Source organism: Lachnospira eligens (assembly GCF_009680455.1).
Taxonomy (GTDB): Bacteria; Bacillota; Clostridia; order Lachnospirales; family Lachnospiraceae; genus Lachnospira; species Lachnospira eligens_A.
Map to the genome: position 1 here is coordinate 57,672 of NZ_WKRD01000001.1, position 56,223 is coordinate 113,894.

Annotated in this window: 74 protein-coding genes (2 of these 74 running past the window's edge); 12 read left to right on the plus strand and 62 right to left on the minus strand. The window is 38.0% G+C overall.

What is annotated here, in order from left to right; all coding sequences use genetic code 11:
• From GKE48_RS00300 to GKE48_RS00315, 4 genes are all read right to left on the minus strand, one after another.
• Positions 1–180, minus strand: partial view of a penicillin-binding Tp47 domain C-containing protein gene (locus GKE48_RS00300; protein WP_154300226.1) — the 5' portion only. It extends 1,299 nt beyond the left edge of the window; only the first 180 of its 1,479 coding nucleotides appear in the window; it begins with the start codon at positions 178–180; its stop codon lies off the left edge, out of view.
• 91 nt (positions 181–271) lie between these two features.
• On the minus strand, positions 272–1,684 hold the full coding sequence (locus tag GKE48_RS00305; protein ID WP_055216097.1) for an FMN-binding protein: 1,413 nt from the start codon (positions 1,682–1,684) through the stop codon (positions 272–274).
• Between the two features lie 147 nt (positions 1,685–1,831).
• The gene (locus tag GKE48_RS00310) at positions 1,832–2,872 is read right to left on the minus strand and encodes an FAD:protein FMN transferase (protein WP_154300227.1); all 1,041 of its coding nucleotides are present in this window, start codon (positions 2,870–2,872) and stop codon (positions 1,832–1,834) included.
• A gap of 155 nt (positions 2,873–3,027) precedes the next feature.
• Positions 3,028–5,910: a hypothetical protein gene (locus GKE48_RS00315; RefSeq protein WP_154300228.1), complete on the minus strand. Its 2,883-nt coding sequence runs from the start codon at positions 5,908–5,910 to the stop codon at positions 3,028–3,030.
• A 210-nt stretch (positions 5,911–6,120) separates the two neighbouring features.
• On the opposite strand from GKE48_RS00315, the gene GKE48_RS00320 reads away from it, so the two are divergent.
• The gene (locus tag GKE48_RS00320) at positions 6,121–6,942 is read left to right on the plus strand and encodes an AraC family transcriptional regulator (protein WP_154300229.1); all 822 of its coding nucleotides are present in this window, start codon (positions 6,121–6,123) and stop codon (positions 6,940–6,942) included.
• Between the two features lie 32 nt (positions 6,943–6,974).
• A complete protein-coding gene (locus tag GKE48_RS00325) occupies positions 6,975–8,993 on the plus strand; it encodes a hypothetical protein (protein ID WP_243138403.1) in 2,019 nt (672 codons plus the stop codon).
• A 73-nt stretch (positions 8,994–9,066) separates the two neighbouring features.
• On the opposite strand, the gene GKE48_RS00330 is transcribed toward GKE48_RS00325, so the two are convergent.
• The 3 genes from GKE48_RS00330 to GKE48_RS00340 all read right to left on the minus strand — a co-directional run bounded on the left by GKE48_RS00330 (position 9,067) and on the right by GKE48_RS00340 (position 10,701).
• Positions 9,067–9,843 carry an HAD family hydrolase gene (locus GKE48_RS00330; protein WP_154300231.1) on the minus strand — a complete coding sequence of 259 codons (777 nt, stop codon included), beginning with the start codon at positions 9,841–9,843 and terminating at the stop codon, positions 9,067–9,069.
• Between the two features lie 86 nt (positions 9,844–9,929).
• Complete coding sequence (locus GKE48_RS00335; protein ID WP_243138404.1) at positions 9,930–10,352, minus strand: zeta toxin family protein; 423 nt, start codon at positions 10,350–10,352, stop codon at positions 9,930–9,932.
• A gap of 118 nt (positions 10,353–10,470) precedes the next feature.
• Entirely contained in the window at positions 10,471–10,701 is a 231-nt protein-coding gene (locus tag GKE48_RS00340; protein ID WP_154300232.1) for a hypothetical protein, read from the minus strand.
• Between the two features lie 334 nt (positions 10,702–11,035).
• On the opposite strand from GKE48_RS00340, the gene GKE48_RS00345 reads away from it, so the two are divergent.
• Positions 11,036–11,278, plus strand: a complete 243-nt coding sequence (locus tag GKE48_RS00345) for a hypothetical protein (protein WP_154300233.1) — start codon at positions 11,036–11,038, stop codon at positions 11,276–11,278.
• A gap of 35 nt (positions 11,279–11,313) precedes the next feature.
• Here the strand turns inward: GKE48_RS00345 and GKE48_RS00350 are convergent, their stop codons facing one another.
• From GKE48_RS00350 to GKE48_RS00370, 5 genes are all read right to left on the minus strand, one after another.
• On the minus strand, positions 11,314–11,889 hold the full coding sequence (locus GKE48_RS00350; protein ID WP_154300234.1) for a hypothetical protein: 576 nt from the start codon (positions 11,887–11,889) through the stop codon (positions 11,314–11,316).
• Positions 11,890–12,093: 204 nt separating this feature from the next.
• Entirely contained in the window at positions 12,094–12,906 is an 813-nt protein-coding gene (locus GKE48_RS00355; protein ID WP_154300235.1) for a TdeIII family type II restriction endonuclease, read from the minus strand.
• Positions 12,907–12,909: 3 nt separating this feature from the next.
• On the minus strand, positions 12,910–14,082 hold the full coding sequence (locus GKE48_RS00360; RefSeq protein WP_154300236.1) for a DNA adenine methylase: 1,173 nt from the start codon (positions 14,080–14,082) through the stop codon (positions 12,910–12,912).
• 10 nt (positions 14,083–14,092) lie between these two features.
• Complete coding sequence (locus GKE48_RS00365) at positions 14,093–14,863, minus strand: protein NO VEIN domain-containing protein (protein WP_154300237.1); 771 nt, start codon at positions 14,861–14,863, stop codon at positions 14,093–14,095.
• A gap of 37 nt (positions 14,864–14,900) precedes the next feature.
• Entirely contained in the window at positions 14,901–15,089 is a 189-nt protein-coding gene (locus GKE48_RS00370) for a helix-turn-helix domain-containing protein (RefSeq protein ID WP_015516009.1), read from the minus strand.
• A gap of 484 nt (positions 15,090–15,573) precedes the next feature.
• Here GKE48_RS00370 and GKE48_RS00375 point away from each other — a divergent pair, with 484 nt between their 5' ends.
• Positions 15,574–16,383, plus strand: coding sequence for a tyrosine-type recombinase/integrase (locus GKE48_RS00375; protein ID WP_243138405.1), 810 nt, complete (start codon positions 15,574–15,576; stop codon positions 16,381–16,383).
• Here GKE48_RS00375 and GKE48_RS14700 read toward each other — a convergent pair.
• The 3 genes from GKE48_RS14700 to GKE48_RS00390 form a co-directional block, all read right to left on the minus strand.
• Positions 16,318–16,743, minus strand: coding sequence for a hypothetical protein (locus GKE48_RS14700; RefSeq protein ID WP_243138406.1), 426 nt, complete (start codon positions 16,741–16,743; stop codon positions 16,318–16,320). The two genes, GKE48_RS00375 and GKE48_RS14700, sit on opposite strands and share 66 nt — an antisense overlap.
• A gap of 110 nt (positions 16,744–16,853) precedes the next feature.
• On the minus strand, positions 16,854–17,996 hold the full coding sequence (locus GKE48_RS00385) for a tyrosine-type recombinase/integrase (RefSeq protein ID WP_154300238.1): 1,143 nt from the start codon (positions 17,994–17,996) through the stop codon (positions 16,854–16,856).
• 16 nt (positions 17,997–18,012) lie between these two features.
• A complete protein-coding gene (locus GKE48_RS00390) occupies positions 18,013–18,504 on the minus strand; it encodes a helix-turn-helix domain-containing protein (protein WP_154300239.1) in 492 nt (163 codons plus the stop codon).
• A gap of 140 nt (positions 18,505–18,644) precedes the next feature.
• Between GKE48_RS00390 and GKE48_RS00395 the strand changes: the two genes are divergently transcribed.
• The 6 genes from GKE48_RS00395 to GKE48_RS00420 all read left to right on the plus strand — a co-directional run bounded on the left by GKE48_RS00395 (position 18,645) and on the right by GKE48_RS00420 (position 21,081).
• Complete coding sequence (locus tag GKE48_RS00395) at positions 18,645–18,815, plus strand: MerR family transcriptional regulator (protein ID WP_154300240.1); 171 nt, start codon at positions 18,645–18,647, stop codon at positions 18,813–18,815.
• 14 nt (positions 18,816–18,829) lie between these two features.
• Complete coding sequence (locus GKE48_RS00400) at positions 18,830–19,039, plus strand: hypothetical protein (RefSeq protein ID WP_154300241.1); 210 nt, start codon at positions 18,830–18,832, stop codon at positions 19,037–19,039.
• Between the two features lie 12 nt (positions 19,040–19,051).
• A complete protein-coding gene (locus GKE48_RS00405) occupies positions 19,052–19,525 on the plus strand; it encodes a hypothetical protein (RefSeq protein ID WP_154300242.1) in 474 nt (157 codons plus the stop codon).
• A gap of 142 nt (positions 19,526–19,667) precedes the next feature.
• Positions 19,668–19,880, plus strand: a complete 213-nt coding sequence (locus GKE48_RS00410; RefSeq protein ID WP_154300243.1) for a hypothetical protein — start codon at positions 19,668–19,670, stop codon at positions 19,878–19,880.
• The gene (locus GKE48_RS00415) at positions 19,864–20,235 is read left to right on the plus strand and encodes a hypothetical protein (RefSeq protein WP_154300244.1); all 372 of its coding nucleotides are present in this window, start codon (positions 19,864–19,866) and stop codon (positions 20,233–20,235) included. Before GKE48_RS00410 ends, GKE48_RS00415 begins: the two co-directional genes overlap by 17 nt.
• A 189-nt stretch (positions 20,236–20,424) precedes the next feature.
• Positions 20,425–21,081 (plus strand): hypothetical protein, encoded by a 657-nt coding sequence (locus GKE48_RS00420; RefSeq protein WP_154300245.1) that lies wholly within the window; start codon positions 20,425–20,427, stop codon positions 21,079–21,081.
• Between the two features lie 254 nt (positions 21,082–21,335).
• Here the strand turns inward: GKE48_RS00420 and rpsI are convergent, their stop codons facing one another.
• The 40 genes from rpsI to GKE48_RS00620 form a co-directional block, all read right to left on the minus strand.
• On the minus strand, positions 21,336–21,740 hold the full coding sequence (gene rpsI / locus GKE48_RS00425) for a 30S ribosomal protein S9 (RefSeq protein ID WP_012738606.1): 405 nt from the start codon (positions 21,738–21,740) through the stop codon (positions 21,336–21,338).
• 30 nt (positions 21,741–21,770) lie between these two features.
• Positions 21,771–22,199, minus strand: a complete 429-nt coding sequence (rplM, locus tag GKE48_RS00430; RefSeq protein ID WP_012738605.1) for a 50S ribosomal protein L13 — start codon at positions 22,197–22,199, stop codon at positions 21,771–21,773.
• 192 nt (positions 22,200–22,391) lie between these two features.
• A complete protein-coding gene (truA, locus tag GKE48_RS00435; RefSeq protein WP_154300246.1) occupies positions 22,392–23,153 on the minus strand; it encodes a tRNA pseudouridine(38-40) synthase TruA in 762 nt (253 codons plus the stop codon).
• Positions 23,154–23,216: 63 nt separating this feature from the next.
• The gene (locus GKE48_RS00440) at positions 23,217–24,026 is read right to left on the minus strand and encodes an energy-coupling factor transporter transmembrane component T family protein (RefSeq protein ID WP_154300247.1); all 810 of its coding nucleotides are present in this window, start codon (positions 24,024–24,026) and stop codon (positions 23,217–23,219) included.
• A 10-nt stretch (positions 24,027–24,036) separates the two neighbouring features.
• Entirely contained in the window at positions 24,037–24,882 is an 846-nt protein-coding gene (locus GKE48_RS00445) for an energy-coupling factor transporter ATPase (RefSeq protein ID WP_012738602.1), read from the minus strand.
• Complete coding sequence (locus tag GKE48_RS00450) at positions 24,863–25,744, minus strand: energy-coupling factor transporter ATPase (RefSeq protein ID WP_041687893.1); 882 nt, start codon at positions 25,742–25,744, stop codon at positions 24,863–24,865. Before GKE48_RS00450 ends, GKE48_RS00445 begins: the two co-directional genes overlap by 20 nt.
• An 83-nt stretch (positions 25,745–25,827) precedes the next feature.
• Positions 25,828–26,364, minus strand: a complete 537-nt coding sequence (locus GKE48_RS00455; protein WP_012738600.1) for a bL17 family ribosomal protein — start codon at positions 26,362–26,364, stop codon at positions 25,828–25,830.
• Positions 26,365–26,433: 69 nt separating this feature from the next.
• The gene (locus GKE48_RS00460) at positions 26,434–27,402 is read right to left on the minus strand and encodes a DNA-directed RNA polymerase subunit alpha (RefSeq protein WP_012738599.1); all 969 of its coding nucleotides are present in this window, start codon (positions 27,400–27,402) and stop codon (positions 26,434–26,436) included.
• A 57-nt stretch (positions 27,403–27,459) separates the two neighbouring features.
• A complete protein-coding gene (gene rpsD / locus GKE48_RS00465; RefSeq protein ID WP_154300248.1) occupies positions 27,460–28,053 on the minus strand; it encodes a 30S ribosomal protein S4 in 594 nt (197 codons plus the stop codon).
• Positions 28,054–28,073: 20 nt separating this feature from the next.
• Complete coding sequence (gene rpsK, locus GKE48_RS00470; protein WP_012738597.1) at positions 28,074–28,469, minus strand: 30S ribosomal protein S11; 396 nt, start codon at positions 28,467–28,469, stop codon at positions 28,074–28,076.
• Positions 28,470–28,502: 33 nt separating this feature from the next.
• Positions 28,503–28,877 (minus strand): 30S ribosomal protein S13, encoded by a 375-nt coding sequence (gene rpsM / locus GKE48_RS00475; protein WP_012738596.1) that lies wholly within the window; start codon positions 28,875–28,877, stop codon positions 28,503–28,505.
• A 315-nt stretch (positions 28,878–29,192) separates the two neighbouring features.
• Complete coding sequence (gene rpmJ / locus GKE48_RS00480; RefSeq protein ID WP_003022746.1) at positions 29,193–29,306, minus strand: 50S ribosomal protein L36; 114 nt, start codon at positions 29,304–29,306, stop codon at positions 29,193–29,195.
• 118 nt (positions 29,307–29,424) lie between these two features.
• Complete coding sequence (gene infA, locus GKE48_RS00485; RefSeq protein WP_012738595.1) at positions 29,425–29,643, minus strand: translation initiation factor IF-1; 219 nt, start codon at positions 29,641–29,643, stop codon at positions 29,425–29,427.
• Between the two features lie 16 nt (positions 29,644–29,659).
• A complete protein-coding gene (locus GKE48_RS00490; RefSeq protein WP_012738594.1) occupies positions 29,660–29,929 on the minus strand; it encodes a KOW domain-containing RNA-binding protein in 270 nt (89 codons plus the stop codon).
• 6 nt (positions 29,930–29,935) lie between these two features.
• Entirely contained in the window at positions 29,936–30,577 is a 642-nt protein-coding gene (locus GKE48_RS00495) for an adenylate kinase (RefSeq protein WP_012738593.1), read from the minus strand.
• A gap of 120 nt (positions 30,578–30,697) precedes the next feature.
• Entirely contained in the window at positions 30,698–32,017 is a 1,320-nt protein-coding gene (secY, locus tag GKE48_RS00500) for a preprotein translocase subunit SecY (RefSeq protein ID WP_022097706.1), read from the minus strand.
• A 1-nt stretch (position 32,018) separates the two neighbouring features.
• Positions 32,019–32,459 (minus strand): 50S ribosomal protein L15, encoded by a 441-nt coding sequence (gene rplO, locus GKE48_RS00505; protein ID WP_041687892.1) that lies wholly within the window; start codon positions 32,457–32,459, stop codon positions 32,019–32,021.
• A 22-nt stretch (positions 32,460–32,481) separates the two neighbouring features.
• Positions 32,482–32,664 (minus strand): 50S ribosomal protein L30, encoded by a 183-nt coding sequence (gene rpmD, locus GKE48_RS00510; RefSeq protein WP_022097707.1) that lies wholly within the window; start codon positions 32,662–32,664, stop codon positions 32,482–32,484.
• Between the two features lie 40 nt (positions 32,665–32,704).
• Positions 32,705–33,214 (minus strand): 30S ribosomal protein S5, encoded by a 510-nt coding sequence (rpsE, locus tag GKE48_RS00515; protein WP_022097708.1) that lies wholly within the window; start codon positions 33,212–33,214, stop codon positions 32,705–32,707.
• A 19-nt stretch (positions 33,215–33,233) separates the two neighbouring features.
• Positions 33,234–33,602, minus strand: coding sequence for a 50S ribosomal protein L18 (gene rplR, locus GKE48_RS00520; protein ID WP_012738588.1), 369 nt, complete (start codon positions 33,600–33,602; stop codon positions 33,234–33,236).
• A 17-nt stretch (positions 33,603–33,619) separates the two neighbouring features.
• Positions 33,620–34,162 carry a 50S ribosomal protein L6 gene (gene rplF, locus GKE48_RS00525; protein WP_022097709.1) on the minus strand — a complete coding sequence of 181 codons (543 nt, stop codon included), beginning with the start codon at positions 34,160–34,162 and terminating at the stop codon, positions 33,620–33,622.
• Between the two features lie 96 nt (positions 34,163–34,258).
• Complete coding sequence (gene rpsH, locus GKE48_RS00530) at positions 34,259–34,660, minus strand: 30S ribosomal protein S8 (RefSeq protein ID WP_041687891.1); 402 nt, start codon at positions 34,658–34,660, stop codon at positions 34,259–34,261.
• 52 nt (positions 34,661–34,712) lie between these two features.
• Positions 34,713–34,898, minus strand: a complete 186-nt coding sequence (locus GKE48_RS00535) for a type Z 30S ribosomal protein S14 (RefSeq protein WP_012738585.1) — start codon at positions 34,896–34,898, stop codon at positions 34,713–34,715.
• Between the two features lie 17 nt (positions 34,899–34,915).
• The gene (gene rplE, locus GKE48_RS00540) at positions 34,916–35,455 is read right to left on the minus strand and encodes a 50S ribosomal protein L5 (protein ID WP_117915702.1); all 540 of its coding nucleotides are present in this window, start codon (positions 35,453–35,455) and stop codon (positions 34,916–34,918) included.
• 21 nt (positions 35,456–35,476) lie between these two features.
• Complete coding sequence (gene rplX / locus GKE48_RS00545) at positions 35,477–35,788, minus strand: 50S ribosomal protein L24 (RefSeq protein ID WP_012738583.1); 312 nt, start codon at positions 35,786–35,788, stop codon at positions 35,477–35,479.
• 11 nt (positions 35,789–35,799) lie between these two features.
• The gene (gene rplN, locus GKE48_RS00550) at positions 35,800–36,168 is read right to left on the minus strand and encodes a 50S ribosomal protein L14 (RefSeq protein WP_012738582.1); all 369 of its coding nucleotides are present in this window, start codon (positions 36,166–36,168) and stop codon (positions 35,800–35,802) included.
• 39 nt (positions 36,169–36,207) lie between these two features.
• Positions 36,208–36,465 carry a 30S ribosomal protein S17 gene (gene rpsQ / locus GKE48_RS00555; protein WP_012738581.1) on the minus strand — a complete coding sequence of 86 codons (258 nt, stop codon included), beginning with the start codon at positions 36,463–36,465 and terminating at the stop codon, positions 36,208–36,210.
• Between the two features lie 43 nt (positions 36,466–36,508).
• Positions 36,509–36,709, minus strand: a complete 201-nt coding sequence (rpmC, locus tag GKE48_RS00560) for a 50S ribosomal protein L29 (RefSeq protein ID WP_012738580.1) — start codon at positions 36,707–36,709, stop codon at positions 36,509–36,511.
• Positions 36,699–37,136, minus strand: a complete 438-nt coding sequence (rplP, locus tag GKE48_RS00565) for a 50S ribosomal protein L16 (RefSeq protein ID WP_012738579.1) — start codon at positions 37,134–37,136, stop codon at positions 36,699–36,701. The genes rpmC and rplP overlap by 11 nt, the downstream gene beginning before the upstream one ends.
• Positions 37,136–37,813, minus strand: coding sequence for a 30S ribosomal protein S3 (gene rpsC, locus GKE48_RS00570; RefSeq protein WP_012738578.1), 678 nt, complete (start codon positions 37,811–37,813; stop codon positions 37,136–37,138). The genes rplP and rpsC overlap by 1 nt, the downstream gene beginning before the upstream one ends.
• Positions 37,814–37,843: 30 nt before the next feature.
• Positions 37,844–38,230, minus strand: a complete 387-nt coding sequence (gene rplV / locus GKE48_RS00575; RefSeq protein ID WP_012738577.1) for a 50S ribosomal protein L22 — start codon at positions 38,228–38,230, stop codon at positions 37,844–37,846.
• Positions 38,231–38,258: 28 nt separating this feature from the next.
• Positions 38,259–38,534, minus strand: coding sequence for a 30S ribosomal protein S19 (gene rpsS / locus GKE48_RS00580; protein ID WP_012738576.1), 276 nt, complete (start codon positions 38,532–38,534; stop codon positions 38,259–38,261).
• A gap of 56 nt (positions 38,535–38,590) precedes the next feature.
• The gene (gene rplB / locus GKE48_RS00585; protein ID WP_022097711.1) at positions 38,591–39,433 is read right to left on the minus strand and encodes a 50S ribosomal protein L2; all 843 of its coding nucleotides are present in this window, start codon (positions 39,431–39,433) and stop codon (positions 38,591–38,593) included.
• Between the two features lie 56 nt (positions 39,434–39,489).
• The gene (gene rplW / locus GKE48_RS00590) at positions 39,490–39,789 is read right to left on the minus strand and encodes a 50S ribosomal protein L23 (RefSeq protein ID WP_012738574.1); all 300 of its coding nucleotides are present in this window, start codon (positions 39,787–39,789) and stop codon (positions 39,490–39,492) included.
• Complete coding sequence (gene rplD / locus GKE48_RS00595; RefSeq protein WP_022097712.1) at positions 39,789–40,409, minus strand: 50S ribosomal protein L4; 621 nt, start codon at positions 40,407–40,409, stop codon at positions 39,789–39,791. Before rplD ends, rplW begins: the two co-directional genes overlap by 1 nt.
• Positions 40,410–40,437: 28 nt before the next feature.
• Positions 40,438–41,073 (minus strand): 50S ribosomal protein L3, encoded by a 636-nt coding sequence (gene rplC, locus GKE48_RS00600; protein WP_012738572.1) that lies wholly within the window; start codon positions 41,071–41,073, stop codon positions 40,438–40,440.
• A 166-nt stretch (positions 41,074–41,239) separates the two neighbouring features.
• Positions 41,240–41,554, minus strand: coding sequence for a 30S ribosomal protein S10 (gene rpsJ / locus GKE48_RS00605; protein WP_012738571.1), 315 nt, complete (start codon positions 41,552–41,554; stop codon positions 41,240–41,242).
• 368 nt (positions 41,555–41,922) lie between these two features.
• Complete coding sequence (locus tag GKE48_RS00610; RefSeq protein ID WP_055287191.1) at positions 41,923–43,359, minus strand: zinc ribbon domain-containing protein; 1,437 nt, start codon at positions 43,357–43,359, stop codon at positions 41,923–41,925.
• A 114-nt stretch (positions 43,360–43,473) separates the two neighbouring features.
• Positions 43,474–45,288 carry an ABC-F family ATP-binding cassette domain-containing protein gene (locus GKE48_RS00615; protein WP_330583075.1) on the minus strand — a complete coding sequence of 605 codons (1,815 nt, stop codon included), beginning with the start codon at positions 45,286–45,288 and terminating at the stop codon, positions 43,474–43,476.
• Positions 45,289–45,308: 20 nt separating this feature from the next.
• Positions 45,309–47,498, minus strand: coding sequence for a SulP family inorganic anion transporter (locus GKE48_RS00620; RefSeq protein WP_243138407.1), 2,190 nt, complete (start codon positions 47,496–47,498; stop codon positions 45,309–45,311).
• 169 nt (positions 47,499–47,667) lie between these two features.
• Between GKE48_RS00620 and GKE48_RS00625 the strand changes: the two genes are divergently transcribed.
• Entirely contained in the window at positions 47,668–48,558 is an 891-nt protein-coding gene (locus GKE48_RS00625; protein WP_012738567.1) for a class I SAM-dependent methyltransferase, read from the plus strand.
• On the opposite strand, the gene GKE48_RS00630 is transcribed toward GKE48_RS00625, so the two are convergent.
• Both GKE48_RS00630 and GKE48_RS00635 read right to left on the minus strand, forming a co-directional pair.
• On the minus strand, positions 48,559–48,951 hold the full coding sequence (locus GKE48_RS00630) for a NusG domain II-containing protein (RefSeq protein WP_022097716.1): 393 nt from the start codon (positions 48,949–48,951) through the stop codon (positions 48,559–48,561). It lies immediately after the preceding gene.
• 15 nt (positions 48,952–48,966) lie between these two features.
• The gene (locus GKE48_RS00635; RefSeq protein WP_022097717.1) at positions 48,967–49,479 is read right to left on the minus strand and encodes a Gx transporter family protein; all 513 of its coding nucleotides are present in this window, start codon (positions 49,477–49,479) and stop codon (positions 48,967–48,969) included.
• Between the two features lie 162 nt (positions 49,480–49,641).
• Between GKE48_RS00635 and GKE48_RS00640 the strand changes: the two genes are divergently transcribed.
• Positions 49,642–50,991 carry an MATE family efflux transporter gene (locus tag GKE48_RS00640; protein WP_154300251.1) on the plus strand — a complete coding sequence of 450 codons (1,350 nt, stop codon included), beginning with the start codon at positions 49,642–49,644 and terminating at the stop codon, positions 50,989–50,991.
• 39 nt (positions 50,992–51,030) lie between these two features.
• Here the strand turns inward: GKE48_RS00640 and GKE48_RS00645 are convergent, their stop codons facing one another.
• The 5 genes from GKE48_RS00645 to rpsG form a co-directional block, all read right to left on the minus strand.
• Positions 51,031–51,846: a C39 family peptidase gene (locus GKE48_RS00645; protein ID WP_172676010.1), complete on the minus strand. Its 816-nt coding sequence runs from the start codon at positions 51,844–51,846 to the stop codon at positions 51,031–51,033.
• A 120-nt stretch (positions 51,847–51,966) separates the two neighbouring features.
• Complete coding sequence (locus tag GKE48_RS00650) at positions 51,967–52,515, minus strand: histidine phosphatase family protein (protein ID WP_154300252.1); 549 nt, start codon at positions 52,513–52,515, stop codon at positions 51,967–51,969.
• A gap of 144 nt (positions 52,516–52,659) precedes the next feature.
• On the minus strand, positions 52,660–53,853 hold the full coding sequence (gene tuf, locus GKE48_RS00655; protein WP_012738561.1) for an elongation factor Tu: 1,194 nt from the start codon (positions 53,851–53,853) through the stop codon (positions 52,660–52,662).
• A 121-nt stretch (positions 53,854–53,974) separates the two neighbouring features.
• Complete coding sequence (gene fusA, locus GKE48_RS00660) at positions 53,975–56,137, minus strand: elongation factor G (protein WP_055216123.1); 2,163 nt, start codon at positions 56,135–56,137, stop codon at positions 53,975–53,977.
• A 24-nt stretch (positions 56,138–56,161) separates the two neighbouring features.
• Positions 56,162–56,223: the end of a 30S ribosomal protein S7 gene (gene rpsG / locus GKE48_RS00665; RefSeq protein ID WP_012738559.1), read on the minus strand. It continues 409 nt past the right edge of the window; 62 of the gene's 471 nt are visible here — the last part of the coding sequence; the start codon falls outside the window, past its right edge; its stop codon occupies positions 56,162–56,164.

A 56,223-nucleotide genomic window follows, 5' to 3' on the forward strand; every position in this document is an offset into this window, starting at 1 on the left:
ATCTCCTGCGTTATATACGCCCTCATTAGCCCAGTATTCCTGCCATGTAAGTCCAGCATATACATATGAATAATCACCATCTGCTGCATGTGTATCAGACACAAGAGCTGGAAGTGCTGTAACTGCAAGAACAGTAGCGGCTGCAACAGCAGCAATCTTAGTAAAAATGTTCTTCCTCATAAATCCTCCTTGTTTTGCGAAGCAAAATCCGAACCCATTGGTGAGGAGAGGAATTTTGCCTCCTTATAATTTTTTCTATTACAAATCTGCTCTACTTCTTAGCAGATTTATAAGCATAGTAAAATGCCTTCTTTATGGCATTGCTTGATTTAGTAGCCCCAGAAACACTGTCAACGCCTGATGTACTCTGATTTGCAAGAAGCTGTGCAGGAACCTTTGCATTTGCCATATTAAAATACTGCACATCCTGCGCACTCGCTTCTGATTCAGCAGTAACCGATGTAATCGTATCTCCCGATATGACTATTGTAACCGTTACATTGTAGTTATAAGTCTCACACACAGCGGAACCTGTATAAGTTCCATCTGCTTTAAATTTTGTATTAGCCGGTGTATCACTGCCTGAACCGCCGCTCAGCTCTCCACTATTGTCAGAACCATTATCCGGCTTGGCTGACTGATTACCACTGTCAGAACTATTACCTGATGAATTACCAGAAACATTATCCGAACCGGAATTATTGCTATTTCCCGACACTTCATTTCCTACACCACCAGCCTGTGAGTCTGACTGTCCATCTGATGAAACTGATTCTTCCAGACTCTCTTGTGTTGTTCCTTCGGCATCTGTCTTAGCCGTACTGCTCTCAATCTCTTTGACCATTGCTGCAACTGTCTCTTCGTTAAAGAAATCGTTCCATTCCTCATTGTCTTCCGATGCCGACACTGTCTGTCTTCCTGCAAAGCACGACACCGTCATCACTGCACATATAACCAATGCCAGTCCATACAGAACCGTCTCTGGTTTCTTACCGTATGCCTTTCCAGCTCTTGCTGCCTTTACTGATACAGCCTTTGCTATTCTCATAGCTGCATAGCCTAGGAAAACTATGCTGTAGATAACTACATTTGCAATATACATGCCAAGTCCAAGTCTCGCATAAGGTATGTTAATGAGCATAATGTGAACATACATAAGACCATAAAACACATATGCTGTGCGCTGTAACTGCTTCCACTTCTTAGCCTGCATCTTCTTTCTTACAGATGGAAAAGATGTAACTGTAAGCACAAGCATTATAGATATAAGCACAAGACTTATTACCGCAGCTGCAAGCTGTGTGGCTGATAACAGGCTTGTCTTAGTAAATAACATTCTGAAATATGTCATTCCATATGTGAAATTATGACACAGGACGAGTATTGCCGCTGTAATTGACAATTCACCTCTTATCTTCATAAGCGGTGCAATCAGCTTGCTGCCCTTAGGAAGTGCACCTGCGTACATTACTGCAACGAACATTGCCGTTCCAATAGAGCCTTTTGCAAATATTCCTAGTATATTGTTCTTTACAAACAAAGGCATTGGCAGAAACTCAAGCAGGAATACCGCAATAGAGATTACTGCCGCCCCTATATAGTAGATACCCGCGTGTTTTTTTAGTGAACCTTTAAGAAAATATATGAATAAAGCTACGATTATAAGTGATATTATTAATAACATGTCTGCTCCTTCTAGTCTTTATATCAACGGTTAGTTTTCATAAACAAAAGTAATTTCATCTATCTTTAATTAGTTTTTTCTAACTGTTCTATAGAATATATTTTAGTCCCTGCATTTGTCAATACAGACTGTTAATAATAATTCTCATTAAGGCTGTCTGGTAATTATTTCCGTGTTCATATTTGTTGAAAAACTGTCAGCTATTCCCTCTGACACATATACTTTGATTCCATCATAAAGTATCATCTCAAAATCAAGCGAGCCACTTCTATACAACTCTTTCGCACCATCAAGCCCCATTACAAAAAGCGCAGTTGATAATGCATCTGCTGTTGTTCCGTCAGAGCATACAATTGTAACCGAAGTCAGGTCGCTCTCTGATGGATAACCTGTCTGCGGGTCTATAATATGATGGTATACTTGTCCGTCCTGCTCAAAATACCGCTCGTACCCACCTGATGTTATAACTGCCTTATCAGCAGTGCTTAATACACCAAGATAACTGCTTTCACTGTCTGGATTCTGTATGGCAACCCTCCAGTCTGAGCCATCAGTCTTAGTTCCAAGCACCTGCACATTGCCTCCAAGATTAATGATTGCGTGCTCTATGCCGCAGTCCTTCATAATCTGAATCACCCTTGAAGAAGTATAACCTTTGGCAATTCCACCAAGGTCAATGCTTGCACCATCTGACAATGTCACCTGCTGCCCGTTAACCTCCACATTTGTATAAGAAACATGCTTAAGTACATCCGCAATCTCGCTGCTTTCAGGCACTCTGTAATTCTTGGTGGTAAATCCCCACAGTTCCATAACCGGGTATATCGTAATATCGAAAGCACCTTTAGTTTCTTTAGATACCTGCATTGCCCTGTTCATTATAAATGCGGTTTCTTCCGATACTTCACCGCTTCCATTTTCATTTATCTTAGTAACATCACTGTCCTCATTTCCTACCGAAAACATTGCATCAAGCCGGTTAATCTCCTGAACTGCTTTACTTACTGCTTCCTCTGAATTGCTGCCATATGCAGTAAGCGACATATATGTATCCATTGCAAATATTTCCTGTGTACTCTGGACTGTATCGTCCTTCTCTGGCTTACTGCCACCACATGCCGTCAAAACAGCCGCTGCAAGAATTGCTGTAATTCCTGCCAATATATATTTTCTGATATTATATTTCATGCTTTTAAGTTTTATCCTCCATCTTATACTGGTTAGTTCTATAAAACTTTATAGCATAATAATTAAAATGTCAATCACATACGGTCACACATTCACCACGCAAAAACACCCGCAATATAATTGCGGGTGCTCCTGTAAAGAAAATTCTTATGAAATTAGATATCTTTTCTTCTTCTCATGTATACTGCTGCCATTCCAAGCAATGCACAAAGGCTTGCTGTAGTTAATGCGGCATACATTCCTGCATGGCTCATATCGCCTGTCTTAACTGTTGTATCTGCTCCTGTTGAAGTTCCTGTTGAATCATCTGATTTCTCTGCCGGATTCTCGTTATCTGATGGATTTCCTTCAACATATTCAGGGTTCTGGTTGTTCTCACCTTCCCATGTAATATCTAAATTATGAAGCATTGTTGTATTCTGCCATCCACCAGCTCCTGTTGTTCCTGTATGCTGTATTGCAACACCGCCAAAGCTGTTAGCTGCAATATCTGCTGTAAGGTCAACTACATGAGGATATCCCTTAGCTGCCTGATCTGCGAGCTGTTCTGTTGGTGTCTCAACATGAGCAGTAAGCTTATTACCCTCAACCTTTAAACTGATTGTACAGCCTGTCGCATAGCAGCTTGCAATAACTTCATCAGAGATTTCTGTTACTGTTCCATTGTCATATTTTACAAGTACAAATGTTACGGCATTAGATGAATCCCTTGTTCTTATTATTCTTAATCCGTATCCTGTAAGTGTAGATGTATCGAACTTAAGAAGTACATCCATATACTGTCCTGCACTACCAAATCCCTGACCTGCTGTCTTAGCCGGGTCAACTACAAGCTTAAGTGACATATCACCATATGTTCCTTCTACTGGTGTATACATAAGTCTTGAACCCTGTGTTCCCTGATATAATCCTGCTCCTACACAGCCATTACCTGTTACTCCGTATACCCATGGCTCTTCTGTATCTGCTCCCTGCCATTTTCCAAAACTTTCTGTATCTGCCGGACGGTTATAATCTACTGTCCAGAAGCCAGCTTTGATTTCAGACTGCTTTACATTAGGGAAGTTAGAGAAATCTGTAGCAAAGTTCTTGCTTCTTACATCTTTCACTCCGATTGCCTTGTCATATACTGTATTTACCGGTGTTCCATAATCACTTCTGATGTTCTTAGATTCTACCTTAGCCATGATGTAATATCCTATATCACCTGCTGTTAACTTATATGTATACTCTGGTGAATCATTTCTTGTTACTGCTACAAGTATAGGATTGCTGCCCTCTGCATCTGTACATCTGTACCATGAGATTGCAGACATGTCTTCTCTGCTTCCTAAATCAAGTGAGTAATCTACTTTAAGACTGCCCTGTCCGTCATTAGTAATAACTGGTGCCTTTGTAAATGCTGGTGCTTCAATCTTGCTTGGCTTTACAGTAATTCCAACTGCTGCTTCAAGACCTGACTCTGTAGATGCATTTATAATGACCTTCCTAGCTGCATCATCATTATTAGTACCTTCTACTTTGCATGTTCCGTCACCATTATCTGTTAACTTCACATATGCCTTATCTTCGTCTGATACGCTGTATGTTATCTTCTGTGTTGTATCATTAGTTCCATAGAAATAGTTAACTGTTCCTCCTATTGAAGCTGTTTCCTTTCCAGATTCAATCTCTGTGACATCTGATGTTATTGAAAGCTGTGTTGCAACTGTGTCCTGTCCGGCTGCTTTAATTACATCCCTAACTCCTAATGGATCCCAGTCGTCACTGCCCTTTAAAAGATTGTATGTGTTGTAATATGTCTTACCACCTGACACAACCTTGTAGGCATCAAGTACTGACTTGCCTGTCATATCAACGGTTTCTTTAGCACCCTCACCACCGATTGTGATGCTCTGTCCATTATGAATTATGTTGCTCTGATAACACTTTAATGAAGTTGATGGTGTTTTAGTCCATCCAATTGATATAGGTACACTTAAATTACTGTTATATACACAGTCTACTGCGGTAATTGTGCCGCCTTCCTTAGTAAAGAACTGTGTAGGTTCAGCTTCAACATTTAATATCTTACAATTAAATGTACAACCTAAAAATGTTGAACCTGTACCATATGATGAATATAATGGTCTGTTTCCGTAGAAATCAAAATCGCATCCTACATATACAGCATTTGCATTAAGGGCATCATCTGTACTTTCAAAATGACAGTTGTTATAAAGACTTCTTGATGCTCCATTTATTGGGTCAAGATTAAGTCTGCTTATGAAGTTACAGTTATCTGCAAACATCTTGTCTCCTGAAACATCAGCAAGCTGTGCCTGTGTGATTGTCTCTGTTCTCTTTGCCTGATTAAGCTCACTCATAAGCGGATAATCAAGGTCAACGCTACAATAGTTACCTATTGTTATGTTCTTAACTGTAAGTGCACCGCTGCAGTTGAATCTGAACATTGTGTAGTTACCGTTAGAGGCATGTGACTGTCCTCTGTTTCCTGCTAATACAACATTATCAGGATTTCCTGTAAGACCTTTGATAGTAAGATATTCTGAATTAACAACCATTCCATAAGGTACTGAATATCCCTCGGTCTTCTGTACTGTATCTGTTGCTGCCGGATCATCAATCCAATACACATATGGTGCAACATATACTGTCATTGGTTTGTCTGCTGTTCCATTCTTTAATGCATCTGCTGACAATGCCTTAGTAATATCGTTATATACATATGGGTACTGGGCAGCAAGCTCATCTGATAACGATCCATCAAGATATATGGCTGTCTCCGACAACTGGATTGTCTCACCCTGATACTTAATGTAAGTTCCACCGAATTCAACCGGATCAGAACTGTCCATTGGTGTGTAACCTTCTAATGTTTTGTTAATGTCTTTTACTGCTGAATACCTTGCAGTTTTTACTCCTGTTTCCTGTGCAAATGCATAGTATCCCTGTAATGGAGCTAAGTTGCCTGCAACAAGAACGCCAGTCATGACACTGACAGCAACAGAAGCAATAATTTTGTTTCTTCGTATCATATTATTCCTCCTTAATATTAAATTGTTTCTGCTTCTTAAGATGCTTTTATTATATTCACATTGTTTTTTTATAGATACAAAAAAACAGCACGAAATCTTTCAAAATCAAAAAAATATGTAAAAAATCAGTAACAGTTTCTCTATAAACGACCTATAATCAGTATATGATTTTGCTTCGTAAGATATTATTCATATACCAAGGAGACGGCAATGTACCATTTTATTAATGACAATTTCCACACGGATATTGCTACTGTGCCACCATCTTATAAAATGAAACATTTTCATGAACATAACAGATGGGAGCTGATGTTTATATATTCTGGTTCCTGCACACTTTATGTAGGTGATGAAATATATATGTTAAATTCTGGCGGACTTGCTCTTATCCCACCAGACATGGCGCACATGACTACTTACCTCGCCGGAAGTGACCATACAAGATATGTGTTATATTTTAATAATGATGAATTAAAGTGGATTGCTGATGATTCCTCTCAGGATATAGAAAGCATTTTCCATAAACATCCTGTTATCCATATACCAGAAAGACGACTTGATTATATATCATCAATTATCCAGAAGATTTCTTATAAACACAATGGTGTAGATAGTCTGTCTTTATCTTTCATACATTCTTATTTTCATGAACTTATACTTTTTATTCTGCGCTGTCAGATGTATGAAGATAATGTTATTACGAAAATGGATACAGGTAATGAACTTATCCAGAAGGTTATTGAATATATTATCGAGAATTATCACAATGACATAACTATGGCTGCTACTGCAGAACTATTTAATATGAGTGAATCGAGCCTTTCCAAGAAATTTAAGGCTTTTACAGGCTTCAGATTCAGAGAGTATCTTATTAATGTAAGAACGCACGCAGCAGCAGACCTTTTAGTCAACACCAGCCTCTCTATTACTGAGATTGCTGACAAATGCGGTTTCGCCGACAGTAATACTATGGGCGGCACATTTAAAAAAATCATGGGCGAAGCGCCCGGAAGCTACAGAAAGAGCCATTAATTATATTTTTTTATTTTGGAATGGAGGTTATTATGGCAGATTTTATTTTACTTGATGAAGATTTCTCTGATTTTCCTATTGGTGAATTTCCTTATGATAAGAATCATTCGGCAATGGGTGAGTATCATTTTATCCATTATCCTGGATATTATGGTAAATGGTATGACCCGGTATGCAACCACACTTATAACGGTCAGGGGGCTTCCTGGATTATTTCTGAATATAATGGAAAACATTTTATGGAGCAGATGCGTATCCGCAATGACAAGCCTCACCGCACATTTCCTATGCTCACAAGCGGTGACAGATTCTGGCGCGATTATACTATAACTGCAAGTGTGCGTATGTTTACTACCAAATGGGGCAATGCCGGCATTGGTTTTTGTTGTCAAAACTCTGCTAATCTTCTTGTCCTTGTTTTTGAAGAGCATGAGTTAAGACTTGAGTATCGTCATAAGGAGGAGGTTACTGTACTCGATTCTGTACCTTTTGATTACAACTGTGATGATACTTATGTACTTAAGGCTGAGATTAAAGGCAGCCATGTTATATGCAGTGTTGATGATAAGGTTTATTTTGACCTTGACACTGAATATGCAAGGCAGGGTGGCAAGGTTGCCATTACTGCAACTATCCCTACACAGTTTGGTTTTGTAAATGTTACTACTTCTGAAAGTACTGCTGCTTCTATTGATGCTGCAAGAAATGCTTATAAAGCTGAATGTGAAGATGCACAGGCACATTATCCTAAGATGAAGCTTCTTAAGAAAATTGACCTTAAAGGCTGCGGCACCGGAAGACAGCTTCGTTTCGGTCATCTTCTTGGCAATGGCGAGTATCAGATGGTTATGGCTCAGTGCCAGAAAAGAGTAAACCGTGATGCTTATGGAACAATCAGCTGTCTCACCGCATTTGACCTTGATGGCAATATATTATGGCAGCATGGTGAACCTACTGATAATCACGACATTGGAACTATATCAGCAGATATGCCTATGCAGATATATGATATTGACGGTGATGGCTTTGATGAGGTTATTACAGCCAAGAATTTTGAAGTGCTGATTCTTGATGGCAAAACAGGTGAAGTGAAGAAACGTGCCAAAACACCTTTCTCTTCACCAGAAGAGGACGGAACTATTATCGGTGTTCCTGATAAAATCTACGCATTTGACAGAATTAATCCTGATGGTATGCGTATATGTAATTTCCGTGGTCTTGACAAGCCACGCGATATTCTCATTAAGGACCGTTATTGCAGAGTATATGCACTTAACGATGACCTTGAGGTTATGTGGCATTTCCAGAGTGATAAGAATACCGGACATTTTCCTTTTGCAATTGATATTAACGGAGATGGACATGATGAACTTTTAGTTGGTTATAACATGCTTGACTGCCACGGTAATAAAATGTGGACTATGCCTGTTAATGAAGACCATATTGATGAGATTGTTCCAGGCAGATTTGAGTCAGGACCACACAAAGGTACTAAATTCTTTGCCTGTGTTGCCGGAAAGGAAGGATTCCTGATATCTGATTTTAACGGAAAGCTTCTTAAGAAGGACGGCATAGGTCATGCACAGCGTGTAAGTCTTGCTAATTATCTTCCTAACCGCCCGGGCTATGAAATGGTTGTTGTTAATTTCTGGGGACACCAGGGAATTATATATTTCTATGACAGCGAGGGTAATCAGTTATGGGAAATGGAGAACGAGCTTAATGGTAATCTCTTAACTCCTGTAAACTGGACTGGTGACGGTCAGGACTTCATCCTTCTTAATGCTGATATAGAGCGCGGAGGAATGATTGATGGCAATGGTATCCAGGTTGTTAAATTCCCTGATGATGGTCATCCTACCATGTGTGCTGAAGCTGTAAACCTCTACGGCGATGCCCGTGATGAGATTGTCACATGGGATTATGATTCTATGTACATATATACACAGGATGATGCACCTAAGGATGATGTATATACACCTTTCAAGTATCCTGATTATAATGCTTCTAATTACCGCGGTGAATACTCTTACCGTGAGAAATGGTGGTAAAATTAAGACTATAAATGACTAACAGGGTTGCAGAGTATATAACACTCTGCAACCCTGCTGTATAATAAGTCCATCAACATTTAATGAGTTTTTTCTCCAGACAGTAATGATACACTCCGTCTTCTTCAACGGATTTACATATGACATCTGCTCTTGCTTTGACTTCATCAATGGCATTCCCCATGGCCACTCCTGTACCAACAGCTTCTAGCATTTCAATATCATTTCTACCATCACCAAAAGCAATCGCCTCATCTTTCGATAATCCATAATAATTAAGCACTGCATTTACAGCATTTCCCTTACCACAATTCAATGGAATTATATCTGCTGCTTTATCCCACCATGCAGTTATCTGGGTATTTTCAGTTCCTTGCAGTATCTGGGCGTATTCTTCTTTTCTGCACGCACACATAATCTGGTAAATATCTTCTTTACATAACTCATCAAAATTATCTGCAATTGTCAATGTTTCATTTCCAAATTTAAAGTACTCTTCCAGATGCTCATCTGTGCCATTAGTAACAATAAAATGCTCATTGCTGATTGCAGCTGCTCTGTTCATTTTATTAAGATTTTGAATTATTTGATGTTTATCATTATTATTCAAGGGATTCCTGAAAATAATCTTTTCTCCAGCCATTACATATGAACCATTAAATGTAAGCAGCACATCAAATGTAATATCTTTGAATTTAGGGATTGAAAGATAGCCTCTGCCAGTTGCCATACAAAGCAATATTCCATTCTGGTGAAGAGAATTTAACGCTTTAACTGTTTTATCTGTCGGTTCTTTACATCCCATTTTCAACAATGTTCCATCTATATCGAAAAATGCTATTTTAATCATATATTGCTCTCCTGTACTGTATGATATAATACATTGTTATTTCCGTAACTACCTTGTCTATTACTTTTAAACCAACATAAAAACAACTATAATAAATTCAATATATCCTGTTCACTCCAATACTCATTAGGATATATTGAAAAGTCTTCTTTATGCTTGCGAATAATCCTTTGAGGAGTATCGGTGTTGTCATACACATGCATAATGTCACATATATCGATTAACTTTTTAATATTATTAATTGATTTATAATATCTATCTATCACTTTTGATTTCTCTACGTCATGTCCTCCGGCAGCAACCCTTGATTTTATTCTTGCTATATTAATCTGAGGATCTATTGTAAGAACAAATACACACTTAATAAAGTATCCTTCTTTTTTAGCTTTTCTTAATATTTCCATCTTATAGTCTGATGACAATACTGTTTCAAATGTAAAATCCTCTTTCTTTTTAATAGACTCATATCGCATTTTATCAGCAAGAATTGCAGCTTCCATATTATCCATTCCAGTAGATGCAACTATATCATCCGCATTAGTGTATTTACCAACCTTTTCAAAAAAAGCTGTTATTGTACTCTTTCCTGATCAATTAGGGCCTGCTAAGACAAGTACCATTGGCTTTCTATTCTGCATATTTTCTATCTCCATTTGCATATTCGATATATGCAGCCTTCTTTTCTTTATCATAACCTGCTATCGGTTTTTTACAGATTTTAGCCTTATTTATCGCTGCCTTAACTGCTTCAACTGCCCTTCTATCCATCTCACTATCAGATACGCTAAGTATTTCTTTCTCTTCTTGACGAGATATAACTTTTATTATTCTTCCATTTTTCGTGCTCACTGTTGTCATTAAAAACATCCCTTTCTAAAATAGATATAGCATAATTATTATATGGTTAAAACAACAATATTCTTCTTTATTTATTGTACCACAGTTCTTACAAAAAAACACCCCAGGACAAAAAGTCCTGGGGTGTAATATACTTTTCTTAAACGCCATAAGACGCTTTGGATTGTAAATATTATCTCTTTGAGAGCGTTTGTATAGCTTGAAAAGCCTGAAAACAAGGGATCCCTCACAGCAAATGTTGCATACGTGTTTTACACGTTAGACTGCCCAGGGCGTTCCACGGCTTCTGTGTTCTTATAAGTAAACCTATATTATTACACGAAAGGAGCTACTTATGATTAAAATAATCTTTGTAATGTATAACCATGAAACCGACTGTGTCAATGTCAGCCTCGACGATAAAATCCATGTTTCTTTTAACTGTCAAAAATGTAATGCATCCGTTCATTTAGACGAGCCTTCTGATATTGCCTATCTTATACGGCTTGCTAGAGAAGAACTGGGGCTATATGCTAAATTAGCCTCCAGAGATGGAGGATTGCAAGGGTATGTTGAGGCGATGGGGGAGTTTAATTAAACACCTCCGAATATATCCACCGAAAATGATTATATTTATAAAGATATCCCTTCCAATTTGGATGTATATTCCCGTACTTTTACAATAGTGTCATTATATTTCTGATATATTTCATTCGCTTCACAAACATCGTTTTTAGTTTCATTCGTACTACTCCTCTGCTCTTCACCCCATTGAACTAATAATTTTCTACTCATTTCATAGATGTTCAAAAAATCATTGTAAATATCTTCTTGAATAAAAGGTGCAGAAGAGTATAATTCACTAACAGCTTGATATGCCAAATAATTAATTTCCCCCATTTCTTTGTCTTGCATATGGTCTAATTTATATTTATCTATGTTCGAAGCTTTGACCATTATCTGTAATACTAATTCGCCATATTTTCGTGACAATTGCTTATATATTTCAAATTCAGCATCAAACCTAACTTGACTTATATATTGCTTTTTATCAATATCAGACTGAAAAACAGCAAATTTCTCTGTGTATTTTCTCTCAAATCTTTTTTCAATAGACGCTACCGATAATTTAACAACAGCAATAATAATTCCACCTATTCCACCTGCGCTTATCACACATGCCAGAGCTACTTCCATTATTATATCCAATACATAAACCTCCATTTTTCTAATGACCATTACAAAACATCATTTTAATAATTTTCATGCACGCTCCGAATTGCTCAAAATCGTCCTTTACGAGAAAGGAGCTTTATATGTTTTTTCATCCAAAAATCCTAGTATAAATTTTATATACCCCTTATCATTTGGAATCACTACCTTCTTCTGTTGAAATATAATCGTTTACTCTTTTTATTTAAAGTACAATACTTTTATACGTTCCAATGCTTCTTTGATATATTCCGAACTCTTCTTATACTGTTCAAACACAATATTGAAGCCCTCTGGATCATCACATACAAAGTTCCAGTAATCTTTTCCAATCAGCAGTTCGTCTTCAGCAAAAAACTGCTTCACCCTTTCCTGCTTCCATTCAGAGTTTTCACCATACTTATTATAAGCCGTCCCAAAAAATAACTTTATCTTATCATTGGGCTTATCTATTAACGAATTTTTAAGAATAAAATACTCTTGTAACATTGCAAGCTTTTCAGTTTTTGCCTTTTTATTATCCAAATCACCACCAGCTTTAAGTTCTATCAAATAATGCTCATTTTTCTCATTATTATAAAAATAATGGTCTGTCACATGCGATTTTTCAAAGCTTCGTGTGTCCGCCGGTATCATACAAGTAAAATCACAATAATCGGAAGTCATTGGCTTTCTATGTTTTTCATATTCTAAAATGATATAATCCATATGCTGTGATTGCTGTGGTAACAAGAATGAATCTATATTACCACGCACATCATAAGATAACTTTGCCACTTCATTTCCTATTTTTTCTAAAACCTTTCCAAACGAACTGTCAAAGCTTCTAACAAACGCACTATAAAACATAAACTCTTTACCTAGTTCTGCAACGAAACAATTATTCTTCTTACTGTTAATAACCCCTTCAGGGTCATTTACTTCATTAGTAAATCTAGCTTCATAACTATCCGCAAATTTCTTTATCTCTCGATCGACAATATTCTGTATTGAAACCTTTTTTGCTTCATCCATTGATTAGTCTCCTATCTTATAATTTGTAATTAACAAATGTTGCGCATTCTTATCATTCCTGTCTTGAAAACTTACAAAATATTTCTTATCAAAAGAAAACACATACAATTGCTTACCATTTGCTGTTTTTGTACCTTCACAATATAATGAAGAAATATAATCTGTATTTTTTATAACAATCATAAAATTAGCCTTACACTCTTTTATTAGATACTCCGCTAATCTAGCTTGATCATCTTTATCAAACTCATTTTTTGCATATGTACTAAATTCAGAATCATATGGTGGATCTAAAAACACAAAATCATTCTTTTTAGGTTTATATGTATTCATAAATTCATAGAAATCCATATTCCCTATTGTTGTATTTGAAAGATGTTTAACCACATCCTTATTTTGGTAATACGCAATCTTATTTGCAAAAGATTTTCTATTATAAGAAATTCCGCCATAAGGAACATTAAATTTTCCATCCTTGTTGTATCTAAACATAGACGAATAGCACACCTGTCTAATAAAGAAGTATATCGCCGTAGCAAATTCCTTACTAATTCCTAATTCCTCTTTATTGTTCATCAGCATTCTAAAATGAGTATAAAAAGCTGCTTTTAGAGCTGATTCGATATTAGACACAACATCTTGATACGCTAAATCACCTTTTTCCCCCTCTATCTTGTGCATTCTTATCATTTTATTTTTTATACTCTTGCATAACTCATAGACAAACTCTTCAATTTGATAATTGAAATTAGTTGTAAGCAACCCATTAAATTCCTCTGCATTGGCAAGAACAAACTCTGTTATCTTATCGCCAAGTTGTTGTTTATTTAAGTTGCCATTTTTGTACATATAATATATATCCACAATTGCCTTTTCATGATGATCAACAACCTTGCTTATAATATTCCAGTTATATTCAATTGCATTCAACTTATCGAAAAACTCCTCGTTTTGTTCTTTAACCATTTCGTAAAGAGCAATCAATTCATCCGACTTATCATTTATATAATATTGTTTTGAGTCGATTGCAAAATATACAGCCCCACCACCAACAAATGGCTCATAATAATTATTAATTTTAGTAGGAAGTGCTGGTATTATATAATTCAATTCTTTTTCCTTACCACCCGGATATTTAATCAACGGTGATAATCTATTTGTTAATACATTATTCATCATAGACCTCCTACTTTTTGTAAACTACTTTATATGCAGAAACCTCTTTATCAAACACACCTTCAAACTCTGTTCCTAATACATATTCTATTTTTCCTATTTTCTCATTAATATCAAATTCGTATACTCTAGCTATAACATAATTCTCCTTATGTAACTCATAAAATGCATACTCTGATGCAGACATATAAAAAGGTGTCTCCTTTTTACCTGTTGTTGACTTAACCTCAATATATACAAGCTTTTCATCAGCATTAAATGAGCATATATCATAGCCTGCACCATCGCCATCTAACTTTGAAACATGTCTAACACTCTTCAAATATTCCGGTGCATTTTTTTTAACAAATTCAATTTGGTCATTATAAACCAATTCCTCTCCTGCATTGCCAATCAACTTTCTCTCTTTATTAATTCTTTCATAATCAAGTTTTCGCGCATAGAATACAGCAGCTCTACTTTTCTTTTGTCCCAGTTTCTCCACATAAACCTTTTCTTCAAGAACATCTTTCATCTTCTTACACTCATAAGAAACATATTTATCTATTATGCTGTCATAGTACACATTATTAAAAAACATCTTATTAGAATGTGAGCGTAGATTTCTTACTTTTTGAGAAAAATATGTATCATTTCTATTCGCTATAATAGCCATATCATGTCCTGAGGGTTGCATACGCTCAGTCAATACATCAATCAATTCCCCCATTGTAAGTTCACCATATTCTTCCACCACTTTAACTGCTTCCACCGCGATTTTACTTTCTGTGAATCTAGACATGTCTTTATCTCCTTCGCTTTTATATTTCTATCAAAAACTATTCAATGGCACTACGTCCACTTTTAACCCATGCATCTAATTCAACTCTTTTAAATTTCCATAACTTACCTATTTTATGTGCCGGAATATCAGTCTTTTTAATCCAATTTCTAATAGTGTCTTTTGTCACATCTAAATAGTTAGCTGCTGCTTCAATTCCTATCCAATCTTCCATATAATTTTCCATAGCATAAGTTCTCCCATTCTTTAATACACTATTAGAATTATAGCACATATGTTCTGTATTTTCAATATGATTTTGTGGTATTTCGTAGTATTTCTTAGTTCCACTTTTTAATAAGGAACACCGTTCCCGATGCTCCCCATCCTACCTTCTAAAACCAGCCCTAACCTTCTCATCCACCTGCCCAATACTCTCCAGAAACTTCTCCAGCAGATTCCTTCCATCCACCACAAACTGTTTCATGAAATCGTATGCTTTATTCAGTGTTTCCCGAAGTTTAGAGTTTTCAGTTTTTTATTGCTCATTATCTGGTACGAAAGACCAACGGCTGGAACTTCGACAAAGAGAAGGATAAACAAGTTCAGGATTTTATAATTATAGGATATGCTCCCACCAGAGCAGATGGCTTGCAGATGCTGGCAGACTATAATAAAAATCCATTTGATACAAAGGCTGCGAAGATGACATTTGATGATGTATATGAGGAATGGTCTGCAAGTACCCTACCGTATCAGAAGCCAATGTAAAAGGCTACACAGCCGCTTATAAGACATGTAGCAGTCTATATCATAAGGTATTCAAGGATTTAAAGCTTGTGGACTTACAGACAGTCATTGATACCTGCGGTAAAAATTATCCTACCTTAAGGAAAATCAAGGTACTGTTCAACCAGCTTTATGATTTTGCTATCAAGAATGATATCTGCAATAAGGATTATTCCACCTTTGTAGATGTTGTTCAGTATAAGGACCGCAATCCGAATAAGTATGACCGAAACAAATTCGAGAAGAAAGAAATTGAACGGATATGGGAGCAGAAAGACGATAAGTATCATCAAATCATATTGATGCTACTGTATAACGGAGTAAGAATTTCAGAATTCTTGGATTTAAAAAAGGAAAATGTCCATCTGGACGAGCAATACTTTGATGTGATTAGCAGTAAAACCGAAAACGGAATCCGAAAGGTTCCAATCGCAGATAAGGTCATAACTTTCTACAAGGCTTGGTTTGAAGATAATCCGGAATGCGAGTATCTTATCCATACACTGGATAGCAAACATTTTCAATACCGAAATTATTATGACAGCTACTTCCATCCATTGATGGAGCATCTTAAGATTGACCGCACACCACATTGCTGTAGACACACCTGTATTTCCATGTTAGCGGAGGCTGGTGTCAATCAGACGATTATTAAAAAGATTGTGGGGCACTCTGGTGCAATGACTTTAACCGAGAAAGTATATACCCACTTTGATGTTAAGGAGCTTGTAGATGCGATTAATAGAATTTGATAAACAATCAGTGCCATTCGCAGATTGCAAAGCAATCTTGCTCATGTCGCGCTGGCGCGCTATACCATCCAGCAAATATGTTTCGATTGATGCAAGCATCATCTCAACATATTCACTGTCTGTTGCACCGCTTGTAGAAACGCGCAAAAGGACATTCCCCAGTATCTCTACTGAAAAATGTCCTATACATATCAATATCTTTGTTGCATACCTGCTGCATATGTGTTGCATTCGATGTAAATTCCAGCACATCTGACGGCATTCCACAACTTCTGTAACCCTTGAAAAATGGGCTTTTCTTGATATCTTCGTTCTTGAAAGATTATCTCTTTGAGTACTAATTACATCATTTTTTATCATTTTCTATCGTCCTCTAAAGTCTTATATATCAAGGCTTTCAGCCATTTTAAAGTAACATATCTTTTTGTAATTTTCAACATTAATAAACATCATTAAACATCAAACAAACATCATTTTAAATTCAATGCTACTAAATCTGCCATTTTCTTCTTGCTACTCTCTAATACTTCTGAATATATATTAGCTGTCACTGAAACATCACTGTGTCCCAAATTTTCTGATACAAGTTTTAAATCTACTCCTGCATTTATTAATAGTGTTGCATTTGCATGGCGAAGTTTATGAAGAGATATATTACAAAAATCTGTATCCTTTATAAATCTTTTAAATTGCAAATTTAACCTACTTCTATCCTTATAATCTCCAGTTGTTGAAGTAAAAACCATATTAGGATATTTATATGTTTTCCCAACATTCTTGATTTTTTCTTTCTGTTCTTCTCTGTGATTCTGCAATATTGCTTTTAATGTATCACTCATTCCTATTGTTCTAATAGAATTTTTTGTCTTTGGAGTATCAAGCCAATGCTTGCCTCCTACATCAGCAAGATTATGTCTTATATGTATAAGCCCATTGTCAAAATCCAAATCATTCCATTGCAATGCAAGACACTCTCCTGCTCTCATTCCTGTATATAGCAATGTCTTAATAATAACTGCAAACTCTGAATATCCTGCTTCATCCAACATATTTAATAGTTCTTTAGCTTGGCTATCAGAAAGAAATGGTTTTCTCTGTTCCGCATTATATTTTTGTTTTGGGAGAATCACTCCTGCACAACATGGGCTTTCTTTAATCAATCTGCTTTCTAGTGCATAACTAAAGACACTTTGAAGAATAGTATATATCTTTTTGCATGTTGATGGCTGTACTTCCATTTTTGCAAACATATTTGTTATTGTAGTAGGAGTTATAGCTTTAAGTTTCATACTTCCCAAATATGGCAATATGTGAAGTTCTGATTGCTTTTTATAATTATATGCTGTAACCTCTTTTAATTTGTTCGGGGCATAGTTTTTAAAATATAACTCTGACAATTCAGAATACTTCATATTTTCGTCTAAATCTATCATTCCCTTACATTTCTTCTCAAACTCCATAGCATATTCTTTGACAAGTTTTTCTGCTTTCTTTGGAGTTGTTCCCTCTGGGATTCGATAAGTTGTAGTCTTTCTTATCTGTTTTCCTGCTTCATCATATCCAAGAGATACAATAATTTGATATGCACCCTTTCTTTTGCTTATCGTAGCCATATACTATTTTCCTTTCTCACATATTATCAATGATATTTATAAAATCCTTATATAACGCAAACGCTTTAGCATCTATCATATTTTTATCAACATTACTGCTCTTTAATATTCTATATTCTTCTACCCTTTCAAGCATTTTAATAAAATCGTCACTAGAAAGAAGTACATCTAGACTATTTTTACAATTTCCAAACAATTTTTTATGATTATCTCTTGATTTCATGATATTTTCTATTGCTTTTGTAGATAGCTGTGTCTGTTCTGAAATATCAGACTGTACACGATATGGAGTATCATATTCACACAACAAATAACCAACTTCACAATTAAACAACTCACATAATTTTATTAAATCACCTAATTCAATATTAGCCTTTCCATTTTCCCAAGCTGATAAAGTATTCCTGCCTATGTGCAATTCATCACATAAATCATCCTGCCTTTTATAGCCATTTTTCAACCTTTCTTCCTTAATTCTTTGTCCTACATCAATCATATTATACTTCATCTTGCTCTCCTTTCATGTTTTTAAATACATCATAATATGTTTTTAATCCATTATGTTTATTTTTATGTATTTACTTCTAGTATTGTACTACAATATAATGTATTTGTAAATAAGAATCTAAAGAAAGGAGATGTATTCAAATGCAGGAAAAAACATTTATGACAATTCGAGAAGTTGCTAAAACTGGGATTCTTTCTGAACACACCATTAGACTAATGGTTAAAGCTGGAGAAGTTCCGCACATTATGGCAGGAAACAGAGTTTTAATAAACTATCCCAAGTTCATCGAACAGTTGCAAATTACAGCTTAGAAAGGACATAGAAAATGAAAAAAGTTTATATTGCAGGTGTTGATTGTTCCATTAGTGATGCTATTAAGTATGCAATAGCAGGCAATGGAATTATTGTTCCAGAGGAGAAAAACGGAAATCCTTCACTTGAGCTAATCAATTTTACCAAGAAAGAAGCAAAAGAAATTTATAAGGAAATGTTTAATGGTACAAATACAAAAGCCAGACTTGTATTTAACCGATAACGGAGGTTAGATATGCAAGATATATCAAAAACTGTACCAAGTTATAGCATTGAATTTGAAAGAAAAACTGACTATGACGAATTACTATTGCAGTTCAATCGTATAAGAAGAACTGCATATTATCAACACAATAAGCATTATAACGAAACTGCTATTGTAATGTGCCTTAGTCACAATAAAGGTGATATGTGTAAGAAAATCACTGTAAAAACAGAAAAGGGGGGATATAAAAAGGTTTTTGTTCGTGATGAGGATAACTTGCTTTATAAGTTTGCAATACCTCATGAAGTGGATTGGCATATTCATTTTTTATCTGTCGGGAAAGGTTCAAGGTCATTGTGTGAAAAGATAACACACAACGAGAACAGACGAGCAAAAAAATGTGTAGCCAAGTTATATAGCAATAAAGGATTTATCCCTTATAACTACATCAAAGAACAGGCGAGCGTTATTCGAGAAATAGGTAATATGAGCGAATATCTTTAGAATTTGTCACAAAATTTTAGTGCTAAACAGTTTGCAACCCTTATATTTAATAGGGTTTGCAAGGATTTACAAAGTGTAATGTAATAATAATTATATTATATATAACTATTATCTTATGGTTATATAGCAGATAGGAGTTGATATGATGAAGAATTATGAAAATAGACTAAAGGCAATCAAGAAGATTGCAGACGGAAAAACAGCAAAGGTTGTATTTCTTGATTATAAGAACGGAAAGCATTATTTAGACGGGAAACCAGTTGATATTAATACTATTAAGGCAGATGTTATCATCATTGATGATATACCGGAATCTGTGGAAGGAAGTGAGACAGAAAATGAGAGTGACGGATAATGCTTTAATTTCAGCACTTTTATCTTGCCCCACAATAAAACAAGCCAGTGAATCAGTTGGACTTTCAGAGCAATCAGTTTATAGCCGATTAAGAAAGCCTGATTTTAGAACGAAACTACAAAACGCAAGAACAACACAATTTCAAGTTATTTCAAACAAGCTAGAGGACGCTAATTTTAAGGCACTGGATACACTTATCAACATTCTTGATGATAGCGAAGTATCAGCAGGAATCAAGGTTAGAGCTTCCCAAACGCTTCTTGATTTATCACTAAAGAATCGAGAGCAAGCAGACATTATAAGCAGAATTGAGAATCTTGAGCAGATGTTGGACGAACAAAGTAAACAAGTATAGTAAACTTTATTAAATATTTTTAAATTCCACGAAAGGAAGTGATTATATGAAGAATTTAGCAACAGATATTTTAAGAGCAGAGAAGAAAAAGGCTAGAATATGGCAGATTGCAACTATAGCCGTGATTATTGTAGCAGTAGCAGAATTTTTAATTATTATGAATTAATGTAGAAAAGGAGATTATTTATTATGACAAAAAGTGAAAGAGAAAAATTAACAATGACATTGGGAACTATTGGCGATTACATGATGTTGATTAACAGATACAAGGCTGATTGTATGCAGACAATTAGTAGAATATCCGCTGATAATAGCAGAACTACAGAATTTAAAAATGAGCAGATTGCAAGTTGTAAAGAATTACTTAATAAAGATATACTCTCTACAAATGCAAAAATAAAAGAATGTATAGCAGAGATTAGAAAGTTCGTTGGGAAACCTTTTGATTTATCACAGAATTATAATAATGCACTTGATTATGTTAGCACTATGCACAAAGCGGGAGCGTTAAATCCTGCAATGGTAGAGAACATTATTGATGAATATAAGGGAGATGAAAGTGTGCTGTTATATCTACGCACAAAGCTGTCAGAAATGGGTATACAGACATATCAGTTTGACGAGAATATGTTTTCCACATATGAGACTGATATAAATGGAAATCAGTCATTTATAAGTCCAACAGAATTTTTTGATGATTTAGAAAGAACTATTGACGGAGGTAATAACAACCTTATAGCGTTTGCACTAGGTAAAACAGAAAAGGTTCTCGGAATCAATAGTGTAGGTATCAGCAACTATATATCTTCAATAAGCGAAGAAAAGGAATATCCTGCTGTTATGTAATATATAGCTTGGAAACAATGATAATCTTGCTGTATTTGCGATTTTAGCTATTAATGTGTGTATTTATATCCTATGCTTTTAAATCGCAAATGCAGTAAAATTACAACTCATATTTTATAAACATTCTTTCGTCTTTGTAATAAAAAAACAGGTAGATTCATTAAAAATCTACCTGTTAAGCATCAAATAAACATCATTTTCAAGATGCAATTCTTTGAAACCCTTGTAAAATAAGGCTTTCCAAGAAAAAGATATTATCTCTTTGAGAACTGTGGAGCACGACGTGCAGCCTTGAGACCGTACTTCTTTCTTTCCTTCATTCTTGGATCTCTTGTTAAGAAACCAGCCTTCTTAAGTGATGGACGGTACTCGTCTGAATCAACCTGAAGAAGTGCTCTAGAGATACCATGTCTGATAGCACCAGCCTGACCTGTGTATCCGCCACCGTGTACGTTAACGATTACATCGAACTTGTCAGCTGTCTCTGTGAGAGCTAATGGCTGCTTTACAACAACCTTAAGTGTCTCAAGACCGAAATACTCATCAAGTGATCTCTTATTTATTGTGATATTACCTGTACCTGGTACTAAATATACTCTAGCAATACTGCTTTTTCTTCTACCTGTTCCGTAGAACTTTCCGTTTGCTTTCTTAGCCACTGTTAATTCCTCCTTATATGTGTCCTTATATTAAAACTTTAATACTTCTGGCTTCTGAGCTGCCTGCTCATGATCTGGACCAGCATAAACATGAAGCTTTGTGAACATCTGACGTCCTAAAGGTCCCTTTGGAAGCATTCCCTTAACAGCAAGCTCGATAACCTTCTCAGGCTTCTTTTCCATCATTTCCTTAAGTGTTGTTTCCTTTAAACCACCAACATAGTCTGAGTGGCTGTAATAAACCTTCTGGTCAAGCTTCTTTCCTGTAACCTTAACCTTATCAGCGTTAATTACGATAACGTTGTCACCACAGTCAAGGAATGGTGTGTAAGTTGGCTTATTCTTTCCTCTTAACACAGCAGCAACCTGTGATGCTAAACGACCTAATGTATAATCTGCAGCATCTACTACATACCATTTTCTCTCGATTGTAGATGCACTAGCCATATAAGTTTTCATTAGTTTTCCTCCTGAAATATTGCTATAATGCTTAATTATTAATGTATATAAATGTCTCTCCGGGGCATTGGTGAAACACTTAAAACCTTAATTATGGGCGCACTTATCACGCCACATTTCTGAATTATATAACACATAACCACGTGTGTCAATATACTTTTGCAAATGTTTTATCCAAAAAAGTTATCCACATCAGACAACCCTTGCGTCATCATTATCCACATATTCAATGCCAACAAGTGTAAGTCCCTGTGGAGGAGCAGTCTGCCCTGCAACAGTCCTGTCCTTTGCCTCTAACATCTGCTTCACATATTCAGGCTTGAATCTTCCTTTTCCTACCTGAATAAGCGTGCCTGTAATAATTCTTACCATGTTGTATAAGAATCCATTTCCTTTAATACGGATTATTATCTCACTGCCTTCCTGCAGAACCTCAAGTGAATATATAGTCCTGACAGTCGATTCTGCCTGAGTTCTCACACAACAGAAGCTTTTGAAATCATGTTCACCAACAATATATGCTGCAGCTTCTTTCATCTTTTCAATATCAATACTGCCTGCAACATGCCATGTGAAATTGCGCTTCTGAGGCAACGGAACAGCAGTATTAAGTATGCGGTATTCGTAAGTCTTTCTTGTGTTACAGTGCCTTGGGTGAAAATCAGAAGACACTTCCCATGAATCCTGAATAACAATTGAATCCGGCAGGAATCTGTTTAGTGCAAATGTGAATCTGTCTCCAGGTATTGTCGATTCCGTATCAAATACAGCTACATTTCCATATGCATGCACACCTGCGTCTGTACGGCTTGCTCCGGTCACATGCACATTTTCACCTGTAAGCTCGCGAATTGCCTTGTCAAGATACATTTCTATAGTTGGTGCTTCCGGCTGAATCTGCCAGCCGGAATATTCAGTTCCATCATAAGCTACGATAAGCTTTATTCTTCGCATGGCGTTCCTCCTTATTCAGCCAGAATCAGCCTATTATAAATGTAATATCTGCATGCACTCTGATTATATTAACTTAAGCGTAATCTTAACCACAATAATGCATGCAAGATACAATGCGATAATAAGATATGCATTAATATCTCTTCTGGAGTATTTCAGCGGCTTCATCTTGGTTCTTCCCTCAGAACCGTGATAACATCTCGCCTCCATAGCCATTGCAAGTTCATTTGCTCTTCTGAACGCTGATATGAATAAAGGTACAAGAATAGGTATCATAGCTTTTGCCTTCTTAATAATATTACCTGACTCAAAGTCTGCACCTCGCGCCATCTGTGCCTTCATTATCTTATCTGTTTCCTCAATAAGAATCGGGATGAACCTCAATGCAATTGACATCATCATTGCAATTTCATGAACCGGAACTTTAATGTATTTAAGAAAACCAAGTCCCTTTTCAAGCCCGTCTGTAAGGTTATTAGGCGTTGTTGTAAGTGTCATAAGGGATGAACCCATAATAAGAAAAATAAGCCTTATAACCATGAATACAGCCGTATTAAGGCCTTCATGCGTTATCGTCAGCTTCCATATCTTAATAAGAGGCGTTCCTGGTGTCAGAAACAGATTAAATGCCGCACTGATTACAATTAATATTACAATTGCCTTAAGACCTTTAAGAATGAATTTAAGAGGTATCTTTGACAGTGCAATTACTATCGCCAAAAATGCTGCTACAACCAGATACAGCCATATATTACTTCCCAGAAACAGGGATATTACGAATATTAAGGTACCCATAAGCTTAACTCTCGGGTCCAGTCTGTGTATTACCGAATCTGCCTGATAATACTGTCCTATTGTTATATCTCGAATCATATTACTTCCTTTATCCCAGTGCTGACAAAATGCTTTCCTTCGCTTCATCTATTGTGATAGCATCTGTATTAACATCAAAGCCTGCCTGTTTTAAATCATTCATCAAATAAGTTACCTGTGGTGCTGCTAGTCCTATTGCCTCCAGCTCCTTATAATGCCTGAATACATTTCTTGGAGTGTCATCATATGTCAGCACACCATCATTCATTACCATAATTCTGCTCACATAGTTAGCAACATCATCCATGCTGTGTGACACAAGAATAATAGTCATTCCTGTCTCTTCCCTTAAATACTTAAGACAATTAAGAATATCATCTCTTCCCTTAGGGTCAAGGCCAGCCGTTGGTTCATCCAGAATAAGAACATCAGGTTTCATCGCAAGTACACCTGCAATGGCAACCCTTCTCTTCTGTCCACCTGACAAATCAAATGGCGACTGATAAAACATATTATCATCTATTCCAACCAGTCTTAACGACTCAAATGCTCTGATTTCAACCTCCTTCTGTGAAAGGCCAAGGTTCTTAGGACCAAAACATACATCTTTGAATATCTCAGTCTCAAAAAGCTGGTGTTCCGGATACTGAAAAACCAGTCCTACCCTGCTTCTTAATTCTTTCATATTGAAGCCCTGCTCATATATATCTCTGCCATTGTAATATATATGACCTTCAGTCGGTTTAACAAGTCCATTAAGATGCTGTATAAATGTGGATTTACCCGAACCTGTATGACCAATAAGCCCGATAAATTCACCATCTTCTATTGCACAGCTCACATTTTTCAAAGCCTGCCTCTCAAAGCCAGTGCCTTTTTCATAAATATAGCTGATATTATCTACTATTATTGACATTGAAACCCTCATTTCTAACTCTAATGAGTTCCTCTGTAAATTCTTCTGAAGTCAATATTCCATTCTTTAATGGAACTCCTTCCTTCTGAAGTTCATAGGCTAATTCTGTAACATGCGGCACATCAAGTCTCAATTCCTTTAATTTCTCTACCTGTGAGAATATTTCTCTTGGTGTTCCTGACATTACCAGCTTTCCATCATCCATTACATAAAGCTTGTCTATATCAATTACTTCTTCCATGTAATGAGTGATAAGTATAACCGTTACATTTTCCTGCCTGTTCAATTCATGGAGCACATTAAGTACATCCTTTCGTCCCAACGGATCAAGCATTGCCGTTGGTTCATCTAAGACAATACATTTTGGCTTCATTGCTACAATTCCAGCAATCGCTATCCTCTGCTTCTGTCCTCCAGATAGCTTGTTTGGCGACTGGTTTCTGAAAGCATACATTCCTACTGCTTTCAGGCTTTTTTCAACTCGTTCCCATATTTCTTCCGTTGGAACACCAATATTCTCTGGTCCGAATCCAACCTCTTCATCAACAAGAGTTCCAACTATCTGGTTATCAGGGTTCTGAAATACCATTCCGGCAGTCTGTCTTACCTTTAAAGTATTCTCCTCTTCCCTTGTGTCCATACCATCAACCCACACAGTTCCCTCTGTCGGCATAACGAGCGCATTCAGATGTTTTGCAAATGTTGATTTACCGGAGCCATTATGACCTAACACGGCAACAAAATCGCCCTGCTTAATGTCAATACTCACATTATCAACAGCCTTAGTTATTCCCTCAACATTACCATCTTCATCTCGTCTTATATATTCAAATGTGAGGTTTTTTGCTTTAACTATTCCCATATGACCTCCTGCCCTTTTAAGTCTTACCGCAGATTCCAAAAAAAGCGGATAAGTTTCCTTACCCGCTTAAATTGCAATTGAAATTAAACTAATTCAAGAAGAACTTCCATTGCTGCATCACCTTTTCTTAAACCGATCTTAACGATTCTTGTATAACCGCCCTGACGACCAGCATACTTAGGTGCGATCTCATCAAATAACTTGTTTGTAAGATCAACAGTCTTAGTATTCTTCTTCTTTCCAGCAGCTGCTGTAGGAACTTCTGTAACTGTGTAAAGAACCTTATCCATCTGCTTTCTAGCATGAAGTCTTGAAGGAAGATCCTTCTTGATTTCCTTCTCTACTGTCTCATATACAGTAACCTTCTTACCATCAACAACTTCCTTAACTCTCTTGCCTTCAGCATCCTTCTTAGGAACCTTTGCTGAAACCTTAACTGTCTCGAAGTTGTCTTTCTCTTTAACTGCAAGTGTAATGAGCTTTTCAGCCATCTTCTTTACTTCCTTGGCTCTTGCCTCTGTAGTAACAATCTTGCCATTCTCGATTAATGCTGTTACCTGACTTCTTAATAAAGCCTTTCTCTGGCTAGATGTTCTGCCGAGCTTTCTATATTTTGCCATGATTTACCTCCATTTGTAACAGCTACACATGCGCTTATGGACTTACTGTATAGCCGCCGTATCTACAAATTAATCTTCGTTAGGTCTAAGATGTAAGCCCATTTCCTTAAGCTTAAGGAGAACTTCATCTAAAGACTTCTTACCTAAGTTTCTTACCTTCATCATATCATCTGATGTCTTGTTGCAAAGCTCTTCAACTGTGTTGATACCAGCTCTTCTAAGACAATTAGATGAACGAACAGATAATTCAAGATCTTCAATGCTCATTGAAAGGACCTTAGTAGTCTCATCCTCTTCCTGCTCAACCATGATTTCCACTTTCTGAGCGTTCTCTGAAAGATTGATGAATCCCTTTAAATGTTCACTTAAAACCTTAGCTGCGAGACTTAAAGCCTCATCTGGTTCTATTGTTCCATTAGTGAAAATATCAAGTGTAAGCTTATCAAAATCTGTATCCTGACCTACACGAGTATTCTGAACTGCCATATTAACTCTCTCTACTGGTGTGTAGATTGAATCAATAGCGATAACGCCTGCTGGCTGATCATCTCTCTTATTCTTCTCAGAGCTTACATAACCACGACCATTAGTGATTGTAAGTTCCATTGTGAGCTTGCTGTCTGCACCATTAAGATGTGCAATAACAAGATCCGGATTGATTATTTCAATATCAGGATCAACCTGAATATCTGATGCTCTAACTACACCTTCGCCTACGAAGTCAATATGTGCTTCTTTAGGCTCAACAGAATTTCCGTTGTTCTTGATTGATAACTGCTTGATGTTCATGACGATCTCAGTAACATCTTCCTTAACACCTGGAATTGAGCTGAATTCATGAAGTACACCTTCAATCTTGATACTGCTTACAGCTGTACCAACTAATGAAGAGAGCATAATTCTTCTTAAAGAATTACCTAATGTTAAACCATATCCTCTTTCGAGTGGCTCAACAACAAATTTTCCATACTTGCCATCTTCTGATTTTTCTGTCATCTCAATCTTTGGCATCTTGAAATTAAAATCTGCATCAACCATGTATAGTCCCTCCTTTTTATGGGTTTTATAAGTTTTATTCTATATTTCCGGTATGGATTACTTAGAATATAACTCGACGATAAGCATCTCGTTTACAGGAACGTCAATAACTTCTCTTGTAGGGATTGACTTAACTAATCCCTTAAGAGCGTCTGCATCTGCCTCTAACCACTCTGGAACAAGTCTTCCGTTAGTAGACTCAAGGATTTCCTTGTATCTTGCTGATGACTTAGACTTCTCTCTGATTTCGATAACATCTCCAGCCTTTACAAGGTATGAAGGGATGTTTACGCACTTACCATTAACTAATACATGCTTGTGATCAACGATCTGTCTTGCTTCTTTTCTTGTTCTAGCGAATCCTAATCTGAAAAGAACATTGTCAAGTCTGAGCTCGAGCATGATCATAAGGTTCTCACCAGTCATACCCTTCTGTCTCTCAGCCTTCTTATAGTAATTTCTGAAAGGCTTCTCTAATACACCGTAGATGAACTTAGCCTTCTGCTTCTCACGAAGCTGCATTCCATACTCGCTAACCTTTCTACCAGCGTTCTTTGCCTTTCTTCTAGATTTCTTATCTATTCCTAAATATACAGGATCCATTTCAAGAGATCTACATCTCTTGAGGACAGGTGTTCTATTAACTGCCATTGTAATCTTACCTCCCTAAATTAAACTCTTCTACGCTTTGGTGGACGGCATCCATTATGTGGAACTGGAGTAACATCCTTGATACTTGTAACTTCAAGACCAGCTGCTGAAAGTGCTCTGATAGCTGCTTCTCTACCTGAACCTGGTCCCTTAACCATAACGTCTACAGACTTTAATCCATGGATTAATGCAGCCTTTGTTGCTGTCTCAGCTGCCATCTGTGCTGCATAAGGAGTAGACTTCTTAGATCCTCTGAATCCGAGTCCACCTGCAGATGCCCATGATAAAGCATTTCCTTCTGCATCTGTTAATGTAACTATTGTATTATTGAAAGATGACTGAATATGTGCCTGTCCTCTTTCAACGTTCTTCTTAACACGCTTCTTTGTCACTTTTTTTGTAACTTTCTGAGCCATGATAACTAACCTCCTGTGAGTTTAACAATTCAATTATTTCTTCTTATTAGCTACAGTCTTCTTAGGACCCTTACATGTTCTTGCATTAGTCTTTGTCTTCTGACCTCTGCATGGAAGTCCCTTTCTATGACGGATTCCTCTGTAGCATCCGATTTCCTTTAATCTCTTAATGTTCATGGCAACTTCTCTTCTTAAGTCACCTTCTACTAAATGTTCTGGATCAGCATCGATAACCTTAGCAATCTTTGCAACTTCTTCATCTGTAAGATCCTTAACACGTGTATCTGGATTAACGCCAGCCTCTTCAAGAATCTTAGATGCTCTTACTCGGCCAATACCGTAAACATAAGTAAGTCCTATTTCAATACGCTTTTCTCTTGGTAAGTCTACACCTGAAATACGAGCCATGTGTTCTTTAACCTCCGTTTGATCAATTAAATTAATATTAATAATAAAGATAGAAAAATGTAGTCCGATTCCTACGCAGCTCGTTCTAAGCTCTATCCCCCGCTTTGAACGCCTGAAATGTGTGCGTCACCTTCAGTCTACTATATTTGATAGCAATGAACACCGTCAACTTATCCGGATGTGTCATCGCTGCAGCCGCAAAACTGTTCTCTGTCCATTATATTAAAGACAGAATTAGTTATAATACCAACTAGTGACATTGATACTATAACGCAGAAATATGAGAAGTACTTCTACTTCTCTGCTTCAGGGTAATTAGCCCTGTCTCTGCTTGTGCTTAGGGTTTTCACAGATAATTCTGATGCTGCCCTTTCTTTTAATGACTTTGCATTTTTCACAAATTGGTTTAACTGATGATCTAACCTTCACTGCAAAAGCCTCCTTTCAGACAAGTTCGGTTGCTATTATAGCACAACCTTTTCTATCAACGCAAGGAAAATTTTACAAAATTTATAAAGAATATTTTGTACATATATTCCTATTGTTTTTATTTATCTCTCCAAATGATTCTTCCCTTTGTTAAATCGTATGGTGATAACTCAATTGTTACCTTATCACCAGGAAGAATTCTGATGAAGTTCATTCTTAACTTACCACTGATTGTAGCAAGTATCTGATGTCCATTCTCAAGTTCTACTTTAAAAAATGCATTAGGTAATTTCTCAACTACCTTTCCTTCAATTTCAATTACATCTGCCTTTGACATATAAGTTTACCTCCTATTATTTGGCACTGGTTTTAATCTGCTTAATCGCATATTTTATTTCTTCATTACTTATAAACAGGTTTTTCTCTATCTTTTCTGCAAGATCACTATCTTTTTGTTTTATGAGCTGAACATGTTTCAGCTTTTTCTTTTTAAGTTTATCTGTCGGTCTTAATTTACCGTCCGACAGATAAACATATACATCATCAGATTCGAGAATCATATACACAGTACCTTTGTCATGGCCTGCTTTAGAACTTGCAAAATATCCCTTTATATCACTCATAGATGATTAACCTAAGATCTTAACTATTGCAGCAAATACATCATCCATAGGCTGTGTACCATCAACTTCCTTAAGTACACCCTTTCCTGAATAGTATTCAATCAATGGCTGTGTCTGCTCATGATATACTGAAAGTCTGTTCTTTACTGTCTCTGGCTTATCGTCATCTCTTAAGATAAGCTTCTCGCCACATGCATCACATATTCCTTCAACCTTTGTTGGATTGAACTGGATATGGTATGTTGCTCCACAACCTACACATGCTCTTCTTCCAGACATTCTGTTTATTATATTTTCATCAGGAACTTCGACATTGATTGCATAGTCAACTGACTCTCCATTAGCACTAAGAGCCTTATCAAGTGCCTCTGCCTGAGGAATTGTTCTTGGGAATCCATCAAGTACATATCCGTTAGCACAATCCGCTTCCTTGAATCTGTCCATGATAAGATCTACTACTAATTCATCAGGTACGAGCTCTCCCTTATCCATGTATGTCTTTGCCTTCTGTCCAAGCTCTGTATTGTTCTTAATATTAGCTCTGAAAATATCTCCTGTAGAGATATGTGGTATAGCATATTTTGCTGCTATCTTCTTAGCCTGTGTACCTTTACCTGCTCCTGGAGCACCTAACATAATTATCTTCATAATATTTTCTCCATTCCAAAATCATAAATATTCGTAATAAATCATAATACACAAAGGACTTACCCGGCATAAACCGGGCAAGTCAATATTTTATACTAATATCATCCGTGATATAAAGAATTACTCACTGAGGAATCCCTTATAGTAACGATTGCACATCTGAGACTCAATCTGCTTTAATGTCTCAAGTACAACACCAACAATAATGATAATTGATGTTCCACCGAATGAAACAGAAGCATTAAAGAATCCTGTACACATTATTGGAATGAGGGCAATTATTAAAAGTCCGACAGCTCCAATAAATACGATATAATTAAGTATTTTGTTAAGATATTCGCTTGTAGACTTACCAGGTGTTATTCCTGGGATAACTCCACCAGCCTTCTTTAAGTTATCAGCTACCTCAATTGGGTTAAATGTTATTGATGTATAGAAGTATGCGAATATTATAAGCAGTACTATGTATACTAATAAACCAATTGAATACTTTGGAGCTTCAACTCTGCACCAGTATGATGAGCTGAGATATCTGGTCCACTCATATGATTTACCAAATAACTGGGCGATTATAACTGGGAACTGCATAAGTGATGATGCGAAAATAATTGGCATAACCCCTGCAGTATTAACCTTTAATGGAATGTTTGTTGACTGTCCGCCAACTGTTCTTCTACCGCTGACCTTCTGAGAGTACTGAACAGGAATCCTTCTCTCTCCATCCTGAAGGAAGCATACAAGAACTACCATAACAATAAGAATTGCTAATATTATTACTGCTGCTAAAACACCCTTTGCAGGTGTCTTTGGTGCAACAAATGTGCTATATAATGTAGCAAAATCACTAGGCATACCTGATATGATATTAATTAAAAGTACAATTGAAATACCATTTCCAACACCCTTTTCAGTGATTCGCTCACCAAGCCACATTAATACTGCTGAACCAGCTGTAAGTGCAGCTATAACTACGATTATACATACTACATAATGCAATGTGCTAAGCTGTGCTGAATCTTTGATAAGACCTGATCTACCAAATCCAACCGCCATAGCGATACTTTCTATTAAAGAAAGACCAATTGTTACGTATCTTGTAATCGATGCAATCTTCTTTCTACCATCTTCTCCCTCTTTCTGCATTTCCTCTAATTTAGGAATTGCAATTGTGAGAAGCTGCATAATGATTGAAGATGTGATATATGGTGTTATGCTCAGCGCAAAGAGGGACATTCTTTCGAATGAACCTCCTGTAAAAGCACTGAGATAACTTAAATCACCAGTATTAATTCCACTAAGTAAGCTACTAAAATAATTGGTGTCTACACCAGGGATTGGAAGTAAACTTCCAACTCTGACAACAACAAGAATTAATAATGTATATATTATCTTTTTTCTTATATCTTTGTTCTTAAAAGCGCCTACAAGTGTTTTAAACATATTAGATCACCTCGCAGGTTCCGCCGAGAGCCTCGATCTTCTCCTTAGCTGCAGCACTGAATGCGTTAGCCTTAACAGTAAGCTTCTTTGTAAGCTCGCCGTTTGCAAGAATCTTGATTCCGTCCTTAGGATCTTTAACGATTCCTGACTCGATTAATGTATCAACAGTAACCTCTGCACCGTTATCAAAACGATCTAATACATTAACATTAATAGCAACGAATTCCTTACGGTTTCTGTTAGTGAATCCTCTCTTAGGAATTCTTCTATATAATGGCATCTGGCCACCTTCAAAACCTGGTCTTGGTGCTCCTGAACGAGCTTTCTGTCCTTTATGACCCTTACCAGCTGTCTTGCCGTTACCTGAGCCATGTCCACGACCTCTTCTGAAATTATCGCTTAATACTGAACCTTCTGCAGGTCTCAAATTAGATAAATCCATCATTGCACCTCCTTATCTGTAATTAGATTTCTTCTACCTTTAACATATAACCAATCTGCTGAATCTGTCCTCTTGTAGCAGCATTATCTGGAAGTTCAACTGTCTTATGCATCTTTGTAAGACCCATAGCTTCAACAGTTTTTCTATGCTTAGGAACAGCGCCGATTGGAGACTTAACTAAAGTTATTCTTAACTTCTCAGCCATTTTAACCTCCATCTCCTGCTTAGCAGGAATCACAATTTAATTAACCAAGGATCTCGCTAACTGACTTTCCACGAAGTCTTGCAACTTCTTCTGGAGTCTTCATAGACTTAAGTCCTTCGATTGTTGCTAATACAACATTCTGCTTGTTGTTTGATCCAAGTGACTTTGTACGGATATTCTTGATACCTGCAAGCTCAAGGATTGAACGTGCTGGACCACCAGCGATGATACCAGTACCTTCTGGAGCTCTCTTTAATAATACTGTAGCTCCTCCGAACTTTCCAAGAAAATCATGTGGAACTGAACCGTTCTCATCGATTGGAACTTCTACTAAATGTTTGATAGCATCTTCTTTTCCCTTGCGGATAGCTTCTGGAATTTCAGCTGCCTTACCAACACCTGCACCTACGTGTCCGTTGCCGTCACCAACAACTACTAATGCTGCAAAACGCATGTTACGTCCGCCCTTTACAACCTTTGTTACACGCTTGATTGATACTACATTATCATTTAATTCTAACTGACTAGCATCAATTATTGTACGTTTCATACTGTAATCTCCCTTCCGCTTAGAATTCAAGGCCAGCTTCACGAGCTGCCTCTGCTAATGCCTTAATTTTACCTGCATAAATGAAACCGCCTCTGTCATAAACAACAGTCTTGATTCCCTTTTCTAATGCTCTCTTTGCTACGACTGTACCAACAGCAGCTGCTGCTTCAACATTATTTGTCTTCTCAAGCTCTGCCTTAACTTCCTTATCAAGAGTTGATGCTGATACAAGTGTCTTTCCAACTGTGTCGTCAATAATCTGAGCATACATATGATTATTGCTTCTGAACACAGCTAAACGTGGTCTTTCTGCAGTACCACTGAAACGATTACGTAATCTTCTATGCTTCTGTTCGCGAACTACTGTTCTTGATTTCTTACTAACCATTATGTTTTCTCCTTTAATTATTTCTTACCAGTCTTACCAACTTTACGTCTGATAACTTCATCAGCATACTTGATACCCTTGCCCTTATATGGCTCTGGAGCTCTCTTTGCTCTGATTTCAGCTGCGTACTGGCCAACTGCTTCTTTACTGATACCTTTAACAATGATGATGTTTGTTCCATCAAGAACTGTTTCAATTCCTTCTGGATCTTCCATCTCAACTGGATGAGAGTAGCCTAATGAAAGAACTAACTTCTTACCCTGCTTCTGTGCTCTATAACCAACACCGTTAACTTCAAGCTTCTTCTCATAGCCTTCTGTAACACCAATAATCATGTTATGAATAAGTGTTCTTGTAAGTCCATGTAATGACTTCATCTTCTTTAAGTCATTTGGTCTTGAAACAACGATTTCAGAACCTTCCTGCTTAATGTCCATCTCTGCTGGTAAAACTCTCTCAAGAGTTCCCTTTGGACCCTTTACAGTCACTTTATTATTTTCTGCAATCTCAACAGTAACTCCTGCTGGGATAGCGATAGGCATTCTTCCTATACGTGACATGCCGTGCACCTCCTAATTATAATGAGGGAAACATTCATATACGCTGAACTACGATGGGATAGGATTCCCGTTTCCCTGTGTGTAAGTGTTCAATAATTACCAAACGAAGCAAAGAACTTCTCCACCAACGCCGAGCTTTCTAGCTTCCTTGTCAGTGATAACGCCCTTGTTTGTAGATATAATAGCTACACCAAGACCACCGAGAACCTTTGGAAGTTCTTCCTTGTTTGCATATACTCTAAGACCTGGCTTAGAGATTCTCTGAAGACCTGAAATGATCTTCTCATTCTTAGAAGCACCGTACTTTAATGTAATACGGATATCGTTGAACTTACCGTTCTCAACGAGCTCATAAGACTTAATATAACCCTCGTCTAAAAGAATCTTAGCGATTGCAAGCTTCATCTTAGATGATGGAACATCAACTGTGTCGTGCTTTGCTGTATTTGCATTACGAATTCTTGTAAGCATATCTGCAATTGGATCTGTCATTGAAATTTTCCTCCTTATTTTAACTGGTTTCCTGTTACCAGGACTACGTTAATTGATTTTACCAAGATGCTTTCTTAACTCCAGGAATCTGTCCCTTGTAAGCTAATTCACGGAAGCAAATTCTGCAGATTCCGTATTTTCTTAAAACAGAATGTGGACGACCACATATTGTACAACGTGTATACGCTCTTGTAGAGAACTTAGGTGCTCTCTGCTGCTTAACCTTCATAGAAGTCTTAGCCATTGAATTTCCCTCCTTAATTATTTCTTAAATGGCATGTTAAATAATCTTAATAACTCACGAGCTTCCTCATCAGTCTTAGCTGTAGTTGTAATGATTACATCCATACCTCTAACCTTATCAATCTTGTCATATTCGATTTCTGGGAAGATAATCTGCTCTTTGATACCTAAAGCATAGTTACCTCTTCCATCGAATGAATCAGCGCTAACGCCACGGAAGTCACGTACACGTGGTAATGCAAGGTTTACTAATCTGTCAAGGAATTCATACATCTTCTCTCCTCTTAATGTAACCTTACAACCAATTGCCTGACCCTCTCTTAACTTGAAGTTAGCAATTGAATTCTTAGCTCTTGTAAGAACTGCCTTCTGACCAGCAATTGTTTCCATTTCCTTAACAGCTGTGTCAAGAAGCTTTGAATTTTCCTTAGCTTCGCCAACGCCCATGTTAATTACGATCTTATCAATCTTTGGAACCATCATTGGGTTCTTGTAACCGAATTTCTCAGTCATCTTCTTAGTAATTTCATTATCGTATAATTCTCTAAGTCTACTCAAAATTATTGCCTCCTTCCTTTATTAATCGATAACTTCGCCAGTTGCCTTAGCAACACGAACTTTCTTACCGTCCTTGAAGTCATAACCAATCTTTGTTTCCTTACCCTTTAATGAGTAAGCGATATTTGAGATATCGATTGGTGCTTCCTGGTGGAGAATTCCACCCTGCTGATTAGCTGCGCTTGGCTTAGCATGCTTTGTAACCATGTTAACACCCTCAACTAATGCTGTATGATTCTTAGCATTTACAGACAATACCTTGCCCTCTTTGCCCTTGTCTTTTCCTGCGATAACCTTAACAGTATCGCCTTTTTTAATTCTAACAGCTGACATTGTGGTACCTCCTATAATACTTCTGGAGCAAGAGATACGATTTTCATGAACTTCTTATCTCTTAACTCTCTGGCTACTGGACCAAAGATACGAGTTCCCTTAGGAGTCTGATCATCTTTAATTATAACAGCAGCATTCTCATCAAATTTAATATATGAACCGTCCTTACGACGTGCGCCCTTTACTGAACGTACGACAACGGCCTTAACAACGTCACCCTTTTTAACAACGCCGCCTGGTGTTGCTTCTTTAACAGTAGCGACAATTACATCACCGATATTTGCATATCTTCTTGTAGATCCGCCCATAACTCTGATACAAAGAATTTCCTTAGCACCAGTATTATCAGCAACCTTAAGTCTGGTTTCCTGTTGTACCATAATACTACTCCTTTCAGTAATATCACAAATAAATTCTTATTATTTTGCTCTACTGATAATCTCAACTAATCTCCATCTCTTATCCTTAGATAAAGGTCTAGTCTCCATTACCTTAACAACATCTCCGATTAAACATTCATTGTTCTCATCGTGTGCCTTTAACTTGTAAGTTCTTTTAACGATCTTATTGTAAAGTGGATGCTTAACGTTGTCCTGTACTGCAACAACGATTGTCTTATCCATCTTATTGCTTATAACCTTACCTGTACGAGTTTTTCTTAAATTTCTCTCTTCCACAGTTATTCTCCTTTCTTAGGATATCTAAGTCTACATGCCTTAATTAAGCATTCTTCTGTGCAATTACAGTCTGGATTCTAGCGATGTTCTTACGAACTTCCTTAATTCTGCTTGTGTTGTCCAGCTGATTTGTTGCGTTCTGGAATCTTAAATTGAAAAGTTCCTTCTTAGCAGCTACTAATTCTTCATTTAACTCTGCAGCTGATTTTGCCTTTAAATCTTCTACATACTTATTAATTTTCACTGTTATCACCGCCTTCTAAGTCTGCACGTGAAACAATCTTGCACTTGCAAGGAAGCTTATGTGTTGCGAGACGTAAAGCTTCTCTTGCTGTTTCTTCAGCAACGCCTGAAATCTCGAACATTACACGTCCAGGTTTAACTACTGCTACCCAGCACTCCAAGTTACCTTTACCTTTACCCATACGAACACCGATAGGCTTACCTGTTACCGGCTTATCTGGGAAAATCTTTATAAATACTTTACCACCACGCTTAATATATCTTGTCATAGCGACACGGGCAGCTTCTATCTGATTTGATTTGATCCAACAAGGTTCTGTTGCAACAATACCGAATTCACCATTAGTGATCTTATTGCCTCTTGTAGCCTTACCAGCCATAGAACCACGGAACTGTCTACGATGTTTAACTCTCTTAGGTAGTAACATTACTTATCGCTCCCTTCCTTTTCTACGTTAGCGTTGGCATTATTCTTTGTAGGAAGAACCTCACCTTCGTAGATCCAAACCTTAACACCAACCTTGCCATAAGTTGTATCTGCTTCTGCAAATCCATAGTCGATATCTGCACGAAGTGTCTGAAGAGGAATTGTACCCTCGCTATAGAACTCTGTACGAGCCATATCAGCTCCACCGAGACGTCCTGAGCAAGATGTCTTGATACCCTTAGCTCCCTGCTTCATTGTTCTGCCCATGCAAGACTTCATAGCTCTTCTGAAAGAGATACGGTTCTCTAACTGCTGAGCGATGTTCTCTGCAACAAGCTGAGCATCCTTATCTGGTCTCTTAACTTCCTTGATATCAATGCTTAACTTCTTAGCAGATGTTAACTTCTCTACCTGCTTCTTTAAGTTCTCGATTTCAGCACCGCCCTTACCAATTACGATACCAGGCTTAGCTGTATGAATAACGATCTTTAATCTGTCTGAAGCTCTCTCTGTTTCAATCTTTGAAATTCCTGCAGCATATAACTTATTCTTGAGGAATTTTCTAATGTTATAATCTTCTACAAGGTTATCAGCGAAATCGTCTTCTGCATACCACTTTGCATCCCAGTCTTTGATTACGCCGACTCTTAAACCATGCGGATTAACTTTCTGTCCCATAAAGACTCCTTTCTATCTCTTAGAAAATAATTATCTTTCATTTAAAACAACAGTGATATGGCTCATTCTCTTTTCGATTCTGTAAGCTCTACCCTGTGCTCTTGGATGTACTCTCTTCATTGTTGGTCCCTTGTTAGCGTAGCATTCTTCTACATATAACTTACTTGGGTCCATACCGTTATTGTTCTCAGCATTAGCTGCTGCTGACTTTAATAACTTCTCTATAATAGATGATGCATATCTTGGATTGTACATAACAATTGCAAGTGCTTCATCAAGGCTCTTGCCTCTGATAGCATCTAATACGAAACAAGCCTTCTGAACAGATACTCTAGCGTAAGATAACTTTGCGCTTGGTCTTGTATCCTTAACAGCGTTTCTTTCACGTTTAATCTGGGATCTATGTCCGTTAGCCATGGATTAAACCTCCTTTCAAAAATTCAAATTATCTACTCTTCTTTTCGTCTTTGCCGTGTCCTCTGTAAGTTCTTGTTGCAACGAACTCACCGAGCTTATGACCAACCATATCCTCTGTAACATATACAGGCACATGCTTTCTACCATCATGAACAGCGATTGTATGACCTACAAACTGAGGATAAATTGTTGAACGACGAGACCAAGTCTTAATAACCTGTTTGTCGTTTGCAGCATTTAAAGCATCAACTTTCTTAAGTAAGCTCTCGTCTGCAAATGCTCCCTTTTTAAGTGATCGAGCCATAGGTTGAAACCTCCTTATAATCTTCGTGAATAATAATAGTTACGATTGTAGGCTAATTACTTAATAGCCTTTCCGTTTCTTCTTCTTACGATAAGCTTGTTTGAAGCCTTCTTAGCCTTACGAGTCTTAAGACCCATAGCTGGCTTGCCCCAAGGTGTCATTGGGCTTGGACGACCAACTGGTGCTCTACCTTCACCACCACCATGTGGATGGTCATTAGGGTTCATAACAGAACCACGAACTGTAGGTCTGATACCCATATGTCTCTTACGTCCAGCCTTACCAAGATTAATAAGGTTGTGATCTCCATTACCTACAACACCGATTGTTGCGCGGCAGATAATTGGAACCATTCTCATCTCGCCTGATGGTAATCTAAGTGTTGCATACTTGCCTTCCTTAGCCATAAGCTGAGCTGAGTTTCCAGCAGAACGAACAAGCTGTCCACCCTTACCTGGATATAATTCAATGTTGTGTACCTGAGTACCAACTGGAATCTCTGAAAGTGGTAAGCAGTTACCTACTCTTACTTCTGCACCAGCACCATTCTGTACTGTCATGCCATCTGTTAATCCCTGAGGAGCAAGGATATATGCCTTCTCGCCATCTGCGTAGCAGATAAGAGCGATGTTAGCTGTTCTGTTTGGATCGTACTCAATTCCGATAACCTGTGCTGGAACGCCTTCCTTGTTTCTCTTGAAATCAATCATTCTATACTTCTGTCTGTTTCCACCACCGTGGTGTCTTACAGTAATCTTACCCTGGTTGTTACGACCAGCATTCTTGCTCTTCTTAGCAAGTAATGACTTCTCTGGAGTACTCTTTGTAATCTCTGAGAAATCAGATCCAGTCATATTTCTTCTGGAAGGTGTATATGGGTTATATGTCTTAATTCCCATTATTTCTCTCCTTTCGAGTCTGTGTAATATTGTTTTCTACACTTTAAAGCTACTAATTAAAGGCCTTCAAAGATTTCGATTTCCTTGCTGTCAGCTGTTAACTGTACAATTGCCTTCTTAGTCTTAGAAGTTGTACCAGCTGTTCTGCCTCTTCTCTTCTTCTTGCCATCAAGATTCATTGTGTTAACTGAAGCAACCTTAGTTCCTTCGAACATCTTCTCGACAGCATCCTTAATCATTGTCTTGTTAGCATCTGTATGAACTAAGAATGTATACTTCTTATCTGCCATATCAGCCATAGACTTCTCTGTGATTACAGGCTTGAGGATTACATCATAATACTGTACGTTTGCCATTATGCATACACCTCCTCTAATTTTTCAACAGCAGCCTTAGTAACTACTAATGTTTCATACTTTAATACATCGTATGTGTTGATTTCGTTAGTAGCTGAAACCTTAACTGTAGGAATGTTTCTTCCTGAAAGAACTACATTCTTGTTCTCACCTTCAATAACTACTAAAGCCTTATCAACCTTTAAGTTGCTCATAACTTCTGCGAACTTCTTTGTCTTAACTTCGTCAAGGTTAAATGCATCAAGAACTACGATCTTGTTGTCAGCAACCTTTGATGATAATGCAGAAAGAAGAGCAATTCTCTTTTCCTTCTTATTCATCTTGAATGAATAATCTCTTGGCTTTGGTGCAAATACAACACCACCGCCTGTCCACTGTGGAGATCTTGTAGAACCCTGTCTTGCATGACCAGTTCCTTTCTGTCTCCAAGGTTTTCTTCCGCCACCAGAAACTTCTGAACGTGTCTTTGCGCTCTGTGTTCCCTGACGATTATTTGCAAGCTGGTTAACTACTGCCATGTGTACAAGATGTTCGTTAACTTCTACACCAAATACAGCATCATTTAATTCGATTGAACCAACTTCTTTGCCTTCAATATTGTAAACAGATACGTTTGCCATCTGTGTGGTCCTCCTTCCTTAGCAAAAACTACTTAGCAGCTTTTACTGTTTCTTTCAGTGTTACTAATGATTTCTTAGGTCCAGGTACTGCACCCTTAACTAAGATTACGTTGTTTTCAACATCAACTCTTACTACTTCAAGATTCTGGATTGTGATTCTCTTAGAACCCATATGTCCAGGCATTCCTTTTCCCTTGAATACTCTACCAGGTGTTGTTGCTGATCCGTTTGAACCCTGATGTCTGTGGAACTTAGAACCATGAGCCATAGGTCCTCTTGACTGGCCTAATCTCTTGATTGCGCCCTGGAAACCTTTACCCTTTGAAATAGCAGTTGCATCAACCTTATCGCCTGCAGCGAAGATATCAGCCTTGATTTCGTCCTTTACAGAGTACTCTGAAGCATTCTCAAACTTGAACTCTCTTAAGAATCTCTTGTAAGGAACCTCTGCCTTATCAAAATGTCCTTTAACAGGCTTGTTTACTAACTTTTCTCTAATGTCAGCAAAACCAACCTGAACTGCATCGTAACCGTCGTTTTCTACTGTCTTAACTTGTGTAACAACACAAGGACCAGCCTGAAGAACAGTTACAGGTGTTAAAACACCGTCTTCGTTGAAGATTTGAGTCATTCCGACTTTTGTAGCTAAAATTGCCTTCTTCATTGATTTTCCTCCTGTTTAATCTACAGCGGACAAGATGATGTGTGATACACAGCGCATCCTGTCATCCTAGAACAGCTAATATAAGTGGAACCCGCACCACTGCTTGTTACTTCTATATTAAACCCTTAGGATTATTGCTTTAATAATGAAAAATTCCAGATAATGATTAGTTCATTACCTTAAGGTTGATGAATACACCAGCTGGCATCTCTAACTTAGATAATGCATCTACAGTCTTCTGAGATGGTGATAATACATCGATAAGTCTCTTATGAGTTCTCTGCTCGAACTGCTCTCTTGAATCCTTGTACTTGTGAACAGCTCTAAGAATAGTAACAACTTCCTTCTTTGTTGGAAGAGGTACCGGACCACTCACCTGTGCTCCTGTCTTCTTAGCAGTTTCGATGATTTTCTTAGCTGACTGATCAATCAACTGATGATCGTAAGCCTTCAGAGTAATTCTGATTACCTGATTTGCCATAAAAAAAGTCGCCTCCTTCGCACTTTATTGTTTAAGTACGACAAGCGGTGACTGTACACACTCCCACGCGTATCATATAGTCTCATTCATAATTCGACCCACGCGCGTCATTTCTGCGGATTGCAGATGATTTTGGTACAGTGACTTGTCGCCAGTTTCTTCGCCGGAGATTATCTCCAGCATTGACATTCGCTCCACGGAAAACCTGCTTTATTAAAGCAGCAACCTCACGCTTCACAGCTATCAATGTCACAGCAAGTATTAATATACACTACTCTCTATATAAAATCAACAGAAAAAATTGTATTTTTTTTAGTACAATGCAGAACAAGTTTGACCGGAACATAAGTCCCGGTCAAAACAGTATTTTAATAAAATCCAAATCCAAGATACATAGAATTAATCTTCCACTTACCATCTTCATATTTATAATATATGTAAGCTGAATTATTGTTATTATTCTTGTCGTTAGCTTTATCACTTCCTGAGTACTGTATCTTGTATGTATATCCTAGTTTAATTGAAACTTTAATCACCGGGCATCCATCATCTGAATCCACTCTGAAAGATGTATCCGCGATAGAAGCTGTGAATTTGGAAATCTTCAAATTGGATACAGTTTTGTATTTGTCATTGTAGCTGTCGTAAATATTCTTATAAGCTGACTCTATGTTCTTCTTTTCTTCTTTACACACCCTGTCGGCTATAGCTGAATAATCTTTCTTTGCCTGTACAGCGTTAATTATTGCATCCACATCTGTTCTTGCCTGTGTCTTAAGTTCTTCAAGCTTCGAATTAACATATTTTGCATTGTATGTTCCAACAGTAAATGTATCTTCATCATGTGCTGCATAAAGCTGTGTTGTGTAGTCCTCTATAAATTCTCCAGTTACCTTAATATTATTCTTTCCATTGAACAGATATGGTATAACATATTCATCAGAAGAGCCGTTTCCATTCTTAGATGCATCCGACTTATATCCATCGCCAACAATAACATCATTAATATATAACGTAAGTCCCTTTGGAACCTTTATTGTAACATCCTTTACTACAAGATTCTCAGCGCTGACTTTATACTTCTTAAAGAAAAGCATATAGTGCTTATTGGCTACTGTTAGATACACATCATTATACTGCATTCCCGAATCTGTTATATATCCGACCTTAACAGCCTTGTTACCAGGCATCTTGCTATATGTTGAGACAATGTCATCTGCTGCCATCTTTTCAACTTTCTCACCAGTCGCATCTGCATGAACATTAATAAATGCTTCCTTTGTAAGGAACTCCCCATCAGGTAGATTAATAAGACTATACGCATCATTCCATTCGCACTCTGCAACCGCCTTAACATACTGCTTGGCAGTTTTCTTATAATCTGTCACATTCTTTCCCACACATACAAATATAATTATGGCAGCTATCACAGCAACTCCCGCAACTACAATTGCAATTATACCCTTAGGGAATCTGGCAGGCTTATTATTGGCAGGCTGCTGACCAGAATTCTGACCTGTAAACTGTGTAGGCTGTACAGGCTGTTGACCAAAAGCCTGCTGTGGCTGAACTGGAACACTTTGCTGTACTGGTGTTACTTCCGGCTCTGCTGTAACACTCTCCTGTACCGGTGTTTCCTCCGGCTCTGCTGGCACATTCTCCTGTACCGGTGTTACCTCTGGCTCTTCTTCCACACTTTCCTGCACCGGTGTCTCCTGAGGCACATCTATCACTAGGCGTGTTCCACAGTTTCCACAGAATAGTGCATCGTCCTCGTTCTTTGTTCCGCAATTTGGACAAAACATAATTTTTCCTCCCTCATATGATTAATATAGTAAATCATATATCATCATACCATGAATATATGATTTGCTCAACCAAATAATCTGTTCTGCTGTCACTTGTTTTGTTAATATTTACTACTGTTTCTGTTTCTCTATTTTTTCTGCAAGATCATTAAGATATTCCCATCGCTCCATCTTTTCTTCAAGCCGTCTCTCCACTTCTTCCTTTTCCTTAGTAAGTTCTGCAAGCTTAGAATAAGAAGTTGCATTCTTTGCAATCTCGTCATCAAGTTCTGAAACCCTATTTTCAAGCTCCTCTATATCATCATCTATAGTCTCATATTCCTTCTGTTCCATATATGTGAACTTAATCTTATCCTCATGGCTGTTATATGCTTTCTTCACCTGACCTGCTGCCTTTGATTTAGATGTATCAGATGTTCCATTTGATGCCACATTATATATAGAAGAAACACATTTATCCCTGTAGTCCGTATAACCACCTTCATACTGTGTAAGGTGGCCTCCTGCCTCAAATGCAAATATCCTGTCAACAACTCTGTCAAGGAAATATCTGTCATGTGAAACAGTGATTACAATACCCGCAAATCCATCAAGATACTCCTCAAGTATCTCAAGAGTTTCAATGTCAAGGTCGTTGGTAGGCTCATCGAGAATAAGCACATTTGGCGCACTCATAAGAACACTTAACAGATAAAGTCTTCTCTTCTCACCACCTGACAGCTTGCTTATAGGCGTCCACTGCTGCTTCGGTGTAAAAAGAAACTTCTCACACATCTGTGACGCTGTTGCCTTTCCATCTGCCGTCGTAACATATTCACCTATGCTTCTTACGAACTCTAGCACAGTAAGGCTGTCGTCAAGTGGTTCGTTCTCCTGCATGAAATATCCGATTCTTACAGTCTCTCCAACCTCAACACTGCCGCTGTCCGGTTCAAGCTGGCCTGCTATAATCTTCATAAGCGTAGACTTGCCGCATCCGTTATCACCGACAATACCTATTCTGTCATCTCTTAGAAAAATGTAGGTAAAATCGTCAATTATTGTCCTCTCTCCAAAACTTTTGCAAATGTTGTGGAGTTCAACAGTCTTTCTTCCAAGCCTGCTGCTGACTGAATTCATATCCATAAGCTGCTTGTCAAATCTTGCTCTCGCCTGCTTTGAAGCCTCCTTCATATCCTCGAATCTGTCAATTCTTGCCTGCTGCTTGGTAGAACGAGCCTGGCATCCTCTTCTTATCCACGCGAGTTCCTTCCTTAATATATTCTGTCTCTTAGCCTCAGTTGCCCTCTCCATCTCCTCACGCTGGGTCTTCAGTTCAAGAAAGCCTGAATAATTCGTATCGTAGCTATAAAGGGAAGCTTTATCAAGCTCTACAATCCTGTTAGTTACATTATCAAGGAAATACCTGTCATGAGTAACCATGATAAGTTCTCCCTTGAAATTCTTAATAAACTGTTCCAGCCAGAGTACCATGTCATTATCAAGATGGTTCGTAGGTTCATCAAGAATAAGAAGTCTTGCCGGCTCAACTAAAGTTCTCGCAAGTGCCGCTCTCTTTTTCTGACCCCCTGATAAAATATTCATCATTGCGCCATGATTTGTTATTCCAAGCTTGTTAAGAATCTCTTTTGCTTTTGGCTGGCTGTCCGCATGCTTTCCACGCATAACATATTCCAGTACATTTTCATTCTCATAATACAGAGGTGTCTGTGCAAGATACGCAAGCTCAATCCCCTTGCCCTTGACAACCTGTCCCTCATCTGGTTCTTCAACACCTGCAATAATCTTTAAAAGTGTAGACTTACCAGTTCCATTCACACCTATAAGTCCAATCTTATCGCCACTGTTAATTCCCAGACTTATATTATTAAAAAGTTCCTTTTCTCCGTAGGTCTTGCTGACCTTTTCTACATTTAATATATTCACTATTATCTCCGTTATATAAATTATTTGTCATCGCCTGAAAGATTATAGAAATTCTTAAGCTTCTGTGCAAGCTCCGGATCTTTCTTCTTCAGATGTTCATAATGCTTCCTCTTCTGCTCCATCATATGCTCATATGCATACGGATTGTGAAGCTTTAATCTGTCAAGCATTTCCTTTCTGTGTTCTTTAAGCATCAGGATTGCGTCAGGATTAATCTGTGCCAGCTTCTTCTCAACAACCACACGGCGCTCATCAATTCTTTTCTCAATATCATCAATATCAAGATTAGGATATTTTTTATCGTCAAACAAATGCATTTCAAGCCGCTCAAGCAGGTCATTCTCATCAAAGAGTCCGATTCTTCCCCATGCAGCATGCTTTTCAGCATCAACAATAACATTCTTCTCATCTTTCTTGACACTGCCAATCTCATCAGCCATCTCTGCTGCCATCTTCTCAAGCCATTCGTCTGCATCTGCACCAAAAGCCCACTCAATTTCTGCAAGTCTTTCGTTGTCCTCATGTACCTCGCCAGAAACAGCCTGCTCTTCTTCCCCCTCCTCGACAGGATAAGGTCTGTCCAGCCCTGCATCTCTTAGAGCAAGCGGAATCGTTCTTCTAACAACTCCTTTTTCAACTAGCTCACCTGCACCAAGCTCTCTTAGCTGGTCATTAAGTGTGTGTTCATGCTCTGTAATATAGAATCTGATTCCTTTCTTTTCAAGTGCCTTATATAAAGACATAAGCCTGTCAACTGCCGTCACATCAATAGAACCCACACCTCCGGCGTCTACAATTACCCATTTAGTATTATCATCAAGATTCTTTTCTATATCATCAACAAATGTATTAATATTTGCAAAGAAAAGTGCACCGTTAAATCTGTATATAACCGCACCTTTTATCTTCTTTACATTACGGTATCTGTTAAGACTGTAGAACCCTTCCTGTCCCGTTATAACTCCGAGAAATGCTCTTGGTGGTTCAACCGCTTTGACAATAACAGCTATGAATGAAAGAATAACACCGATTACAACTCCGTATATCGTTCCGAATAACAGAACGCCTAAAAATGCTCCTACAAATATTGCAAACTCCGTATGGTCTGTTTTCCATAATTTAACTGCAAGCCCGAATTCAGTAATTCCTATCAGTGCTGCAACAACAATTCCTGTAAGTATTGGTACAGGAAGATACTCAAGCACCGGTGTTCCAAAAAGCACTATAAGAAGCATTGTCAGAGAAGCTGTTATTGACATAACCTGTGATTTACAACCAAACTGGTCTGCAATTCCTGTTCTTGACACACTTCCATTCAAAGGGCATCCGCCAATTACAGCAGAAGCCGCATTTGCAGCAGCATAAGACAGAATTTCTCTGTTATTGCTTACTTTATAGCCATATTTGTTGGCATAATTATTAGTTGCAAGCAATGTCTGTGCCATGACAACACCTGCCACTGAAAGTCCAAGAAGTATTATCTCTGACGGATTCTTAAACACAACTGACATATCAGGAAGCGAGAATCCCGGCAGCCCCTTATCAACATGCGGAAGAAGCTTAACACCGCATCTGTCAATATGAAAAATTGCAGTTGCAAGTGCACCAAGCACCATAAGAAGTACTGACATTGGAAACTTTGGAATGAACTTCTTCGCAATAAGAATAATAATAACCGTTCCGACTCCAAGCACTGCTGACAACAGATTAAACGACTTCATCTCCCCGGCTATATGCATAAGAAGCTTTATTGCCTCTCCTGTTCCTGCATTACCGCCAAACAGCTTCGCCGCCTGCATAAGAATTATTGTCACGCCAATACCGCTTATGAATCCACCCATTACAGGTGTCGATATGTAATTGACAATACGCCCTGCTTTGATAAAGAAGAAAAGCAGCAGCCACAATGCTGCAACTAAAGTTATCGACGGAACTACTGCCTTCGCCTCCTCAGAGCCTGACACTATCCCAAGCGTTGCAAGTGTTCCACCGACAAGTGCAGCCGGAGTTGCATCCACTCCGAACACAAACTGTGGCGAAGATGTCACAAGTCCATATATAAGCACTGGCAGAATAGAGCAGTACAGACCATACACCGCTGGCAGTCCCGCAATCTGTGCATATCCCATTGATATAGGAATTGACACAAGAGCAACAATTATTCCTGATACAATATCTTTCCGTATATTCTTTAAACTAACATTTTTCAATATGCATCGCCCCTTAATCAGATTTCGATAGAAATATATTAACATAAAACATGCCTGTTCAAAACATTTTTGCACGATTGCAGTTATTAATATTTTCGTATATAATTATTTAATAACAAATGCGGTACCAAACTGCAACACATTTTAATATAGAAAAGGATACTTAATTATGTTTATAGCTGACAACTGGAAAGATTATGAAGTAATAGATACCTCTAAGGGCGAAAAACTTGAACGCTGGGGTAAGTATATTCTTGTACGCCCGGACCCACAGGTAATATGGGACACGCCTAAGAAAGAGCGTGGCTGGAAGAATATGAACGGTCATTACCACAGAAGTTCTAAGGGCGGCGGAGAATGGGAGTTCTTTGACCTTCCACAGCAGTGGCAGATTCACTACAACAGTCCTTCATTTGAACAGGAGCTGACATTCAACTTAAAGCCATTCAGCTTCAAGCACACAGGAATATTCCCTGAGCAGGCTGCTAACTGGGACTGGTTTGGAAAGATAATCTCTGATGCCAGGAAAAAGCGTGGCAGCGAACCTGTAAAGGTTCTTAACCTGTTTGCTTATACAGGTGGAGCAACACTTGCATGTGCAGCCGCTGGTGCTAATGTTACACATGTAGATGCTTCTAAAGGTATAGTCGCATGGGCTAAAGAAAATGCGCAGTCTTCAGGACTTATTGATAAGCCTATCCGATGGATAGTTGATGACTGTGTAAAGTTTGTAGAAAGAGAGATAAGAAGAGGCAACCATTACGACGCAATCATCATGGATCCACCTTCATATGGACGTGGTCCTAAAGGAGAAATCTGGAAAATAGAAGAAGCCATACACCCGCTTGTTAAGCTTTGTGCACAGCTTCTTTCTGATGAACCATTATTTTTCCTTATTAATTCATACACTACAGGTCTTCAGCCAGCCGTTCTTACTTATATGTTAAGCACAGAACTTAAGAGCTTTGGCGGACACTGTGATTCACAGGAAGTAGGTCTTCCTGTTTCAAGTAACGGACTTGTACTTCCATGTGGTGCTTCTGGCCGCTGGATGAAATAATTAATACACAACACCATCGAGTGACGGCGATTCTTCGCCGTCATTCACAATCCTGATAACAAGATGATTAGGCAGACATGTGATTGGCATTAAAGGCTCAGATATATAGCCCATATTCACACACAGCTTATCCGGACAGCTTGCATCAGCAATCTTAATCTTTCCATTCTCGACAAGAATATCATTATACTCTCCATCCCCGTATTCAATCCTGAATGTGTACGGATTCTTAACATCATCTAACGAAACAGTTCTTAACAATTCGTTATCTCTGTATATATAAGCGGTCTTACTACCGTCATTCTTTCCTGATTTCATATATATAATAGAAGCCACACTTGCCCCGACAAGCAGAACAATCACGGCCACCACTGTAATAACTCTTTTTTTCACAATCTCCTCCATCTGCTACATAGTATATTTTTTAGGAATATATCTGTCTGCAAAGAAGCACACAAGGCCCGTAAACAGACCTGTTATAACACCGCTTATCACAAGGAACGGCATGTACGCAAATATACCTGACAATCTGAGTATGAAAAATGCAGCAAGAATCTGACCTGCATTGTGCGACACCGCGCCAAGTATACCTGTAAGGAATATATACTGTCCCCTAAGCAATTTATTAACAGCTGCCATCACAATAAGACATAAAAATCCACCACTTACACTATATATAAATGATACTGCCTGCCCTGTAAATATTGTAGCCAGTATAATTCTCATAGCCAGCACAATAGCTGCATCACTGAATTTATACCTTTTTAATACAAAAAGTGTGACTATATTGGCAAGTCCTAATTTAACTCCTGGTATTGGAACAAGCGTAGGTATCGCTGATTCCACAACAAATATTGTCAGTGCAATTGTTGTAAGTAATGCCAGCGTTGTAAGTCTCTTAACATCAAAAGTTTTCTTCATGTCTGCCTCCGCATAAATATTACCTATGCATTTTAACAGACATTTCATATTAAGACAATAATTCGTTAAATTAATTCAAATTCGTGCAAAATCAGTTTGACAGTTTGTAAAAATATAGTATAATCATTTGGCTTTATAAATATACGAAAGTGAGGAAATCCTATGGTAAAAGACATGACAAATGGTTCGCCTTCCAAGCATATTCTTGGATTTGCAGTTCCAATGCTGTTCGGAATGCTGTTTCAGCAGTTCTACAACCTTGTTGACACAATAATCGTTGGTAAAACTCTCGGTGTTGAAGCTCTTGCCGGAGTTGGAGCAACAGGTTCTATCAACTTTATGATAATCGGTTTCTGTATGGGAGTCTGTAACGGATTCGTGATTCCGGTTGCCCAATGCTTTGGTGCAAAGAAACCTGCTGACCTTAGAAAATATGTATTTAACGGATATATCTGCAGTATTGTGTTTGCCATAGTGCTTACGCTTGCATCCGTAATATTCTGCCGCAGGATACTTATCGTTATGAATACACCTGCAGATATTATTGACCATGCCTATAATTACATAGTAGTTATATTCATCGGAATCCCAACTGTGTTCCTGTACAACATGGTATCCGGCGTTATCCGCTCGCTTGGCGATAGTAAGACACCTGTAGTTTTCCTTGTGCTTTCTTCAATAATAAATGTTGTACTTGATTTCTTTCTTATTCTTGTATGTAAGATGGGGGTTGCCGGAGCTGGCTGGGCGACCGTAACATCACAGTTAATTTCAGGACTTACCTGCCTTATATATATGTATAAGAAATATGACATCTTAAAAGGTGACAAATCAGAAAGAGTACTTGATAGAAGATTCATCACCAACCTGTGCATGAATGGTGTTCCTATGGGACTCCAGTATTCAATAACAGCCATCGGAAGTACAATCCTTCAGGCTGCTGTTAATACACTTGGTTCAACATATGTAGCTGCAATGACTGCCGGTTCTAAGATGTTTAACTTCACATGCTGTCCATTTGATGCACTCGGCTCAACTATGGCAACCTATGCCGGACAGAATGTAGGTGCTGCCAAGATTAAAAGACTCGGTCAGGGTGTCCGTTCTGCAATGATAATCGGTTCAATATACAGTGTTCTTTCACTTGTTGCACTGTATTTCACTACAGATTATATTGCATTATTATTCGTTAATGCATCAGAAACAACAATTATTGCTCTTACAAGACAGTTCATTCTTGCATCTGCATGCTTCTACATTCCGCTTACAGGTGTTAACGTAGTCCGATTCTGCATACAGGGTATGGGCTTCTCAGTATTTGCAATATCAGCTGGTATCTTAGAGATGATTGGCCGTGCATTTGCAGCCATCATACTTATTCCAAGCATTGGATTCATGGGTGCATGCCTCGCCTCACCAATTGCATGGATTGCTGCTGACGCATTTTTGTTCCCTGCATTCATACATTGTGCCAAGAAGCTTAATGCAAGGCACAATATTAAATCAAACTAATAACATGACTAAAGGGAGGACAATATTGTCCTCCCTTAATTATTCTATAATATAGACAGCCTGGCTGTGCATCGCTTCATATCTTGATTGAAATGTCTCAAGATTCCTTGTTACATTACCTTCCATAGGATCCATTATATAAACAATATTCTTGTTAAGATCATATCCTGTAATTACAACACAATGTTCTGGAGACATCCATGTGTATTCTTTCCCATTAAATACAAATGTCTTGGATTCATATGGCTGTCTCATATCTATTGTATTCCATATTACTATCGGGTCACCCTGGGCAACCATACCAAGAATCTCTTTAAAATCTGTTCCGCTGATATTCTTTGCAACTGCTGACATATTATTAACTTTAAAATATTTATTAGCTGCATTAACAATTGGCTGTGACATGCATCCATAACTTGTGTTATCCCTTGGATTACCAAGAAACATTTCGTAGAAGCTGCCATTGCCTTTCTTAAGATATTCATCTGCCATAGTTGTTTTATCAACATTACAGCCATAATAATTTAGTACGGAGGTTAACGATGTAATCTCGCATCCTGTTGGCAGCTCTGGATTCTGATTAAGCGATTCATAGCATTCTATTCTGTATACATCTGGTAAATCATTTACAGTCTCTTCACTTACAGAAAGCTGTTCCTCCGTCACATTACCATCGCTCTTAATCGCTGTATATTCTGCACCAACTGCTACACCTTTGCTGACATTCTGATTATTCATCTTTACTGTTAATACAATTGTAACCGTACATGCCAGTATAGTCATCATTACAAGGAATATTTGATTCTTCCTTTTTCCTCTTCTTTTGTATTTTCTCCTGCCATCTCTCCTACTCATCCCAATCACCATCCTAACCTTCCGTTGTAAGTCAAAGTCTCATTTATTAACTTCTATACTTATATACGAAACCAAGCATGATTTGGTCTGAATAAATCGTAAAAATTATGTTTTATAATATTATATAAGCTTTACTACCTGACAATTATCAGTCATTCCATCCCAGAATTTATCCAGTGGTGTTCCTCTGAATTTTGCTATAATACTGCAGTTCATTGCACCATGACCAACAATCAGTATATCTTTACCACTATTAACCTGTGGCATAACCACATTATCTATAAACTCTCCTGTTCTTGCAAAAAGCTCCTCAAAGCTTTCCCCACCTTCAACTGTAACATACTTATCAGGCTTCTTAAAAAGAGTATTAATCGGACAGTCATCTATAGCAAATGAATTTTCTATTCCTTCATATACTCCAAATCCCATCTCAACAAGTCTGTCATCTGTATACACAGGAACATTTCTTCCCTTCAAGAAAATCTCCGCCGTTTCTTTTGCTCTTTCTAAAGGAGATGAATAACATATGTCAAAATGTATATCTGCATACCGTTTCCCAGCCTCTGCCGCCATCATTCTACCTTCATCATTAAGCGGTATATCTGTTCTTCCCTGCAATTTATGACGCACATTCCAGTCCGTCCTGCCATGACGCATTATGTATAGCATGTTGTACTCCTCTTTTTATCATATTCCAGTTCATTACTTCGCGAGCACGACCGCTAACTTTCCATGACTTCTCAAGGAGCTGCCCGCACAAAAAAGGGTTTCCGATAAACTCGGAAACCCTTGAAAGAACTGTATTAATAACAATTACTCGATGATTGTTGCAACAGCACCAGAACCAACTGTTCTACCACCCTCACGGATAGCGAAACGAAGACCCTGCTCCATAGCTACGTTATGGATAAGTTCAACTGTCATCTCTACGTTATCACCAGGCATGCACATTTCTGTACCAGCTGGAAGCTCACAAACACCAGTTACATCAGTTGTTCTGAAGTAGAACTGTGGTCTGTAGTTGTTGAAGAATGGAGTATGACGTCCACCCTCGTCCTTTGTTAATACGTAAACCTGAGCTGTAAACTTGTGGTGTGGTGTGATTGAACCTGGCTTGCAGAGAACCTGTCCTCTCTGGATTTCGTCTCTCTGAACACCTCTAAGAAGTGCACCAATGTTATCACCTGGCTGAGCCTCATCAAGAAGCTTTCTGAACATCTCGATACCAGTTACAACTACCTTACGGATATCTTCATGGATACCAACGATTTCAACTTCCTCATTAACGTGGAGAACACCTCTCTCTACTCTACCAGTAGCAACAGTACCACGTCCTGTGATAGAGAATACGTCCTCTACAGGCATAAGGAATGGCTTATCTGTATCTCTTTCTGGATCTGGAACATACTCATCAATAGTATGCATAAGCTCAAGGATCTTATCTCCCCATTCGCTGTTAGGATCTTCAAGAGCCTTAAGAGCTGAACCCTGGATGATTGGAGTATCATCTCCTGGGAATCCGTACTCGTTAAGAAGTTCTCTGATTTCCATATCTACTAATTCAAGAAGTTCTGGATCATCAACCATATCACACTTGTTCATGAATACAACGATGTAAGGAACACCAACCTGACGAGCAAGAAGGATATGCTCTCTTGTCTGAGCCATAACACCATCAGTAGCAGCAACAACAAGGATACCTGCATCCATCTGAGCAGCACCTGTGATCATGTTCTTTACATAATCAGCATGTCCTGGACAGTCAACGTGTGCATAGTGTCTCTTCTCTGTCTCATACTCAACGTGAGCTGTAGAGATAGTGATACCTCTTTCTCTTTCCTCTGGTGCCTTATCAATATTCTCGAATGCAACAGCCTCACCTGTACCAAGTCTCTCATGAAGAGTCTTTGTGATAGCAGCTGTTAATGTAGTCTTACCGTGATCTACGTGTCCGATTGTACCAATGTTACAATGTGGTTTTGTTCTCTCAAATTTAGCCTTTGCCATTGTTTAAAATCCTCCTAAAAATATTTAGATTACCCTGAGGGGTATCCCCCTCGGGCTTTGTCATAGCTGATATTTATTATATTTCATTTGCTGAAATATTTCAACTATATTTTTATAGTTATTACTTATTTCTATCAGAAATAACCTTATCCTGAACAGACTTTGGAGCCTGCTCATACTTATCGAAGAACATAGAGTAGTTACCACGACCCTGTGTCTTAGAACGAAGGTCAGTAGCATATCCGAACATCTCAGCAAGTGGAACGAATGCTTTAATCATCTTACCACCTGAGATATCTTCCATACCCTCAATACGTCCTCTACGTGAGTTGATATCACCGATTACATCACCCATGTATTCTTCTGGCATAGTAACCTCAACCTTCATGATAGGCTCAAGAAGGGCAGGTGCTGCCTTAGCCATAGCATCCTTGAATGCCATAGAACCAGCAATGTGGAATGCCATTTCTGAAGAATCGACTTCATGGTATGAACCATCGTAAATATCTGCTCTAAGTCCGAGAACTGGGAATCCAGCTAAGATACCTGAATTAGCAGCTTCTCTGATACCGTCAGCAACTGAAGGGATATATTCCTTAGGAATAGCACCACCAACTACTGAAGACTCACAGAAGAGTACTGGAGGTTCGTTAATTAATACTGTGTTCTTTGTCTCAACATCAAACTTATCAACGTTAGCTTCAAGTGGTGAGAAACGTACTTTACAGTGACCATACTGACCACGTCCACCTGACTGCTTAGCATACTTACTATCAACATCAACTGCCTTAGTAAAGCACTCTCTGTAAGCAACCTGAGGTGCACCAACGTTAGCCTCTACCTTGAACTCACGAAGAAGTCTGTCAACGATGATATCAAGGTGAAGCTCACCCATACCAGCGATGATTGTCTGACCTGTTTCCTGATCTGTATGAGCACGGAATGTAGGATCTTCTTCAGCAAGCTTTGCTAAAGCTTCACCCATCTTACCCTGGTCATTCTTAGTCTTTGGCTCGATAGCAAGCTCGATAACTGGCTCTGGGAATTCCATAGACTCTAAGATAACTGGATGTGCTTCATCACAGATAGTATCACCTGTTACTGTAACCTTAAGACCTACTGCAGCAGCGATATCTCCTGAGTAAACCTTATCAATTTCTTTTCTCTGGTTAGCGTGCATCTGAAGGATACGGCCAACTCTTTCTTTCTTATTCTTATTAGAGTTAAGTACATATGAACCACCGTTTAATGTACCTGAGTAAACTCTGAAGAATGCTAACTTACCAACGAATGGATCAGTCATAATCTTGAATGCAAGAGCTGCAAATGGCTCTTCATCAGATGACTTTCTTGTTACTTCGTTACCGTCTTCGTCAACACCTGTGATATCTGGGATATCTGTAGGAGCTGGCATGTACTCGATAACAGCATCAAGAAGCTTCTGAACACCCTTGTTCTTATAAGCTGTACCGCAAAGACAAGGAATAGCTGTACCCTCGATAGTACCCTTTCTTAAAGCAGCCTTTAACTCTGGAACTGAAATTTCCTCATCATTAAAGAACTTCTCCATAAGGTCTTCATCAAGTTCAGCACACTGCTCAACGAGCTTGTCATGATATTCCTGAGCCTGGTCCTTTAAATCGTCTGGAATCTCACCAACAGCGATATCATCACCCTTATCTCCGTTGAAGACATAAGCCTTCATTTCGAATAAGTCGATAATACCCTGGAAGTCATCTTCCTTACCGATAGGAATCTGTACAAGTACAGGATTCTTTCCAAGCTTTGTAATAAGCTGGTTGCATGATCCGAAGAAATCAGCACCCATCTTATCCATCTTGTTCATGAAAGCCATACGAGGTACATTGTACTTATCAGCCTGACGCCATACATTCTCTGACTGTGGCTCAACACCGTTCTGTGCATCGAATACACCTACGGCACCATCAAGTACTCTAAGTGAACGCTCAACCTCTACTGTGAAGTCAACGTGTCCTGGAGTATCGATAATGTTAATACGGTATTCTGGCTGTGTCTTATCTGGCTTACCCTCTTTCTCAGGTGTCCAGTGACATGTTGTAGCAGCTGAAGTGATTGTGATACCTCTCTCCTGCTCCTGGGCCATCCAGTCCATAGTAGCAGTACCTTCATGAGTATCACCAATCTTGTGATTAACACCAGTATAATAAAGGATACGCTCTGTTAATGTTGTCTTACCAGCATCAATATGAGCCATAATTCCGATATTTCTGGTTCTCTCCAATGGATATTCTCTTCCAGCCATGGATAAAACCTCCTATAATTATAATTAGAATCTGTAATGAGCAAAAGCCTTGTTTGCTTCTGCCATCTTGTGCATATCTTCTTTTC

Bases quoted from the DNA above. Each gene is read 5' to 3' on its own strand.
- rplO (WP_041687892.1), bottom strand. From the start codon at position 32,459: ATGGATTTATCTAATTTGAGACCTGCAGAAGGTTCAGTATTAAGCGAT.
- GKE48_RS00440 (WP_154300247.1), bottom strand. From the start codon at position 24,026: ATGATTCGAGATATAACAATAGGACAGTATTATCAGGCAGATTCGGTA.
- rplP (WP_012738579.1), bottom strand. From the start codon at position 37,136: ATGTTACTACCTAAGAGAGTTAAACATCGTAGACAGTTCCGTGGTTCT.
- GKE48_RS00370 (WP_015516009.1), bottom strand. From the start codon at position 15,089: ATGGAAAATTATATGGAAGATTGGATAGGAATTGAAGCAGCAGCTAAC.
- GKE48_RS00640 (WP_154300251.1), top strand. From the start codon at position 49,642: ATGGTAAAAGACATGACAAATGGTTCGCCTTCCAAGCATATTCTTGGA.
- rplX (WP_012738583.1), bottom strand. From the start codon at position 35,788: ATGTCAGCTGTTAGAATTAAAAAAGGCGATACTGTTAAGGTTATCGCA.
- GKE48_RS00455 (WP_012738600.1), bottom strand. From the start codon at position 26,364: ATGGCAAAATATAGAAAGCTCGGCAGAACATCTAGCCAGAGAAAGGCT.
- rplF (WP_022097709.1), bottom strand. From the start codon at position 34,162: ATGTCACGTATAGGAAGAATGCCTATCGCTATCCCAGCAGGAGTTACT.
- GKE48_RS00325 (WP_243138403.1), top strand. From the start codon at position 6,975: ATGGCAGATTTTATTTTACTTGATGAAGATTTCTCTGATTTTCCTATT.
- GKE48_RS00320 (WP_154300229.1), top strand. From the start codon at position 6,121: ATGTACCATTTTATTAATGACAATTTCCACACGGATATTGCTACTGTG.
- tuf (WP_012738561.1), bottom strand. From the start codon at position 53,853: ATGGCAAAGGCTAAATTTGAGAGAACAAAACCACATTGTAACATTGGT.
- GKE48_RS00405 (WP_154300242.1), top strand. From the start codon at position 19,052: ATGCAAGATATATCAAAAACTGTACCAAGTTATAGCATTGAATTTGAA.
- rplV (WP_012738577.1), bottom strand. From the start codon at position 38,230: ATGGCTAACGGACATAGATCCCAGATTAAACGTGAAAGAAACGCTGTT.
- rpsE (WP_022097708.1), bottom strand. From the start codon at position 33,214: ATGAAACGTACAATAATTGATGCTAGTCAGTTAGAATTAAATGATAAT.
- GKE48_RS00340 (WP_154300232.1), bottom strand. From the start codon at position 10,701: ATGACAACAGTGAGCACGAAAAATGGAAGAATAATAAAAGTTATATCT.
- GKE48_RS00410 (WP_154300243.1), top strand. From the start codon at position 19,668: ATGATGAAGAATTATGAAAATAGACTAAAGGCAATCAAGAAGATTGCA.
- GKE48_RS00335 (WP_243138404.1), bottom strand. From the start codon at position 10,352: ATGGATAATATGGAAGCTGCAATTCTTGCTGATAAAATGCGATATGAG.
- rpsJ (WP_012738571.1), bottom strand. From the start codon at position 41,554: ATGGCAAATCAGGTAATCAGAATTACTCTGAAGGCTTACGATCATCAG.
- GKE48_RS00490 (WP_012738594.1), bottom strand. From the start codon at position 29,929: ATGAGTGATATAAAGGGATATTTTGCAAGTTCTAAAGCAGGCCATGAC.
- GKE48_RS00460 (WP_012738599.1), bottom strand. From the start codon at position 27,402: ATGGTTGATGCAGATTTTAATTTCAAGATGCCAAAGATTGAGATGACA.
- rplN (WP_012738582.1), bottom strand. From the start codon at position 36,168: ATGGTACAACAGGAAACCAGACTTAAGGTTGCTGATAATACTGGTGCT.
- rpmD (WP_022097707.1), bottom strand. From the start codon at position 32,664: ATGGCTGAGAAGTTAAGAATAACTTTAGTTAAGTCTCCAATCGGCGCT.
- GKE48_RS00535 (WP_012738585.1), bottom strand. From the start codon at position 34,898: ATGGCTAAGACTTCTATGAAGGTTAAGCAGCAGAGAGCACCTAAGTTC.
- infA (WP_012738595.1), bottom strand. From the start codon at position 29,643: ATGTCAAAGGCAGATGTAATTGAAATTGAAGGAAAGGTAGTTGAGAAA.
- rpsM (WP_012738596.1), bottom strand. From the start codon at position 28,877: ATGGCTCGTATTTCAGGTGTAGACTTACCAAGAGAAAAGCGTATTGAA.
- GKE48_RS00610 (WP_055287191.1), bottom strand. From the start codon at position 43,359: ATGTTTTGTCCAAATTGCGGAACAAAGAACGAGGACGATGCACTATTC.
- GKE48_RS00420 (WP_154300245.1), top strand. From the start codon at position 20,425: ATGACAAAAAGTGAAAGAGAAAAATTAACAATGACATTGGGAACTATT.
- rplD (WP_022097712.1), bottom strand. From the start codon at position 40,409: ATGGCAAACGTATCTGTTTACAATATTGAAGGCAAAGAAGTTGGTTCA.
- GKE48_RS00365 (WP_154300237.1), bottom strand. From the start codon at position 14,863: ATGTCTAGATTCACAGAAAGTAAAATCGCGGTGGAAGCAGTTAAAGTG.
- rplM (WP_012738605.1), bottom strand. From the start codon at position 22,199: ATGAAAACTTATATGGCTAGTGCATCTACAATCGAGAGAAAATGGTAT.
- GKE48_RS00650 (WP_154300252.1), bottom strand. From the start codon at position 52,515: ATGCTATACATAATGCGTCATGGCAGGACGGACTGGAATGTGCGTCAT.
- GKE48_RS00385 (WP_154300238.1), bottom strand. From the start codon at position 17,996: ATGGCTACGATAAGCAAAAGAAAGGGTGCATATCAAATTATTGTATCT.
- GKE48_RS00415 (WP_154300244.1), top strand. From the start codon at position 19,864: ATGAGAGTGACGGATAATGCTTTAATTTCAGCACTTTTATCTTGCCCC.
- rpsC (WP_012738578.1), bottom strand. From the start codon at position 37,813: ATGGGACAGAAAGTTAATCCGCATGGTTTAAGAGTCGGCGTAATCAAA.
- GKE48_RS00375 (WP_243138405.1), top strand. From the start codon at position 15,574: ATGGTCTGCAAGTACCCTACCGTATCAGAAGCCAATGTAAAAGGCTAC.
- rplW (WP_012738574.1), bottom strand. From the start codon at position 39,789: ATGGCAAACGTACAGTATTATGATGTAATCCTCAAGCCTGTAATCACA.
- GKE48_RS00625 (WP_012738567.1), top strand. From the start codon at position 47,668: ATGTTTATAGCTGACAACTGGAAAGATTATGAAGTAATAGATACCTCT.
- rplC (WP_012738572.1), bottom strand. From the start codon at position 41,073: ATGAAGAAGGCAATTTTAGCTACAAAAGTCGGAATGACTCAAATCTTC.
- GKE48_RS14700 (WP_243138406.1), bottom strand. From the start codon at position 16,743: ATGATAAAAAATGATGTAATTAGTACTCAAAGAGATAATCTTTCAAGA.
- GKE48_RS00445 (WP_012738602.1), bottom strand. From the start codon at position 24,882: ATGTCAATAATAGTAGATAATATCAGCTATATTTATGAAAAAGGCACT.
- rpsD (WP_154300248.1), bottom strand. From the start codon at position 28,053: ATGGCAGTTAATAGAACACCTGTCCTCAAGAGATGTAGATCTCTTGAA.
- rpsS (WP_012738576.1), bottom strand. From the start codon at position 38,534: ATGGCTCGATCACTTAAAAAGGGAGCATTTGCAGACGAGAGCTTACTT.
- truA (WP_154300246.1), bottom strand. From the start codon at position 23,153: ATGCGAAGAATAAAGCTTATCGTAGCTTATGATGGAACTGAATATTCC.
- GKE48_RS00330 (WP_154300231.1), bottom strand. From the start codon at position 9,843: ATGATTAAAATAGCATTTTTCGATATAGATGGAACATTGTTGAAAATG.
- secY (WP_022097706.1), bottom strand. From the start codon at position 32,017: ATGTTTAAAACACTTGTAGGCGCTTTTAAGAACAAAGATATAAGAAAA.
- GKE48_RS00400 (WP_154300241.1), top strand. From the start codon at position 18,830: ATGAAAAAAGTTTATATTGCAGGTGTTGATTGTTCCATTAGTGATGCT.
- GKE48_RS00450 (WP_041687893.1), bottom strand. From the start codon at position 25,744: ATGGGAATAGTTAAAGCAAAAAACCTCACATTTGAATATATAAGACGA.
- GKE48_RS00495 (WP_012738593.1), bottom strand. From the start codon at position 30,577: ATGAAGATAATTATGTTAGGTGCTCCAGGAGCAGGTAAAGGTACACAG.
- fusA (WP_055216123.1), bottom strand. From the start codon at position 56,137: ATGGCTGGAAGAGAATATCCATTGGAGAGAACCAGAAATATCGGAATT.
- GKE48_RS00315 (WP_154300228.1), bottom strand. From the start codon at position 5,910: ATGATACGAAGAAACAAAATTATTGCTTCTGTTGCTGTCAGTGTCATG.
- GKE48_RS00310 (WP_154300227.1), bottom strand. From the start codon at position 2,872: ATGAAATATAATATCAGAAAATATATATTGGCAGGAATTACAGCAATT.
- GKE48_RS00305 (WP_055216097.1), bottom strand. From the start codon at position 1,684: ATGTTATTAATAATATCACTTATAATCGTAGCTTTATTCATATATTTT.
- GKE48_RS00645 (WP_172676010.1), bottom strand. From the start codon at position 51,846: ATGAGTAGGAGAGATGGCAGGAGAAAATACAAAAGAAGAGGAAAAAGG.
- GKE48_RS00395 (WP_154300240.1), top strand. From the start codon at position 18,645: ATGCAGGAAAAAACATTTATGACAATTCGAGAAGTTGCTAAAACTGGG.
- GKE48_RS00390 (WP_154300239.1), bottom strand. From the start codon at position 18,504: ATGAAGTATAATATGATTGATGTAGGACAAAGAATTAAGGAAGAAAGG.
- rplR (WP_012738588.1), bottom strand. From the start codon at position 33,602: ATGGTTAGTAAGAAATCAAGAACAGTAGTTCGCGAACAGAAGCATAGA.
- GKE48_RS00345 (WP_154300233.1), top strand. From the start codon at position 11,036: ATGATTAAAATAATCTTTGTAATGTATAACCATGAAACCGACTGTGTC.
- rplB (WP_022097711.1), bottom strand. From the start codon at position 39,433: ATGGGAATTAAGACATATAACCCATATACACCTTCCAGAAGAAATATG.
- GKE48_RS00635 (WP_022097717.1), bottom strand. From the start codon at position 49,479: ATGAAGAAAACTTTTGATGTTAAGAGACTTACAACGCTGGCATTACTT.
- GKE48_RS00355 (WP_154300235.1), bottom strand. From the start codon at position 12,906: ATGGATGAAGCAAAAAAGGTTTCAATACAGAATATTGTCGATCGAGAG.
- rpsK (WP_012738597.1), bottom strand. From the start codon at position 28,469: ATGGCTCAGAAAGTTACAAAAAAAGTGACAAAGAAGCGTGTTAAGAAG.
- GKE48_RS00360 (WP_154300236.1), bottom strand. From the start codon at position 14,082: ATGAATAATGTATTAACAAATAGATTATCACCGTTGATTAAATATCCG.